This window comes from Christiangramia flava JLT2011, from assembly GCF_001951155.1.
GTDB lineage: Bacteria > Bacteroidota > Bacteroidia > Flavobacteriales > Flavobacteriaceae > Christiangramia > Christiangramia flava.
In genome coordinates this window covers 3,734,536-3,792,016 of sequence record NZ_CP016359.1, presented here as the reverse complement: position 1 = coordinate 3,792,016, position 57,481 = coordinate 3,734,536, and the positions used below count along the sequence as shown (strand labels likewise).

Here is a 57,481-nt window from a genome sequence, read left to right as displayed (position 1 = left end):
TATGCGTGAAGAATATATTAAATGGCGAAACTCGTGGAACTACTATAAGGAGGAAGCACTTCCCCTAGCTAAAGAACAACAGGATGGAGCTGTGCTGGCCTTTAAGGAAGGGGCTATAGATTATGTGACCTTCCTGCAGAACATAAGGGATGCAATCCGTATTGAAGTAAACTCCTGGAGTGCTTTTAACGATTATCTCGATAGCCGTTATCAACTCGAATATTACCTGAAAAATTCAAACTAAAAAATACCTAAGAAAAACGATATGAAAACAAGATCAGTAAAATTTATAATGCTTGCCCTAATACTAAGCATGGTGTATGCATGTAAAGAAAACCCAGATACAGGCGAAGTCACTTCTCAGGATACAGCATCTTCAAATACTGAGACAGGGGAAGATCACAACGAGGAAGAGGAAGGAGAAGAAGGCCACTCGGAAGAAGAGGGAGGGATGCGTTCGGTTCACCTTTCAGAATTGAAATTCAATAGTTTAGGGATAAAGGTGGATACCTTACCCAAAAAAGCGCTTTCGGGAATTGTGGAGGCTAATGGTCAGCTGGAAGTTCCCCCGCAGTACGAAGCTACCGTTACCGCTATTCTGGGCGGTAATGTTACCTCTATAAAAGTTATTGAAGGGGATAAGGTAAATAAAGGGCAGGTACTGGCTTACCTCTCCCATCCCGATCTAACCAGGATTCAAACAGATTATATTAATGCATTTAACCGAATGCAATTTTTAGAAGATGAGTTTAACAGGCAAAAACGGTTATATGAAGCTGAAGTGGGTTCAGGTAAGACTTTTCAGCAAACCCGGTCAGATTACCAATCGGTTAAAGGGGAAGTAACCGGCTATGAGTCCCAAATTCGGCAATTAAACTTAAGTCCGACACAGGTAAGGAATGGGGACCTTTATGAAAAGGTCCCGGTAACCAGCCCTATTGCCGGGTATGTAGAAAAAGTGAAAGTTCAGGTGGGTCAATATGTAGAACCCCAAACCGGAATGTTTATGATAGTAGATAATGAGCACGTACATGCCGATCTAATGGTTTTTGAAAAAGATATTTACAAGGTGAAAGAAGGGCAAAAGATTTCTTTTAGCCTGGAATCCGTTCCCGATAGCGACCTTACCGGTAAAATCTATTCAGTAGGCAAACAATTTGAACAGAATCCAAAAGCCGTTCATGTACATGCTGAAATCGATAATAAGGAAGATTACCTTATTCCGGGAATGTATATAAATGGGAAAATCCGTACCGGGGAAGCAGCAGTACCCGCCTTACCTGAAGACGCATTAATAGAAGAAGAGGGAAATCCTTACATCTTTATAGCTGAAAAACATCAGGAAGACGGTAAAACCGAGTGGGAACTAAAACCAGTGCAGGTAAGAACTGGGATAAACGAAGATGGCTGGGTTGAAATTAAATTGCTGGAACCCTTACCAGAAGGGGCTTTGGTTGCTTATAACAATGCCTATTACCTGATTTCTGAAATGCAAAAGAGCCAAACTTCCCATGGACATTAATAAATAAAATATGATGGATGGACTCTTTGTAAAATGTTTGTCTTGATTAAAATTACAAAGGGTTCATCCTTAATACGGAACCTAAATAATATAAAAATGAAAGAAATCAAAGCATTTATAAAACCAAAAAGGGTTCAGAAGGTAATTGAAGCCTTAAGTGAAATGGGATTTAAAAGTATGACCATTTCACAGGCAGAAGGCACCGGGGCGTTCAAGGCCAAGGGGGCCAAACCCTCTCTTGATTTTCACGTGACTGACAGCCCGGTGGTAAAACTGGAACTCGTCTGCCAGAACGAAGAGGCGCAATCCGCAATCGATATCATCACGGAAAACGGCAAGACCCCTGACCCAGGGGACGGGATCATTTATCTTTCCGATGTTGAAGATGCTTTTCGAATAAAAAACGGAGAATCCCTGAAGCGTTTCGGGCCAAGTCATAATGAAAATGAATGATGTAGAAATAATTTTAGAAGCTCAAAATATCCGGCCTACAGCCATGCGTATCCTAATCTATAAATTTATGGCGAGGATGAACCGGGCAATAACCCTTACCGAAATTGAAAACAATTTTGGCAAAGCAAACCGTACTACTATTTCCCGAACCATGCGCACCTTTGAAGCTGGTGAGATTGTCCACCAGATAGATGACGGGACAGGGATACCTAAATATGCGCTTTGTGAAAGTGATTGTCACTGTGAGGTAGAGCAGGATTTACACATCCACTTTCATTGTAACCACTGTAATGAAACTGTTTGTTTGACTGATCATAAAATACCGTCAATTAATCTGCCCCAAGGGTACCTGGCGGAAGATATCAATCTGGTGGTAAAAGGAGTGTGCCATAAATGTAATGGTTTTAAAAATAGTCCTGGAAATAAATAACTTTTTAAAATATGGTCAATGATAGCAATATATAAAAAAGACCAAATCATATATACCATTGCAGACTCAGGGCTCAATGCAGAAGATGCAGCCACTCTGGTCAACTCCCTGCGGGACCATACGAAAAAGAACAAGCAGGCCAAATGGTATATGGAAATGGGGGATTTCAAAAAAGAGGTGAAAAACACGGATGGAAGTCCTGATTTTTTATTCCCCGAAAGCAACCGGCTAAAAAAAATTGCCCTGGTGGGCGATAAAATATGGCAGGAACGGTTTACCGAATTATTATTACCGTTTAGCGAAGCCCATATAAAATATTTCGGCCCTGAAGATGGAAACATGGCCAGCAACTGGCTCGAACAAGCAAGCAATAGCAATAGTAATCGTAACTGAAACATGAATCTTTAAATCTAGAAAATTATGATGGACGATTGGTATTTTGGGGGAATGCACTGGATATGGTGGGGTTTATGGATAATCCTCATCTTCTGGATATTTTTAATTCCCTACCCCACACCGGGACAGAAAAACAGAAAGGACAGGGCAATTGAAGCCCTGAGGGAGCGGTACGCCCGCGGCGAAATCGACGAAAAGGAGTTCGAAAAACGCAGGGCGTTCCTGCTAAAGGATAAAAAATAAAATTTATCTATTTGCCCTAGGAGAACTCGCTCTGCTAGCAGCTCTGGGATTTATACATAGTATAAAGGCTCAGTATAATTTAAAGTAACTTCATAGGGGGCTTTCGGGAATAACTGTGGCACTTACGTTGCACGTTTGTTCAAATTACATTTAATATATGTTGCAGATTACAGATATAAAAAGAGAGAATGTGGTTGTCACGATCGCCAGTGGTAAATTAAATCAACACGATCTTGAAAAAATACATCCCCTTATCCATAGTATTCTTGAAAAAGGATTAAAGATTCGGTGGTATTTAGAGATGAACGATTTTCAAGGCTGGCATATAGAAGGCCTATGGGAAGATTTTACTAAAGATGTTGACCACGAAAAGGAGTATGAAAAAATAGCATTGGTTGGTGAAAAAAAGTGGCAGAGTTGGGCTGTCTGGTTTATGAGTCCTTTTAGCAATGCCCACATTAAATACTTCACTTTAAACCAAAAGAAAGAAGCTGAAAAATGGATTGAAAGTGACTGATGACAGGTCATTGAATGAGTAATCAAAGATTAAACTAAAAATATATTGATATGGGATTATTAAAATATTTGTTTCGAGGCTCCGGATATAGAGGCCATCATTCCCTTGGGCATCACAATAAACGTGGTTATGGAAACAGGGAAGATAATTCAGGTTCAAAAGTAATGATATGTTGCACTGCCTGTGGTAAAAAAAACGATGAAAATGCAGCCTTTTGTCAAAAATGCGGTTCACCTTTAGGCAAGTCCACGTGTAGTAACTGTAAGGAGAGCGTGCCGATCGGGGCAAAATTTTGCCCAAACTGCGGGACAGGATTAAACTAATGAATAGCTACAAATGAAATTTTTTGTTTTACTCATTCTGCTGTTTGGTATGCCAAAAGCGAACGCCCAAAACGTTTACAGGACCAAAGAAGGCCACATTGAGATGATGGCACTGGTAACTGGCAAAACCTATAAGGCCGAAAGCCATAAATTGGCTTTAAACCTGGACTATGGTTCAAAAGTGGTGAATGGAGTACTTGACCTAAAAACGCTAGTTACCAACAACCCCATAATCAAAGCTACGCTGGAAAGACAGGAAGAACCCTTATTGATAGAGTTTACAGGATCTGTTCCTTCCGAAGACTTTTTGTCCAGGCGGCACGATCCCATTTCATTTAACTGGCCAATCAGGGTTAATTACAGGGATAGGTCGTTTAAATCCAATTTAAAGGGGACTATAACACATATTGACCAGTCTATGGCAATGTCTTGTTTGATAAGCGCCAGGGGTGAAATTGACGCAGCGGGCACCGGCCTGGACGTTTTGCTGAAAGGAATCGAGGGAGGGCTTCAAATTGAATTTGCACAGATGGTCCTCAAACTGGATAATTAATTTTTAAAAAAATGCCAATCATGGAAATGCTACAAAAACTATTTTCCCATAAAATTTCAACTAATACGGGAACAAGGACCTTCATTGATTATAGGTATTTCCATTTTTCAGTTTTCCTGGGAATAGAATATGGTTTAAAAGCCGACATACGATCAAAATATTTTCAATCGAACTGGCATTCAAGCCTCAACCAACAGTTATGCTCCTAAATAAACGAATATCGATATTTTCCTTTTTAAAATATATAAAATTCGACATTGTCTTAATTGTGATCTATGCCGTTGCAGTAGGCATTTTGGACCAGTATGGGTTTTTATCCAGGATATCCATTCCTATAGGTATAACTGCGGTTTTTGGGACAGCCGTAGCCTTGTTACTAGGGTTTCGGACAAATCAGGCCTATGAACGCTGGTGGGAAGCCAGGATTATCTGGGGAGCCATTGTTAACGACTCTCGTACTTTGGTACGACAGAGCATTACCTTTTATGATAAGAAGGATGACCAGTATGAATTTAGGATCAAAGAAATAGTTTTACGACAAATTGTGTGGTGCTATGCACTGGGTGAGTCCTTAAGGAAAGTGGACTTTTCCCCTAAGGTAGCTGGCTATCTAAAAGTTCAGGACATTAATGATCAAAATGTGCCGAATGCCATTCTGCTAAAACATTCTGTAGCCTTATCAGGAGCCCTTAACGATAAGGTGATCAATAAATTCCAACAGGTGCAAATTGATAGCACGATAGCGCGCCTCTGCGATTCAATGGGCAAATGTGAAAGGATCAAAAACACAGTTTTTCCTAAGGCGCATAGCCTTTTGATACACCTGATCATTTATGTATTTGCAACAATGTTGCCTTTCGGCCTGTCAGACAACTACCTCTCTGTGGAAATTGGCCTTACCATCGCTATCCCTTTGATCTTTATAGCTATTGAAAAAACATCAATTTTAATGCAGGACCCCTTCGAAAATAATCCAATGGATACGCCTATGACCGATCTGGCACAAACAATAGAAATTAATTTGAAGGAAATGACGGGCGATAAGGATATACCCGAGAAAAAGAAACCTGAAACATATTACGTTTTATGATATGGATTTGCAAACTGAAATAACGCTGATTCCCAGATTATTGGTTGCCTTGTTACTAGGTTTCTTGATTGGGCTTGACCGTGAAATTCATGGTCACGACGCTGGCATAAGAACCTATGCTTCCGTTTGTTTGGGAGCGGCACTATTAACCATCATCAATACGCATATTGAAGTGGCAGACCAAACCAGGATTGTCGCAAATATTGTTTCGGGGATTGGGTTTTTGGGAGCAGGTATCATTTTTAGGGACAGCGTCAAGCATTCCATATCGGGGTTAACAACCGCAGCTACCATCTGGGCCACTGCCGGAATAGGTATTGCAATAGGATACGGAATGTACCTAATCGGCATAACTGGTGCCTTTCTGATTATACTCCTGCTGGTTTCCCATCATTTTCCATTTTTTAAAAAGAAAAAACGATGAAATGAATAGTAAAAACCATACGGGGTGTATTTTATGCCAACCTTGTAATGGGACACAATACAATTAAACGTGGTCCAGTGTGTGGGGGCGTTCGCACCGGGATAATTGCACACCCTTTGCACGGTTATTTTATTTAGATTGACTAAAATTTATAAAAATGCTACAGATAATAAACTTAGAAGAGGAAAATCTTATTGCCGCTAAAATCAGCGGAAAACTTACGGAACAGGATATGCGCAAGCTGCACCCGCTTATTCATAATATCATAGAAAAAGGCCATAAAGTGGATTTTTATTTTGAAATGGAAGATTTTGTAGGTTATACCCTTAAAGGGTTCTGGGAAGACCTAAAGATTGATTCGGCACACTTGGGAGATTACGGTAAGATGGCCTTTGTGGGCAATAAAAAATGGCAGGAATGGGCCGCGAAGGCAACTGATTTTTTTACCGGTTCGGAAGTAAAATTTTTTGAAAAGACCAATAAAGAAAATGCACTTGAATGGATTAAACGCCCTCATCAAAAAAGTATTTAATTATGGAAGAAAACAACGAACAAGGCAAAAAGGACGGCCACGGGCATAGCCACGGTGGTATCCTCGGCAAAAACACAGAACTCTATTTTGCCATTTTGAGTGGGGCCACGCTAATTACAGGTTTCCTGTTGGAAAAATTCACCGGAATTTCGGACAATATTCCCTTTGGCCTGTATCTGGCCGCCTACTTTTTTGGTGGCTTTTTCACCTTGAAGGAGGCTGTTACCAAAGTGGCCAAGGGCGAGTTTGAAATCGATTTCCTAATGCTGGTAGCAGCTGCGGGTGCAGCCTATCTAGGCGAATGGGCAGAAGGTGCCTTACTGCTGTTTCTGTTTAGCTTGGGTCACGCACTGGAACACTACGCGATGGCTAAAGCCCAAAAATCTATTGCCGCATTAACAGACCTCGCCCCCAAAACGGCCCTGCTTAAAAAAGATGACGATACCGTGGAGGTGGGCATAGAAGAACTGCAGGTGGGGGACATTATCGTGGTACGGCCCAACAGCAAGATTTCCGCCGATGGAGTCATCATAAAGGGCAACAGTAGTGTGGACCAGTCGCCCATTACCGGGGAGAGTGTTCCTGTGGACAAAACACCGATAGAGAATACCGGTAAAGAATATACCGCAAAGAGCGATATACCTGATAAAAGCCGTGTGTTCTCAGGGACCATCAACGGCAACAATACCCTCGAAATAAAGGTAATCAAAGAGGCCAAGGACTCAACCCTCAACCGCCTGGTCACGATGGTGCAGGAGGCTCAGGAGCAAAAATCGCCTACCCAGTTGTTGACCGATAAATTTGAGCGGTACTATGTGCCGGCGGTCATCATATTGGTCATTCTCTTGAACTTTGCCTTTTTGGTCATTGATGAAACCTGGAGCGAGAGCCTCTACCGTTCTCTGGCGGTACTGGTAGCTGCAAGTCCGTGCGCGCTGGCCATTTCTACGCCATCTGCTGTATTGAGTGGTGTGGCAAGAGCAGCAAGGGGCGGGGTTTTGATAAAAGGCGGTCGCCCCTTGGAAGACTTAGGCGTACTTACCGCACTGGCTTTTGACAAGACGGGCACCCTAACCGAGGGAAAACCAAAACTAACGGATGTGAAAACTATAGGCAACATTGAGGAAAAGGAGTTTTTGGAAATTGCTGTCGCGGTGGAAGAACTCAGTGACCATCCCTTGGCCAAAGCCGTGGTACGGGACGGTATGGAACGGCTGGGAAAGGACAACAAGATACCCGATGCCAATGACCTGGAAGCCGTACAAGGCAAAGGTATAAAGGCGAGCTATCAGGGAAGCCCTGTCTTTATTGGCAATCTGGAACTCTTTGAGGATATAGATGATGGTGTCCCCGATAAAGTCTCAGAAAAGGTAAGAAACCTTGAAGGCGAAGGAAAGACCACGATGCTAATAAAAAGGGGCGATGAATTTATAGGAATGTTGGGCCTTATGGACACCCCACGGGAAAAGGCCAGAGAAACCCTTTCGCAACTAAAGGAAATAGGTATCAAGAAGATGATCATGCTTACGGGCGACAACCAGAAAGTGGCCGATGCAGTAGCGGAGGAAATCGGGCTGACAGAAGCCCGTGGTAGCCTGCTGCCCGAAGAAAAAGTGGAGGCCATCAAAAAATTATCTGAACAGGAGAACAAACTGGCTATGGTGGGGGATGGGGTAAACGATGCCCCGGCTATGGCAAACAGTACGGTAGGTATCGCCATGGGCGCTGCAGGCAGCGACGTAGCCTTGGAGACCGCAGATATAGCGCTGATGGCGGACAAACTGGAAACACTACCCTTTGCCATAGGGCTCAGCAGAAAAGCCAAGTCCGTTATTAGGCAGAACCTGTGGGTAAGCCTTGGCGTGGTAGCGTTGCTCATACCGGCCACGATAATGAGCTGGGCCAGTATTGGTATCGCGGTGGCCATCCACGAAGGTTCTACATTGGTAGTGGTAGGTAATGCGCTTCGGCTTTTAGCATACAAGAGATAAACTTAGTAAAGGAGGCTACCTTTGAATCAACGTTAAAAATGAACAAAACGGAAAAAATATTATCCAGTCACGGTATTCGCCCTACTCAAATGAGGTCCAAGATATACAGGTATCTGAGAAGGAAGCAAAGTGCCGTGTCCTTTTCCGATTTAAAAAAGGTCTTTGCTAAAAAGAGCGAAACGAATAAAACCGCAAACAGAACTACCTTTTATCGCAACCTAAAGATTTTCGAGGATAAAGGACTTATTCATCAGATAAATGATGGAACCGGAGTGGCAAAATTTGCAATTTCTGATGAAAACGTTAAAGGTAAGTATGGTTCAGATTTACATCTGCACTTTCATTGTACCGAATGTAAGAAAACAATCTGTTTGCCAAATAAAATACCGGAAGAAAGTTTGCCAGATGATTATAAAATAAACGATGTCAACCTGGTATTAAAAGGGATATGTGTAAAATGTAAGGAAAAATAACAGGTGGGAGTCCCAGAACTTTGAACCCTTGCGCCCAAGAGTCAAGTTCAAGGTTCTTCCACCTTATTTAACCAAAAAAATACAATTATGGAAAAATATGATATAACAATTATTGGTTCCGGTCCGGGTGGCTACGTATGTGCCATACGTGCGGCACAACTGGGCTTTAAAGTGGCCATAATCGAAAGGTACAGTACCCTTGGCGGCACTTGCCTTAACGTGGGTTGTATCCCTTCAAAAGCCTGGCTGGAAGCATCGGAACATTACCACAAGCTCAAACACCAATTCGAGGATTTCGGCATCAATGTCAAAGAGGCGAATGTAGATATTGCAAAAATGAACCAAAGGGTTCAGGACGTCGTGGGGGAAATCATCAACGGGGTAGCCTTCCTGATGAAAAAGAACAAGGTTACCGTTTATGAAGGCCACGGAACTATCAAGGATAAGAACACCATTGAAATTAAGGGCGAAGGCAAAACACAAACCATAGAAACCGATAAGATGGTCATTGCTACCGGGTCGAAACCCGCATCCCTGCCCAATATTGAAATAGATAAAAAAAGGATTATTTCCTCTACGGAAGCCCTTGCCCTCAAAGAAATCCCCAAACACTTAATGGTCGTTGGAGGTGGTGTCATTGGGGTCGAGATAGGTTCTGTCTTCGCCAGGTTAGGTTCAAAAGTATCCATCGTAGAGTATTTTGATGGGCTTATTTATACAATGGACAAATCTGTAGGGCATCAATTGTACAGGTCCCTAAGAAAACAGGATATCGAGTTCTATCTGGAACACAAGGTCACAAAGGCTGTGGCAGCAGAAGATAAGGTAACCCTTACGGCACAGAACAGGAAAGACGACAAGGAAATGCAGTTGGAAGGAGACTATTGCCTGATGGCCATAGGCAGAAAACCATATACCGACAATCTGGGCCTCGAAAACCTGGAAGTGGCAACCAACGACAAAGGACAAATAAAGGTAGATGACAACCTGGAAACCAAAATAAAAGGGGTCTATGCCATAGGAGATGTAGTCCGTGGGGCGATGCTCGCCCATAAGGCCAGTGAAGAAGGTGTTTTTGTGGCCGAACGCATTGCGGGACAAAAGCCGCATATCAATTATTCCCTCATACCAAACATTGTCTATACACAGCCGGAAGTGGCCGGCGTGGGCCTTACCGAGGAGGAACTTAAGGAAGCAGGTAGAGCAATAAAAACGGGCTCATTTCCTTTCAAGGCCAATGCAAGGGCCAAGATAAGTATGGACACGGACGGCTTTATAAAAGTGATTGCGGACAAGGAAACCGATGAGATTTTGGGCGTTCATATGATAGGTCCGCGCATAGCCGATAGTTATACGGAAGCTGTCGTAGCGATGGAATTCAGGGCAGCGGCAGAAGATATTGCACGGATGTCCCACGGACACCCCACATTTTCAGAAACCTTTAAGGAAGCCTGCTTGGCCGCTACCGAAGACCGGGCGTTGCATATATAAATTTTGGAATGGAGAATAAGGAAAAAGATGTTACTATGAATGAACCCCAAAAAGCACAGTCTGCGTTGGCTTATGTGAGGGAAACCGCACAGAAGTTTCTCGATAGGGAAACGGCGGGCGGCATCCTTTTGATTATTGCTACTATCGTAGCCCTTTTTTTGGGTAATTCCCAATTTTCGGAGATGTACCACCATTATCTTAAAGATGAGTTTGTAATTGAATTCTCAGAACATTTTAATTTTGGGCTAACTATTGAAGAATGGATCAATGATGGCCTGATGGCAATTTTCTTTCTGGTTGCTGGTTTGGAATTGAAAAGGGAAGTCCTGGTAGGGGAATTATCATCCTTTAAAAAAGCATCTTCTCCACTTCTGGCAGCATTAGGAGGTATGATAGTTCCTGCCCTGATATTCGCGAGTTTTAATTCAGAAACAGCTTATATAAGGGGATGGGGAATACCAATGGCTACGGATATAGCTTATTCCCTTGGCATTATTGGTCTTTTGGGAAAAAAAATACCTTCTCAGTTGAAAATATTTTTGGTGGCATTGGCAATAGCAGATGATGTGGGTGCCATTCTGGTTATAGCCCTTTTTTACAGCAGTCAAATAAGCTGGTTTTATCTGGTTGGTGGCCTCGGAATATTTGTTGGCCTTTTGGTACTAAATAAAATTAGGGTTAAGAACCTGTCATGGTATATTACAGGTGGAATTGTACTATGGTACTTTTTTCTGAATTCAGGTGTCCACCCCACCATTGCGGGAGTGTTATTTGCCATTACCATTCCCGTAAGGCCTAAACTGGACAGTAAACACCTTAAGGAAAGAACCACCCGGAATCTGGGTCAGTTGGAAGAAGCAGATATTGAAACTAAAAATCCCCTTCAGGATATAAAGCAACGCCTAATTCTAAAAGCAATCAAAAAAGATACTGAGAATTCAAGGCCTCCGTTACTGAAATTAGAGAACTCCCTTATCGACTTTAATGCTTTTTTTATTATCCCAATATTTGCGATTGCCAACGCTGGGGTAAAGTTAGATGTAAGTTTTTTAGAAGTTGTTTCCAGCTCCTTGGGTTTAGGGGTAATCGCCGGGCTTGCCGTTGGGAAAGTAACTGGTATTAGCCTCTTCACCTGGCTTGGACAGAAAATAGGTGTTTCTTCCATTCATAGTTCTTTAAAATGGAAACATATCCTGGGGGTTGGAATGATTGCCGGGATTGGTTTTACCATGTCCCTGTTTATAACCAACCTGGCTTTTACCAATCCAGAGCTGGTAAAGGTTTCAAAAATAAGCATTTTGATCGCTTCCTCTATCGCGGCCTTAATAGGCGTACTTATTTTATTTTTAAGCTCGCCGGTACAACAAAAAAATAAAAATATTAAAACTCTGCATAGGAACGGTAAATAAGGAAATATGAACAAAAGCACTTTTAAGGTAAGTCAAATGGATTGCCCTTCCGAAGAACAGATGATACGGATGAAACTGGAGTCAAACCCTCAAATCAAATATCTGGACTTTGACATTCCGAATAGGAAATTAGATGTGTATCATCAGGGGAATGCCCAAGAAATAAACGTGGAATTGGGTGCATTAAAGCTGGGGGAAAAACTCTTAGGAACAGAAAAGGCGGAAACACCTATTGCCGAAGACGAGACAAAACAAAAGAAGATACTCTGGTGGGTATTGTACATCAATTTTGGTTTTTTTGTTATCGAAATGACCACGGGTTGGATTTCTTCCTCGATGGGTCTTATTGCCGATTCGTTAGATATGTTGGCCGATTCCATTGTATATGCATTGAGCCTTTTTGCCGTAGGCGGCGCTATTTCTAGAAAAAAGAAAGTGGCGAAATTCAGCGGCTATTTTCAGATGGCGTTGGCCCTGCTGGGATTTTCGGAAGTCGTGAGAAGGTTTTTGAGCAGTAGTGAAACCCCTTTGTTCCAATGGATGATTATCGTTTCCATTTTTGCCCTTATCGGCAACCTCGTTTCCCTATGGCTCATAAACAAAGCCAAGAGTAAGGAGGCGCATATGCAGGCAAGTGCCATCTTTACCTCAAACGACATTATTGTGAACGGCGGGTAATACTGGCAGGAGTGCTGGTTTATTTTTTAGACAGTAAATGGCCCGATTTGGTCATTGGCGGTATTGTGTTTGCCTTTGTGATGCGGGGGGCCATTAGAATTTTAAAATTGTCTAAATAATTTGAATGTACAACATCAAAAAGTATCGAATGGCAACAAACCAATGATGAAGAAAAGAACTATAATCCTGCTGATTTTACTATTGTTGGCCATAGACCAGACAATAAAAATATATGTGAAGACTAATTTTTATTATGGAGAGGAATATTATGTGTTTGGCCAGGATTGGTTTCGGTTACATTTTTTGGAAAACTCCGGGATGGCCTGGGGATTCAAGTTTGGCGATGGTTATCTGGCCAAAGTTGTTTTAATTTTATTCCGGTTGGCAGCAATCATATGGGGAACCTTTTATATCAATAAGATGATTAAGAAGGGATATGCCAAGTTTTTTTTAATCAGTGCAGCATTTATATACGCTGGTGCGCTGGGCAATTTGATTGATGGAGCTTTCTACGGGATGATTTTTGAAAAAAGTGACCCGGCACTTCAAAATATTGCGGAAATATTCCCACCGGGCGGTGGTTATTCAGGTTTTTTAAACGGTAATGTGGTCGATATGTGGCTCTTTCCGATTATAGACACCAGGCTTCCGGAATGGTTGCCATTTTGGGGCGGGGAACATTTTACGTTTTTCGACCCTGTATTCAATACAGCGGATGTTTGGATCAGTACGGGAGTTCTTTTACTCCTGGTTTTTCATAAAAAACATCACAAGACAAAAAAACTCAAATAATAAACATTTGAATATACGAATTCTAACAGAAAATTTTAAACAACTATATACGATGAATGTCTGGCTTTGGGTAGTAATATTGGGATTAGCGGCCTGGGCCGCCCACTGGGGTGCGGACCGATTGTTGACCCCTTTAAAGTTGCTCCGCAAGCAATGGGGCCTTACCGCTTCTGCAGGTGCCGCATTCCTTGCCATTGTCACGGCAAGCCCTGAAGTGGCCATAAACATTGCAAGTGCGGCACGGGACGTTTCCGGTATTGGCCTGGGCAATTTGTTGGGTTCCAATATTATTTCCATTCCCTTGATGGTGACCATAGCTTATTTTGCTTCAAGGAAACAGTTCAAGAACAACAAGGAACATCAAGAACATCGTGATAAAAACATTCTGGCATTAAACAAACGTTCGGTTGCAGTATTGTCCCTTCCCTATCTGGGCATTATCGCCCTTGTTGCCATTTTGACCTTGCCAAAGCCCTGGCGCGGGCTACAACCAATAGACGGGTGGATTATGCTGGGTGCATATATTGCATTCCTGGCCCACGCCATAGTAAAAGGCAAGCAAAAGGGCAAAAATGTAGAATGGAACAAAAGGCAGGTCTGGTTATCGATTGCCGGGGCCATTGCCATTGCGACCGGTGCCTTGTTTATTGTTAAGGCAACTGAAAATATCGTTTCTGTCTTGGGTATTTCTGAAATCGTGGGTGGCCTTTTTATCACGGGCATAATGACCACGGCACCGGAAATTTTTAAGACCTGGAGCGTGGTAAAAGGGGGCGAGGTGACAGCGGGCACCACCAGTGTGATTGCAGATAATGCCGTAACGATGACACTGGCCTTTTTTCCGCTTGCTTTAGTAACCACCCCGATTGAGGATTTTCAACTTTATTGGGTAAACCTGGCTTTTGTGGGTTTAATGCCCTTGTTATATTCATTATTTATTCATCAGAGCAAAGAACAGCACGGATTTACCCACTGGCAAATTTTCGCCTTTGATGCAGCATATATTGTATATTTAATGGTAATGGTTTTTTTCGTATTAAAATTGTTTTAAAAATTATGGAAGATTTGTTCAAAGACTATCAGGAAAGGCTCAATCAATTGGATGAGAATATAAGGGTAGCAGCAGTAAAATATGCAGTAGGTTTTTATTCAAATAAAAATTGCTCCAAAGAAGAAGCTCTTGAACGAGGTATAACGAAGGCTGAAATGCACAACAGAAAAATATGATTCAGCCCAAACGGATAAAATGTATGCAATGGACGTTTGAAGAATTTAATGCTCGTTTGGACGGTCTCCATCCTTTAGTAAAAAAGAAAGCTCTCGAAATTGCTAAAAATCTGGTGATGGAAAAGGATTACACCAGGGAGGACGCCATAAAAAAAGGAATTATGAAAGCCGAAGAATGGTTCTATGACCTTGGAGGATAAATAAAAGGTCTCATAGAAATCACATAAATCGATGTCATCATTGAACAATAAGAAAATTGCGCAGTTTATAAGTATGAAAAACAAATTCAATCCTTTTAACCAATAAAAATCGAATGCGAAATTCATTATAATTATTAACATACAAAAACTTTTGAAATATGAAACTTACCAAAATTTTAATTCCAATAGATTTTTCGCAGGCTGCTGCAACAGCTATTAGTTATGCGTTGATGTTAGCACGCAAGCTTAATGTAGAAATGATTATCGCTCATGCCTACACTGCTCCCATACCTTCCAACGGGTTTGTGGGGGTGGGAACCATGACTTATTCGGTACCAGATAATTTTCCCTCGTATGAAGAATATTATCGTAATAAAATAAAAGAATTCCTTGAAAATTATCCGGAATTCCAAACTGAAAATTATAAATTGATTATGGGAGTAGGTGCCATTGAAAACTTTATCTGTCAAACGGCAAAAGATGAAAATGTCGATATGATACTTATGGGCACTGAAGGTATTGATTCTTCCATTGAAGAATTTTTTATGGGCACCCTTAGTGAAAAAGTTAGTCGTAATGCCCCTTGTCCGGTATTGGTTATTCCTGAAACGATAGAGTCATATAATATTAAGAATATTGGCTTGGCCCTGGATAAGGACAATTTTTTTGAAATTTCTTTTAAACCGGATTTCTTTGCCAAACTTTTAAAAACTTTGGATGCCAGTATTTCCCTGATTCATTTTTCAGAAAACGATGAAAAGGAAATTAATGAAAAGGAAGTTAATGAATATTACTCGAAAATCCTCAATACGGAGATCGTTGCATTCCATTGTTTTAACGATGCTGATCCTCAAGAAAAGATTTCCAAATTTTATTGGCAAAATTCAATCGATGTTTTGACGCTGATTTATCGCGACCACGGATTTTTTGAAAAGTTGCTTAATAAAGGATTCAGGAAAGAGTTGGTTTTTCATTCAAACCTTCCTCTGTTAATTTTGAAGTAAGATTGCACCGTTTTAAAACACCTGTAAGTACAAGTGTTTTTAGAGGCTAAATTGTTGCTCTATTTGAATGAAAAAGTAATGACTAAAGCCTGAGCCTGAAAGAGATTCGATAGTTAAGCATTGTAATGTAAATAGTCCTGCAGGCAAAGTACAGAAGAGTTTGAAGAGGAACACTATAAGCATAAATTTCATAGGTGTTTGCAGGGACTACAAACCTTTTCGAGATGATAGAATTGAAACCACAAAGAAATTTAAATATAGTTTAATTATCTTCTGGATATGGTGTAGAACGCGATCTTAGTAATTTTAAGACCTAAACTAAAATTGTCACAGACAACCGGGATATTGGGATACTTGCAAAATTTTCTACCTATAAGTCAGCGCTATTTATTATAAATTTACGCCAGGGATAATGGATGCTTTGCAAAAAATTTTCTCGTAGATAGATGTAGGATTTTGAGATTTCTGTTGTAGCAGGATCTTGTTCAACCCTGGCAATCGGATTCAAACAACATGGGGAGTAATTTCTTAAAGTTTTGATAACCCGGGAAAATGGTTAGGTAAACCTCGATCAAAGATGATTTTTAGTTTTAGGTTGTTTCTAATGAGTTAGCCATACTTAGTAAAGAAATAGCTTACAATACCCGGGTATTATTCGAGTTTTCTAAATGTTCGTTTCCTGAAGGATGTGAGGTCCCATTAAAATTTTGTTAAACCGAGTAGTTACCGTTAAAATTTCGTAATTTTACATTTGTGAAAAAAGTTTTTTACAAAATAATATCTGTTTTGATGGCATTTGTAGTCGTATCAACTATAATGTCCTTTACGCTGGATATACATTATTGCGGAAACTCTTTGATTGATTTTAGTTTCTTTTCCAAGGCAGAAAGCTGTGGAATGGAGGCCGATAGCTATCGTAACCAGCTTAGTAAGCCTTGTCAGAACCCTTCTATTGATAAAAAATCATGTTGCTCTGACCAAAAAATCGTGAAGGAAGGAGGCGATGACCTTAAATTAGCAGTCAACAACCTTATTTTTGAGCAACAGACCTTTGTTGCCACATTCTTCTATACTTATGTAAATCTTTTCGAGGGACTTGATGAAAACATCGTTCCCTTCAAGGATTACTCGCCCCCCTTTATTGAACGGGACGTTCAGATACTCTACGAGACTTATTTAATTTGATTTTAGAAAATAGCCCGAAAACTATCCGGGTTTTTAAGCACTTCTGGATTTCCGGGAGGTGCTTATATTACTGTATTCTCGTAATAGAATCCACTAAACCAATCTCTTTATTTAACAATCTAATTATATCATAGAGAAGATAATCTCGCTTCTAATCAATTCACACCTTTTTTGGTTTGGATTATTTTAAAAGCTGTCCAAGATTTTCTAATTAATATTCTGTGATAAATTCAAATAAATGAAAACACAATATACCAGTATAAAAAAAGTATGTAAAACAGTTAAATGTATGAGGATTAATCACAATGAACTACTAAATCAATAAAAATGCACTTTATGATTAGACAAATCACTTTGCTTGTTGTGTTTCTGACTACAAGTTTAGGAATAGCCCAAACTGAACCTTCGTTAGAAGGAAATGTAGATACTGAACCTTCCGTAGAAGGGAATGTAGATAACCTACCCATAAGGGAATATACCCTTACACTGCGGGAAGAAGCCGTAAACAAGGCGGGCAAAGTGGTTATGGGAATGACCATAAATGGTCAGATACCAGGGCCGACACTTGAATTTAATGAAGGTGAATACGCAGTAATCTATGTCAAGAACGAGATGAGCGTAGAATCATCGATACACTGGCACGGACTTCTTTTGCCCAATTTCTACGATGGGGTGCCTTATCTGTCCACACCTCCCATTGAAGCCGGAGAAACCCTGAAATATGAATTTGCAATTAAGCAAAATGGTACTTATTGGTACCATTCCCATACCATGCTTCAGGAACAAAGTGGTGTTTATGGCCCTATTGTTATCCAGCCAAAGGAAGAAACAGATTTGGAGTATGACAAGGAACTGGTATTACTTCTTTCAGATTGGACCAATGAGAAACCCAGGGATGTAATGCGATTTTTAAAACGGGGCACGGAATGGTATAACATCAGGAAGGGAACGGCCACACCGTTGAACCAGGTCATCAAAAGAGGTGCTCTGGGCGCCCAATTTAATTTCTGGAGGCAACGCATGGAAAGTGCGGATATAGCGGATATTTACTATCCCGCGTTTCTGATCAATGGAAAGGAAAAGATCGAATATCCCGAGTACAAGCCCGGGGAGAAAGTCCGTCTGCGCATTATCGATGGTTCTGCATCCACCTCGTTTTGGATGACCTTTGGTGGGGAAGACCCACAATTGGTTTCAGCCGATGGCAAGGATGTTGTTCCCTTAAGAAAGAACAAAACTTTTATTGCGGTTGCAGAAACCTACGATTATATCGTGACCATACCGGAAACTGGCAAGTTGGAATTCAAGATTATGGCCCAGGATGGTTCCGGTACCGCAACCGCCTATCTGGGTCAGGGCCCGATCGTGGCTGCCCCGGACGTTCCCAGGCCGGATAAAATAGGGATGATGCAGCAAATGGCAAAGATGAAGATGAGAATGGGCGCCCCGGCATTAAAATTTAGGCCCGGTAAGGTAGACCCCTATAAAATGGCCGAGGATTGGGGAATGCAAATGGATGGTACCATGCAGATGGAAGGTATGAACGATATGGCTCCCAATGCCGGATCGGAAGGTATGGGCATGAACAGGGAGAAGTCAAATATGATGGGTATGGAAATGGATTCCATGCAGATGGACCATTCCAAAATGGCAAAAATGGATATGGAAAAGGATTCCGAAATGAAGAAACAGACTGGAATGGATGGTATGAAAATGGATAAAAAGAACGGTATGCAGGGCATGGGTATGTTTTCAGAATACAACTATGATTACCTAAAATCACCTGAAAAGACTAATTATGACCCCGATGTGCCGGTAACCGAAATCCTGTTGAATCTTACAGGAAATATGCAACGGTATGTCTGGAGTATGAACGGTGTGCCCCTTTCCGAAGCGGATAAAATCAAGATAAAGGGGGACGAGGTAACCCGGATTACTTTCAATAACCTGACCATGATGCACCACCCTATGCACCTGCATGGGCATTTCTTTAGGGTCATCAACGAGAACGGTGAATATTCCCCCCTGAAACACACGGTGAATGTACCGCCTATGCAAAAGATAACCATTGAATTCTATGGCAATGAATACGGCGACTGGTTTTTCCATTGCCATATTCTATACCATTTGGTTGGCGGAATGTCCCGCATAGTAAGCTATGGTACCCCACGTGACCCTAGGATGGAAGAATATCCTGTGTCCAAACTTATTGATGAGACCGATCAGTACTACTCTTGGGGGATGGTGGATGCCGCCTCCCATATGACCGCATTGAACTTGGTAAGTTCAAACATACGCAACCAGTTTTCCCTGAGAGCTGAATACGGATGGAACAAAAATTTGGAAGTAGAAGCGGCTTATGACAGGTATCTATATGATTATTTGACCGTTTTTGGTGGTGTGAATATTGAAAATGGAATGGAGGACAGCCTGGAGGAGATAAATACGACCGCCATTGCAGGTATACGCTACCTTACCCCTTACCTTTTTACCCTTGATGTTCGTATGGACAGTAAGTTGCGGCCACAGATAAGTTTAAGTCGTGCCATATCGATCTTCCCAAGGACCATCCTGTTTGGAACCTACGAGTACCAAGCCGATTTTGGATGGGTTGATGAGTTACCACAAGGGGATAATTTTAAAAAAGAAATTACCTGGAGTACCGGTATAGAATATTTCTTATCCAAGAATTTTTCGCTAATGGGAAGTTATGATAACCGCTTTGGTCCGGGTGGTGGGCTTTCTCTAAGATTTTAAAAGTAAAGGGAATGGTTTACAACAAATGGGATTGGCTGATTTTACTTGGGGTTATAGTTCTTTCTATTTTTATTTACGCGGGCAGAAAGAAGAAAAAACGTAAGGAGGCTATTAAAATTTTAGATGAAAGATATGCCAAAGGAGAAATAAAAGAGGAAGAATATGAGAAAAGTAAAACAATGATATATGATGGAAAACACTAAGAGCGCAAGTATCAAAGCTTGTCTATAACTAAAACCATTTTCTAATTTCAACAAAGTAATTTATTATTAATTTAAATATAGAACCTATGAAAAGTTCAAAATTGATTGAAGCATTGAACAACTGCGTAATACATTGCAATTATTGCGCAGATGCCTGTCTGGATGAAGATGACATGTGCTAATTGCATTTGGAGGGTGTAAGGAAAAGCAGACTGTAAAAATCGATACACCGTAACAGGTGAGGAAAGAAAAAAAATGACTACCGACTTTGCAGACCAAGATTTTATCATAGATGGGATGACCGGTAGAACATGGCATAACTATCTGGAAAAAATGGCATTGACAGAAAGCGATAAGAGCCAAGCAAAATCTATTAGCAAGGATATGGCAGGATCGTTTGGGGAGGAACGAATGGAAATGAAAAAGCTCGTACAACAAATGGCCGAAGCTGAAAATATAGAAGAAGTCAGAAAGTTTTTCAGTTTACGGAAAAGTAGGGGCCTATGTTTGAAGACGCCCTTTCTGGAGGTGCCATTTACAAAAAATTCTGCCCGTTGGCCTTTAGCAATGAACTGCCTATTGGTATGCCAATGTCAAAGAAATTTAACCATTATTTTGGCGAAAAAATGCTAAAATGTGGATTGGTAAAGAAAAAATTAATAAATAACCCAAAAAATAAAAACACCATAAAATGAAAACAGAAATGATTAAAAGCACAATGTACACAATGGCACTCGCTGCCGTAATAATGATAACAGTTTCCTGTAAGGATGCAAACAAGAACGACCCCGAAAAGTCAAAGCCAATGAGCAATGAAATGCATCAGGAAAATGAACAGGATCACAATGGATCAGAAAGAATGAGAGGTGAGAATTCTGGTAAGGACGCGTCATCCGCAATTATAAATAACTACCTTAAAATCAAAAATGCACTTGTAGCAGACAACCAAGAAGATGCTGCAGAAGCAGGAGGAATGTTGGTGACCGACTTTGAAAATTTCGATAAGAATGGTTATTCCTCGGAAGAACAACAGGAATTAACTGATATTATTGAGGATGCAAAGGAACACGCAGAACATATAGCAGAAAGCCCTATAGCTCATCAAAGGGAGCATTTCGATATTTTAAGCAAAGATATGATAGATATGATTGCTATAACTGGTACCAATATAAAATTATATCAGGATTATTGTCCGATGTACAACGATAATAAAGGTGCACAATGGTTAAGTAGTACCGAAGAAATCAAAAACCCATATATGGGCAGCAGAATGCCGGGATGTGGAAAAATGCAAAAAGAGATTAACTAATTGAAAATCTTTAAGACAATAGCGTGGATAGCCTTGGTGGCTTTATTGACTATCCAGTTTTTCCCTGTGGATTACAACCAGGGCGAAACGGTGCCGCCGACCGATTTTATGTTTGTGAACAATGTACCCGCAACGGTCGAAAAATCGTTGCGGGTTTCCTGCTATGATTGTCATAGTAACAATACCAATTATCCCTGGTACAACAAAATACAGCCAGTGGCCTGGTTTCTAGAAGACCATATTGTAGAAGGAAAAAAGGAATTAAATTTCAATGAATGGGGAGATTTTTCCGACCGAAGAAAAACCAGCAAACTGCGGTCGATTATCAGTCAGATAGAAGATGATCAAATGCCACTGGCCTCCTATACGTTTATTCATAGGGACGCAAAATTTTCAAAATCGGAAAAAAAAGAGATCATAGAATATATGACCCAACTTAAAAAAAGTTTATAAGAAACTTTTACCATATAGATGCCTACCTGAAAATAGGAAAGGAATTTTTTTCATTGATTGGTTAGTTGGTTAATCTTTTCCAATTGAAGGTAGTATAAAAGTCCTGTAAGGGAAGGGTCTTCTTAATTAAGTTAGTTGAAAAAACCCCTTCCCTTGGCAGGCACAAAAAAAAGTAAGCCTATGAAAGATTGTTGCAAAATAAGAAATGAAAAAGAACAAAAGATAAGTGGCTTTAAAAAATCGTTCAACTATATCATTTATGGCATTATAGCCCTTATAATTATGGCGGCTTTATGGCTGCAATTAACAGGAAACTAATTAAAAACTATAGGAATGAAACCAAACAACTATTTTTCACTTTAATAATTTTTGCGTACGCTGGCATTTTATCGATTGTGTTTGCCGCAAATAATTCTAGAAGTTCTAATACAAGGACAGAAATAAAAAATGAGGAAGCCGATGTAACTGTGGATGCAAGTAACTCTGTTCCCACCTTACAAGCCAATACTAAAGCTAATTTCGATGAATTTCCAAACCTGCACCCAATGGTCGTGCATTTCCCTATTGTGCTGTTGCTGTTCGCTGTCATATTGCAACTGATTCAACTATTTGTGTTGAAACGTTCGCTGGACTGGGTCATATTATTGGTTATAGGTTCAGGCTTCATTGGCGCTTATGCGGCGGGTACGTTGGTCCATCCACATACCGAGGGACTTACCGAAATGGCCAAAAAAGTATTGGAACAGCACGATAAATACGCCAACTGGACGATCTGGTCGAGTGCATTGGCAGCAGTTTTGAAAGTTATTAGCCTGTTCTGGTTAAAACTAAAACGGGGCTTTGAGATTGCTGTGTTGTTGGTGATGGCTTTTTCGGCCTTTTCCGTCTCTCAGGCCGGTCATTATGGTGCACAACTAGTGTATATTGAAGGGGTTGGCCCACAAGGGAAATATTTGGGTAATGAAGCCGAAGAAGGGCATAATGAAAGTGGTGGCCACTCACATTAAAAATAAAATGAGAAATGGATTTGTTATTACGAGCATCATATTGGTTTTGGCGTTAGCCGCCATAATCATTCTATACCCATTTTTGTGGTGGTTGGCTTTGATACTACTTCCAATTCTATTTTTGGGTCTAATAGATTATTTTCAAAAATCCAATAATATAAGACGCACCTATCCTCTGCTGGGAAGAATTACCAATATATTGGAAAAACAACGTCACGTCGTTCAAGAAACGGTTTTATTGAATAGAACAGAGGGAAAACCTTTCAATTGGATACAGAAAGAAATTGTTTATAAACGTGCCGAGGACGCGGCCAAAAACCAACCCTTTGGAACGCAGATTCCGTATGACGAAGTTGGTCGCGAATGGTTTACCCATTCCACGTATCCTGCAAAGGAAATCAAAGATGATTTCAGGGTTACCATAGGCAGTTCAAAATGTTCCAGACCCTATTCTGCAAGCATCCTAAATCTGGCTGGAATGAGCTATGGTTCCATAAGCAAAAATGCGACCCTTGCCTTTAATGGCGGTGCAAAAATCGCAGGCTTTGCCCAAAATACTGGCGAAGGCGGTTTTACCCCCTATCACAAGAAATATGGTGCGGATATTATTTTTCAATTTGGAACGGGCTATTTCGGGTGTCGTACCGAAGATGGAAATTTCGATACCAAAAAATTTAAGGAAATTGCGACCGAAGAGGTGGTTAAAATGATTGAGATAAAAATTTCCCAAGGTGCCAAACCCGGTTTTGGGGCTATACTACCCGCAAAGAAGAACACTGCGGATATAGCAAAGTATAGAGATGTTGAGCAGGGTACCGAAATACTATCACCACCGCACCACGCTGCATTTGGCAACGATGAAGAAATGCTATCGTTCATTCAAGAATTAAGGGAATTGAGTGTTGGAAAGCCTATAGGAATCAAATTATGTATCGGTCAGAAAGATGAGTTTGAGAATATGATTAGCTCATTTTCGAGGATAGGCAATTATCCCGATTTTATCGCTATTGATGGTGCCGAAGGTGGCTCTGGTGCTGCCCATATGGAATCATTGCACTGGGCAGGAACCCCAATTGTCGAAGCGGTACATTTTGCCGATAAAGTATTAAGAAAACACAAACTTCGAGAAGAGATAAAGATAATGGCGGCGGGAAAAGTTATATCAGCCTTTGAGATCTATCGAATGCTGGCGCTCGGGGCCGATGCCTGTTATAGTGCCAGGGGTATGATGTTCGCATTGGGCTGTGTTCAATCACTAAAATGCAACCTTGATACCTGTCCAACCGGTATTACCACAATGAACCCAACACGGGTAGCATCTCTCGTTGTAGATGATAAAAAGACAAAAGTGGCGAATTATCACAAGAATACGATAAAAGCATTCGCTGAATTGTTAAGGTCAATGGGATTAAAAGACAGAACGGATATAGACAAAAAATATATACTGAAAAAAGTAAGGGAGAACCAAACATTAACCTATGACGAAATATATGTAGATAACCAATAAATGAGCAAGGAAAAAGACATAGAAACAACAACCGCTTTTTACGGGCAGTTATTCAACAGTTCAAAATATGTGATAGCTGTTGTACTTATTGCCAGCGCGATGCAAGTCTATTTGGTGCCCAAACTTGAAGTAGCAATTGCAGAAATAATATTGATATGCCTAACAATAACCAAAATCGGGTTTATCATTGCTTTAGCTTTCAATCAACTGATGAAAATCATTGGGCAAAGCCATATCTTAATCCACGTATTGACCCTTTTTGGATACTTGATTGCGCTTATCGTAATTTCTTTTTCAGTTGACTATGGTGCACTATATCTAATAGAGCCTTCCCATTTTAAATACGGTGGCAATCCAGCTAATACCCTATCATTTTTTGATATGTTTTATTTCAGCTTAATTACATTTTCCTCGGTAGGCTATGGTGACATAGTACCTATAAGCATAATCGCAAAAACATTGGTCATATTAGAGGTCACTGTACGATTTTTTGTATTGGTGTTTGGTATTGCCAATGTAAATAGGATTAAAGTAAATAAATAACCAAAAATCAAATTTTATGAAAACATCAAATCTTAAAACAATCTTAGCACTATTTCTAATTGTAACAGCATTGGGATATGGTCAAAATGAAACGAATATCGAAAAAGAGGCAGTCATAAATGTGATGAAAACCTACAAGGATGCGCTACAAAACTTAAGCACCGAAGGTACTTTTGACCTGTTTACAGAAGAATCGGAAGTATTTGAATCTGGTGGTGTTGAAGGAACCTATGCTCATTATATTGAGCATCATTTGGGGCCAGAATTGGGGCATTTCGAAAAATTTGAGTTTTCAGATTATGAAATCGATGCCAAGTTAGATGTACCCTACGCCTTCACTACCGAAACATATGTTTATACAATCGTCATTAAACCTGACGACAAGGGAAATAGTCGAACAATAAAGAAAAAAGGTGTGGCAACCTCAATCCTTAAAAAAATTGACAGCCAATGGAAGATTACCAAAATGCATTCGTCTTCCAGAAACGTAAAATAAAATGAATTTATGAATACGTTTCTTAAAAAATCGTAGCTGTGAAAACATTCGACACCCTTTTTCAAATAATTAATTATTTGCAAGAGCATGGTTATGCCTATGATTTTAATTTATGTACGGGACACATTCAATGTAGGGCATTAAAATTAAAGTTGCATACGGAGGATTTCGATGTGGATGAGATTCATCGTTTTGAAGGAATGAGCAATACTGATGATAGCAGTAGTCTTTACACCATTTCATCAAAAAAGGAGTTAAGGGATTGTTACTCTCACGATGATAGCTGCACTGGCAATGAGTTTTAGTTCGGTATCGGTAACTGCGAATGCCCTACAATTACGAACAAAAAAATTGATTGCTAAATGGTCAAAAGAAAAACAGTCCTAAAAATTAGAATGGCACATCGCTATTTGGGCATCTTCCTACGCATACAGTTTTTGATGTGGACAATAAGCGGTATCTATTTCAGTTGGACGGAGATCGATGAAATACACGGTGATCATTTTAAAAAAAGAGATTCCTGAACAAAATGCATTTTCAGATTTATTGGGAAGTTCTCAACCAAATATTAAGGAACCCATTCAATCATTAGAATTTTTTGAAATAGCGGATGATCCGATTACTGGATTAATGAGCCTGAACTTTATAATGTGCATACAAAAGCAAGGAAAAAGAGTTCACAGAACAAGAAGCAATTAAAGTGGAAGAACGCGATATGTTGACCGATTTAGAATTTGACCAGATACAACGGATTGAATCTGTAGGCGATCACCAGGAGTACCTTGGAAGACCTCTACCAGCTTATGAGATTTCATATAATACCGATGAAAATTTAAAAGCCTACGTGGCGAATGAGAATGGAGCTTTTCAAGCAGTACGTCATCGCGATTGGCGTTGGTTCGATTTTCTCTGGATGACCCATACGATGGAATACCAAAGACTAGATAATTTTAATACAATAGTGCTAAGAGCTTTCTCGCTTTTAGGCTTGATAACAGTTTTAAGTGAATTTCTACTTTGGTACACCAGTTCACCAACTATTAGAAAAATAATTAAAACAAAACGGAAATAATTAACTATAAATTTAACTACTATGGAAAATTCAAATGACTACAAAAAGAAAAATCAATACACAAAATTTGTAGGGATGCTCGCTTACTTTTTTTAACGATGTGTATACCACTCATTAACTAAATCTTTAATTTTAAATTTAAACAAAATGGAAAACAAACAGAACAACAAAGGAAAATACGGTAAATTTTTTGCAATGATTGCAACCTCAATGGTCGCAATGTTTTTTTTAATGTACACGCATTCATATCAGATTATAGATCATTTCTGGTACAGCGAGACTAGGTTTTTTATGACACTGATTATGGGCGGGTCAATGGTCATAATTATGCTGCTGTACATGCTACAAATGTACAAGGACCGAAAAAAGAATGTTTTGGTTTTAGGTTTGGGTGTTTTATTGATTGCAAGTGGAATATGGCTAGTCCGAAGCCAAGTAACTGTTACAGGTGTTGACTACATGGAAGGAATGATACCCCATCACTCTATAGCCATTTTAACTAGCGAACGGTCTCAAATAAAAGATGTCAGGGTTAGGAAACTTGCCGATGAAATCATAAAGGCACAGCGTAGGGAAATTATGGAAATGCAGTGGTTGATTAAGGATATACGTAAGAACGGAATTGTTGAAACCGAAAGTGAAAGGCGAAATAGACCTGTGCCAAAATTTGAAGGCAAGTTAGATGAGGAAACCAAGAATATTGAAAATTAACAAATGACTGCATTTGATATAGGCATGCTGCCTTTAAATAAAGGTTACAGGTTATTGGCTGTTTTCGTTTTCAACTGCTTCTACAAATAAAACCAATTTTCCCATCCGGTTCTTGCAAGGTTTAAAGTTAAACCAATTAAATGCTTACAGTATAGATCAGATGAAGGCAATGATACGGTTACATTTTACAGCCATCTAAAATGTGAAATGGCGGATCTTTAAAACCCGTTAATCAAGAAATTTGGCAGTGACAGTATAGATGCACAGTGTAAGGAAGGCACAGAAATGGAATGGGTAAATAGAAGGGTTACAGAATAAAAATGATAATTTATAAATAAGAACATTACATAAATCGCCATCGCAGTCTTTGTCAGCCTGCTTGGTGATCTCGTCATCAAATACACCGGATTAAACTGGATAGATCCTGCGCTAAGTTTAATAATTGTACTGGTTATTTTATATAGTTCCTGGGGACTACTTCGTGATTCGGTTAAAATAGCCATAGACGCGGTTCCAAAAAATATTGATATCGACGAAGTTGAGGAATTTTTAATGGATATTGATGGGGTAGAGGACGTTCACGATTTACATATATGGGCTATGAGTACAACTGAAACTGCCCTCTCTACCCATTTAGTAGTTCCCAACGGATATGAAGATCAATTTCTATATGATATCCGTAATCAGCTACGCAATAAATTTAAAATAACCCATACTACCATTCAGATAGAAAAAGAATTTGGAGATAAAGAATACCACCCTTATCAGGAATTAGATACTAATTAGAAGTTATGAAAGAAAAGAATTCAGTTATTTCAGAAGAAACTTCCTGTTCCATTCAGGAATCAGAAGATTGTTGCGGAAGTATGGCTGGTAATGAGGAAGAATTAGTTGCAAACAAACCGAGTTTTAATGTTTACATTCCAGCTATTTTTAGCTTCCTGTTTTTAATTATAGGAATTCTATTAGATTACCTGGGAACATTTTCCCGTTTTTCCAGCTGGATTAGAATCCTCTGGTATGCTGTGGCCTATATACCCGTAGGTTTACCTGTAATGAAGGAAGGTTGGAAAAGTATTAAAAATGGGGATTTCTTTACAGAGTTCCTTTTAATGTCCATTGCCACTATTGGTGCTTTTATTATAGGTCAATACCCCGAAGGGGTAGCAGTAATGTTATTCTATGCGGTAGGGGAACTTTTCCAGGCTTCTGCTGTAAAAAAAGCTAAGGGAAATATCAAGGCCTTGTTGGATGTAAGACCTAATGAAGCCTTACTGTATCAAAATAATAATTATGTTTCGGTGCCACCTGAATCTGTGAAAATTGGTTCGAAAATTCAAGTTCGGGTAGGGGAGAAAGTTCCATTGGATGGAAAACTGTTATCTCATAAAGCCTCCTTAAATACGGCGGCCCTTACAGGGGAAAGCAAACCAGATACTATCGCAAAAGGCTCAACCGTATTTGCCGGAAGCATTAATCTTAATGATGTTATTCAAATTGAAACCACAAAGGAATTTAAGGACAGTTCAATTGCCCAGATCCTGGATATGGTTCAGAATGCCACAGCCCGTAAGTCAAAAACAGAATTATTCATCCGAAAATTCGCCAGGGTTTATACGCCAATAGTTGTATTCCTTGCGATTGGCCTAACCTTTCTACCCTACTTCTTTGTTGATAATTATATATTCCAGGATTGGTTTTATAAGGCATTAATTTTTCTGGTAATTTCATGTCCGTGTGCTCTCGTAATTTCTATCCCATTAGGTTATTTCGGAGGTTTGGGTGCAGCGTCTCGTAACGGAATCCTCTTTAAAGGCGCATCTTTTCTGGATACCATGACCAAGATAAATACGGTTGTGTTGGATAAAACTGGGACCCTTACCAAAGGAGTGTTTAAAATAAAGGAAATTGTAAGTAGCCCTGAAGTTACGGAAGAAGAATTAATGAAATACCTCTGGGCGATAGAGGAACAGTCAACTCATCCTATAGCTAAGGCTATCATGGATTATAAAAAAGATAATTCAGCTTATAAAGCATCCCAGGTAAGTGAGGTTGCAGGAAAGGGATTAAAAGGAATAGTTACAGATAAATCTGTTTTGATTGGTAATAAAGAACTATTGGATTCCCACGATATCATATCTCCAACTGAAATAAATAAAATTGTAGAATCTGTAATATTGGTGGCTATTGATGGTGATTTTGCTGGTTACGTCACTATAGCTGATGAGCTGAAAGAAGATGCACATCAAGCGATCAAAGAAATTCGTAAAACCGGAATATCGAAAATTATAATGCTCTCTGGCGACAAGGATTGTATTACCAGAGAGCTTGGTAGAGAAATAGGATTAGATCAGGCCATAGGTGGATTGTTACCGGAAGATAAACTCGATGAAGTAGAATCTTTAAAAAAACAGGTAGGAGTTAAAGTTGCTTTTGTAGGTGACGGTATTAACGATGCACCCGTCCTTGCAACAAGTGATGTTAGCATAGCAATGGGTGGTTTGGGAAGCGATGTAGCTATTGAAACTGCAGATGTCATCATTCAAACAGACCAGCCTTCTAAAATCGCACAGGCCATTAAAATAGGCCGATCCACTAGAAAAATTGTGTGGCAGAATATTGCTTTGGCATTTGGTGTTAAAATAGCCGTTATGGTCTTAGGTGCTTTCGGAATGGCAACAATGTGGGAGGCGGTATTTGCAGATGTTGGAGTTGCAATGTTAGCTATCCTCAATGCAATCCGTTTGCAGAATATGAACTGGAAATAAAATTAGATCTTATTTGAAGATTTTTTTAACGGGCGAAAATATATAGATAATTTAGTCGGTTTGGATGAATTAGACTGCTTGTATTATAATATCAAAAATATGAATCTCTATAAGTGTTTTTATATCAACACCTAAGGACTCTATGTCTTCTCGTTTCGATAAAAATTCCAGAAATTTGCTATTTCCGGATTTACAACATGTAATTATGGGTTAGGATATCTTCAATTTCTTCTTCTTCCGTTTTGTTTTTCATTTTCCCGTTCTCCATTTACTTCTCAACCGTTACTGTTTTTTCCTTTTTATAAATGCGAAATACCAGCATATAGAAGTTAGCCGGACTGCATAAGCCGGTTGACTTCGTCTGCCCTTTTATAAGTCCTCTCTAATTCTATATGCTGAAAATGTATCAGCATCAAAAAGGAAACAGCATACGGCTCTGTAGGAAGTAAATCAAAATAAGAACGTGATGAAATCAATAAAAACAAAATTATCCGGAAATAGAACAAAAAAATCAAAAAAGAAAAGCTCCGGATATAATAAGTAAATCAATTATTAATCTTTAAATCTTTTAATTATGAAAACGCTTAGAAACAAAGTTCAGTTAATCGGAAATGTGGGGCAGACCCCGGAAATCAAGAATCTTGAAAGTGGTAAAAAAGTAGCCAGTTTCTCCATTGCTACCAATGAATTTTATAAAAATTCAAAGGGCGAAAAAATACAGGATACTCAATGGCATAACATCGTAGCCTGGGGTAAAACCGCTGAAATCGTAGAAAGTTATGTGGCCAAAGGCAAAGAAATTGCCATTGAAGGTAAACTAACCAATCGCTCCTATGAAAATAAGGAGGGAGAAAAAAGATACGTAACCGAAGTAGTAGCCAGTGAAATTCTTTTGCTGGGAGGTGGGAATGCTAATAATGATACTCATTAGCAGTTAAATAAAAGAGGGCTGGAACTTGCTCACGGTAACGCCCTCTTTTTCATTTCAACCCTTCAAATCAAATTAAAATGAAAGCACAAGTTAATGAAATATCGATAAAATATCAGGGAAATTTTAAGATCTCACAGGCACCTAAAATAACTTCTTCCGTAAGTGCGGCAGAATTATTATTTGACACGTGGAATAAAGACCAAATAGGACTGCAGGAATGTTTTAAAGTTATGCTCTTAAATAATGCCAATAGAGTGAAGGGTATTTTTGAAGTTTCTACCGGTGGGATTACCGGCACCCTCGTAGATCTGCGAATTCTGTTTGCAGTTGTTCTTAAGAGCCTTAGCTGCTCTGTGATTCTTTTACTTAGAGAAAAAATAGAACTACAAAAATTTCTAAAATTTGTCATTGAAAAATTATCATTTGATAACCTACCATATGTTTCCGTAAAAGACTACAAAGAGAGTATAAAGGAAGTTAAAGACGAAGATTTAGAAATAAATAATGAAAAAATCAATAAATTTTTTAGAAATTCAATAGTAACAAATGAATCTTTAGACGCGGAAATTATCGAAAGTAATTTTGAGAATTTAAATATCAATGAACAAGCTACAGCATATAAAAAGTTATTCGAAACTGCTTCAAAACTATTGAAATTAAACTTTCTATCGAGACCATCATATTTTAATAGTTCTAAATTTTTCCGTTTATACAACCCAGATTTTTCTAATCCTATTTTAAAAAATCTTCCTAGCGATTATTTTTCAAAATATATATTTGAAGATCCAAAAATTTATTTGAATAGATTCATTGAAACCTACTTAGATCAATTTGATAATATTAACTCTGAAGCGAAAAAAGTATTTTTTGATGGGATAGGTTCTCTTTTGAGAAGCGTCGATTTTGAAGAAGAGAATAACATAACAATGATTATTGAGGAATATGAACAACAATTTCCTTTAGCTATAAAAAAAGAAATTCATAAGATATATATTGACTTTTATTATTCCTCAGTAAGAAACGAAGGTTTCGCTCAAAAACATTATTCAAAAGAATTGTTCGCGCGAAAAAAAATAAAAAGAGAAACAATAACCGAGTGGATAACGAAAAAAATCAAGAACGATTTGGATTTGTATAAAACGAAAGAAGATTTTAATTATAAATATTTCGCTTATACATACGAAGATCTTGGAAAAGTTTTAGACAAAAGTTTAGACGAATGGACCGAAATGGTTAGAAGTATTCTTTACAGTTTAGATAAGAACTAATCATGCCAGTAGCCAACAAGGGTTAATCGCTTATAGTCGGCACCGTAAGAAAGAAAATAATTAACTAAGCCGACAAATCCACGTTCCTTACTCCGCCAACTGGCGCTAACCGAAACCATTGCCAGCAATTACAAAAATGTCTTTAGATTAAAAAAAATCCTTTAAAGTGTGATTTTTTCAAAACTTGATACACTAATAAGGAGAAGTTTAATTTTTAAATGAAGAAAAAAGAGCATTTTACAAGAGCAATTGAAGAAAATGAAGGCCTAATTTATAAAGTGACCCTGCTTTATACAGAAAATCTTCAGGACAGAGAAGATCTATATCAAGAGATTGTTTTTCAACTTTGGAAATCTTACGACAGCTTTAAAGAATTTTCAAAATTAAGTACCTGGATGTACCGTGTGGCAATGAATACGGCAATCTATAATTTGAAAAAAAATAATAGAAAAATAGGGACAACTACAATCGATCCTATCGTGGAAAGAATTGCCGACCACAGGGATAATTCAGAAGAAGAAAAACTAAAACTGCTTAATGATCAAATTCAAAAATTAAACCTTTTGGAGAAAGGTATTATTCTACTATATCTGGAAGGAAAAAGTCATGATGAAATTTCAGTAATAATTGGAATAACTAAGAGCAACGTTGGAACTAAGATTTCAAGGATCAAGAAAAAATTAAAGTCACAGCTAAACAGTAAATAAAATATTATGGAACTGGAAGAAATGAAAAATTTATGGAAAGGAATGAGTGCACAAGTTGAAAAACAAGAGCTGCTCACTAAAAATCTTATTGAAAAAGTGACTGAACAGAAATATTATTCGAAACTGAATAAGATCAGATACTCTGAAATTATAGGAACAATTATCTGTTATCTGGGAGCTATCTATTTAATTATGAATTTTATGAAAATAGATCCATTAGCAGAAAAAATCTTTGCGGTTATTGCCATTGGTTTACTCCTAACATTACCGATAATCTCTTTAAGCAGTTTGAACGGAATGCAGAAAGTAAAAATATCTTCAAAAACCTATCTAGACACTTTAAATGATTTTGGGAGACGTAAGATCAGGTTTCAAAAGTTTCAAAAATTGAATGTTTCACTAGGACTATTTTTAATTTTAGTCGCCATTCCTGTACTTTCAGCAATAAAAGGTGTTGATCTCAGTGAAACCGAACATTTCTGGACACTTACATTTCCAATTTCAATAATCGCTTTCTTAGGATTTGCATTTTGGGTATTGAGATCCTACAATAAATCTTTAGAAGCCACGGAGAAATTACTCTCTGAAATTAACAACTAAAAACCTAAATCAATACACGTATTTCTATCAGCTGAAATTTCAGCAGAAGGATAGCTATGCCTTAAACTGAACATTATTATGAAAACACTTATGATCACTCTAGTCATTATTTTATCAATATTTGGAAATAATCTATTAGCACAGAACATTGAAGGAATCTGGCAGGGAAACCTTGAAGTTCAGCCTGGAAAAACCATGCTATTTATATTCAAAATTTCTGAATCTAATAAAAGTCATTTTACCAAATTAGATATTCCCAGCCAGGGTTTAATGAATCTCCAACCAGCTTCCACCACGTTTCTCGATAATAACTTAATCATTAACGCCTCTAACCTGGGTTTTAAATTCGATGGAATGTTTAATGAAGAATCAGGCGAAATAAAAGGCAGCTTTCAGGAAGGCTTGAATATCGTTCCTTTAATTCTAATCAAAAAAATAAAGGCAGAACAGGTAGAAACTCCAAAAAGGCCTCAGGAACCTTCAAAACCATATCCGTACCTGGTTGAAGAGGTGAAAATATATAATTCTGAAGATCATATTAGCCTTGCAGGAACACTTACCTTACCCAACTCATCAAATCAATATACGCCCGTGGTAATATTGATTTCTGGTAGTGGTCCACAAGATAGGGATGAATCTTATATGGGACATAAACCCTTTCTGGTTCTTGCCGATTATCTAACACGAAAAGGAATAGCGGTTTTAAGGTATGATGATAGAGGAGTCGGAGAATCCACTGGAAATTTTGAAACAGCAACTACAGCCGACTTTTCTAATGATGTATTGAAAATCATTGAATTTTTGAAGGACAGAACCGATATTGATACTCGTAACATTGGTTTAATAGGCCATAGCGAAGGAGCGATAATCGCACCAAAAGTTGCAAATAGCTCACAAGATGTGTCATCCATTGTTATGCTGGCGGGCACAGGAATTTTAGGCAAGAAGGTCTCTCTGCAACAAGCACTGGATTACAGAAATTTTCCTGTACAGGATGAAGAAAAATACAGAGATTATATAGTAAAAGCGATTGCGATTGCGGCTTCTGATAAGGATGTGACAATAGTAAAAAATGAATTGAAATCTTTTTATCAGGATTCTGAAGTATTAAATTCTATTTTACCTCAAAACATAAATAAAGATGAATTTATTGAGAACCTGGTAAAAAGCAGAACAAATCCATGGATCCGATATTTTTACAACTATAATCCAGCGGAAGAAATTGCAAAAATTGGCATTCCTGCTTTGGCCTTATATGGAAGTAAGGATACTCAGGTACCTCCAAAATATAATATGAAGCCAGTAAAAGAGGCTTTACAAAAAAGTAAATCTGGAAATTACGAAGTTGTTTTGATGCAGGGATTAAATCATTTATTCCAGGAAAGTAAAACAGGACAAATTTCTGAATATCCAGAGATCGAAGAAACTATGAGTCCGAAGGTTCTTGAAAAAATCAGTGATTGGATTCTAGAAGAGATTTAATGATTCATACATTAGAATTTTAGAAAATTAGATACATTTTATATATCAAACAAAAAATTTGAAAAATGCAACACCCGGTAACGGTTCATTACCATTGAAAGGCAGCGTTAGAAAGAAAGTAATTAAATTTTAAGCAATTGAATTGTAACAAACTAATTTTTGTAAATGATAAAACTAGTTTCCTTTCACTATAAGCATCCATCAAATTACTGCTATTTTTTATTTGCTCTACTTTCTGAGTAGTTCTCTAAATTACCCTTTGTTACAAATGTTACTGTAGCTACTAAAGCATAAAGTTAATTTTGTTGTCAATTAAAAAATTGATAAATGGAATTACTTGAAATTTTTGGTTATGTAAGTTCTCTTATTATAGGGATCTCACTTGGTTTAATAGGTGGCGGTGGTTCTATTCTCGCAGTACCAGTGCTGGCATATCTTTTCTCCATGGGGGAGAGGGTGGCTACCGCCTATTCTTTATTTATAGTTGGGGCCAGTGCCCTGGTAGGTGGGATTCAACAACATTATAAAGGTTATGTAGACTGGAAAACGGCAGTGATTTTCGGTATTCCTGCTGTTATAGGTGTCACAATTGTTAGGCATTATGTGGTTCCGGCTTTACCTGAAACATTGTTTTTTATTCAGGAATTTGAATTTACCAGAAGGATGGCCATGTTCGGGTTATTTGCCGTGCTTATGATACCCGCTGCTTTTTCCATGTTGCGAAAAAAGTCTCCTGATACAGACCAGGAAAAAAATAAAGAGGTAAAATATAATTATCCGCTAATTCTGGTTGAAGGTTTAATTGTAGGAGCTATTACAGGAATGATTGGTGCCGGGGGAGGCTTTCTTATTATTCCCGCTTTAGTCATTTTGGCAAACATTGAAATGAAGACCGCGGTGGGAACTTCGCTCATTATAATTGCTTTTAAATCTCTACTGGGCTTCTTTTTGGGAGATGCCATAACCATGGAAATAGACTGGGTATTCCTAGGTATAATTACGGCCCTTTCTTTTACGGGGATTTTTATAGGCTCCTATTTAAGCAATTATATTAATGGAGCCCGTTTAAAAAAAGGTTTCGGTTACTTTATATTCCTTATGGCCGGATTCATTTTCTACATGGAATTCTTCGTTAAAAATTAGATAACAATTCAAATTAAAAATAAATGGAAAATTTAAATACAGATGATTTTGCTCATAAAATCAAACAGGATAAAAATGCTGTGATCATAGATGTGCGAACCCCCAAAGAATGGAAAGATGGTATAATACCTAATGCGAGATTAATTAATCTATTTGAGCCCGTCACTTTTCAAAGGGAGATAACAGGTTTGAATAAAGATAGAAATTATTATATATACTGTCGTAGTGGAAACAGAAGTGGGCAGGCTTGTAAAATTATGGAATCCAAAGGTTTTAAAACGTATAATCTTAGTGGTGGTATTATGCAATGGAATAAGGAGCTCTCTAAACCGGTATTCTAGATTTATTTTAATAGGATGACCGATAAAACTAAGGAATTCTGGGAAGATAGATATAGTGAACGGGAGTACGCCTATGGGGAACAACCAAATGTTTTCCTTCAAAACGAGCTAAAGAAGTTAGAACCAGCATCTATTTTTCTACCTGCTGAGGGAGAAGGACGAAATGCTGTTTTTGCTTCCAAACAGGGCTGGGATGTGACTGCCTTTGATCTCAGTACTATGGCAAAAATTAAAGCCTTACGCCTTGCACAAAAGAATGAAGTGGATATAAATTTCAAGGTTTCTTCTGTATTAAATTTCCAAAGTGATAGAAAATTTGATGTGATAGCCCTTATTTATGCTCATTTTGACGCCGATATAAGGATTAAAAGCCACCAGCACTTAATTAATCTTTTAAAGCCCGGTGGAGTTTTGATTTTTGAAGCATTCTCAAAAAAACAATTAAGTTACAATTCCGGCGGACCTAAAGATTTAAAGATGCTATTTTCCATTGAAGAGATGAAAAGTGAATTTTCAGGTTTAACAATCCAATATCTTGAAGAGCTAGGAATAAACCAGAAGGAAGGAGAATATCATCAGGGCAAAAGCAGCGTTATTCGTATGGTTGCAAAAAGAATCTGACATAGCGATTCAGGCACGTAACAATTGTTACTGTAGGTTTCAATTGTATTTGGCAATTTTACAGTAGAAATTTAAAATATAAGTTATGAAGATAAAACAGTTTAAAGATGATCCATTATCACATTTTTCTTATGCTCTGGTAAGTAATGGAGAAATGGCTTTAATTGATCCCGCCAGAAATCCAATCCAGTATTATAAATATGCTGAAGAAGAAAATGCTAAGATTGTAGCTGTCCTGGAAACACACCCGCATGCCGATTTTGTAAGCGGCCATCTTCAGATTCATAAAGAAACGGGAGCCACTATTTATATCAGTGAAAAAGTTGGGGTAAACTATCCCCATCAAAGCTTTGATGAAGGGGATAGTATTACCATAGGAGATGTTACCATCAAGCCAATATTCACACCTGGGCATTCTCCGGATAGTTTGACCTTTCATGCATTTGATAAGGATGAGCATGTTCTATTTACCGGGGACACCTTATTTATTGGGGATGTGGGGCGTCCGGATTTAAGGGAAAAAGCCGGAAATACGAAATCAAAGCGTAAAGAGCTTGCTCAAATGATGTATCAGTCTATTCAAAATAAATTCGATGATTTACCAGATGAGGCTATAGTTTATCCTGCTCACGGTGCAGGTTCGTTATGTGGTAAGAATATGAGTGATGCCAATAGCAGTACTTTAGGCAATGAACGTATGGGTAACTGGGCTTTTAAAAAGCAAACCGAAGAAGAATTTGTTTCTGAAATTTTAAAGGATCAACCATTTATACCCTCTTATTTTGGTTTCAACGTAGATCTTAATCGGGATGGTGCAGAAAATGTCCAGGCTGCTAAATATAGAGTACCAATACATTTAAATGTTGAAAATATTGAAGATGAATTTCTTGTAGTAGATACCAGGGATGAGCAGATTTATAAAAAGAGTCATCTTCCCTATAGTATCAATATCATGGCGCGGAGTGAAAACGATAAATTTGAAACCTGGCTTGGAGCTATTATTGAACCTGAAGAACAATTCTATTTAGTACTGGAAACAATTGATAAACTGGATGAAATCCTTGAAAGGCTTGCAAAAATTGGTTACGAAAAACAATTAAAAGGAATTTTTACTTTATCTGATAAGATTACAAATTCTTCGGAAAAATTTGATGTGGCAACTTTCGATGAAAATAAAGAAAACTATACGATTGTAGATATTCGTAATGATGCTGAAGTTTCTGAGGCTAAAATCTTTGAAAATTCTTATCATATCCCTTTAAATGAACTACGTAATAAGATTGGTGATTTACCTAAAAATAAGCCCCTGGTAGTGCATTGTGCCGGAGGATATCGTAGTGCTGCCGGTAGCAGTATTATAGAAAGTGAAATTGAGGAAGTTGCGGTTTATGACTTAAGCGAGGATGTAAAAAAATATAAATCCTAATGAACCAAAAACTTGGCTTAAAGGAAAACTGGAAACAGTTTTCCTTACTGGTTTTAATAAATGCTTTTGTTGGAGGAATGGTGGGACTGGAGAGAAGTATCTTCCCCCAATACGCCCAGGAGATTTTTGGTATAGAATCTAATACTGCGATTCTATCTTTTATAACGGCCTTTGGTATTACCAAGGCCGTTACTAATTTAATGACCGGAAGATTTGCCAACAGGTTTGGCAGAAAACCTTTGTTGGTTTTCGGCTGGCTGTTTGCCATTCCTATCCCTTTTATTTTAATGTATGCAACATCCTGGAATTGGGTGATTTTTGCCAATATTCTTTTAGGGATTAACCAGGGTTTAACCTGGAGTAGTACGGTAGTCATGAAAATTGATCTGGTAGGCGAGAAGAACCGTGGATTGGCGATGGGGCTAAACGAGTTCTCGGGTTACCTTGCCGTAGGAATAATTGCGTTTTTATCTGGCTATGTTGCAAATAAGTATGGGATCACACCTTATCCTTTTTATATTGGAATAGGGATCTCTGTGGTGGGTTTAATAATGAGCTATCTTTTTATAAAAGATACCAGGACATTTGTAGCAATAGAAAAGGATAGTAATAGTACTTCTTCTTTAAAAAATGTTTTTTTAGATACTACTTTCCGAAACAGGACTTTAAGCTCTGTTACCCAGGCAGGACTGGTTAATAATTTGAACGACGGAATGATTTGGGGATTGTTACCCATTATTCTTTTGCAGGCAGATTATGATTCGAAATCCATTGGTATCATTACGGCAGTTTACCCTACCGTATGGGGGATAGGTCAATTATTTACCGGTAGGATGTCTGATATTTACTCAAAAAAGGGATTACTTTTCTGGGGAATGTTATTACAGGGGATCGCAATCCTCATTCTGCCATTTACAGAAGATTTTATATTTATGGTGGCTATCGCTTTTATTTTAGGATTAGGTACGGCATTGGTGTATCCAACCTTCTTATCCGCAATCGCCACGGCAACCAATCCTACCCAACGTGCTGAAAGTATTGGTGCTTTTAGATTTTGGCGTGATTCGGGTTATGCCATTGGAGCGATCCTATCAGGAATTATTGCTGACCTACTTGGCGTTCCTTTTGCAATTATTTCAATTGGTATAATAACCATATGTTCGGCAGGAATAATTAAATTAAGAATGCCTGAAAAAATAAATTCAGAACCGTAGGCAGGCTATGTATTCTAAATCGATACGACGTGAAAATTTTAAATTTTTGATTTTAGAGTTCTATTGCAGTATGTAACAAAGGTTACCGAGTATGCACTGCCTATTCAATATATTCGCCTAAAAATAATATATAATGGAATTGATCTACGAACCCTGGCCCTGGTATATTTCCGGGCCTTTAATTGCGGCAACGATGTTCGTGTTGCTCTATACGGGAAAACAATTTGGAATGTCTTCTAACCTACGTACCATGTGTTCTGCGACAGGGGCCGGTAAAGCGGCCGATTTCTTTAGGTTTGACTGGAAGAAAGAGAGATGGAACCTTATGGTGGTTTTAGGTGCTGTACTGGGTGGTTTTTTTGCTTCTACATATCTATCCAATAATACGGTAGAAATAAATGAAAGACTGGCAGATAAATTAAGCAATGAATATGGTATCCATAGTGCGGGAGAAGCTTATATGCCTACCGAAATTTTTGCTATGCAGAATCTGGGTGATCCGCTTGTTTTATTTGTATTGATCGCCGGTGGTTTTTTGGTTGGCTTCGGGGCCAGGTACGCGGGTGGTTGTACTTCAGGGCATGCAATATCAGGATTAAGCAACCTGCAACTACCTTCCTTAATTGCCGTAATTGGCTTTTTTATTGGTGGTCTTATAATGATACATTTATTTTACCCATTAATATTTTAAATGATGAGATATATTACCTACGTTTTAATCGGATTCTTTTTTGGTATTATAATGTATAAATCTGAAGCAGCTTCCTGGTTCAGAATTTATGAAATGTTTGAATTTGGAGCGTTCCATATGTATGGAATAATTGGTTCGGCATTAATTATCGGTGTGCTGGGTGTTCAATATATAAAGAGAAATAATATAAAAGCGATGGGCGGGCAGGAGATGCAGTTAAAGCCAAAAGATAAAAGCATTGCCCGTTACTTAATTGGTGGGATCATTTTTGGATTGGGTTGGGCCCTTGCCGGTGCCTGCCCGGGTCCTATGTATGTGCTTGCAGGAGCTGGTTATATTTCGATACTGGTGGTGATCGCGGCTGCTTTATTCGGAACCTTTGTATATGGCCTGTTGCGAAATAAACTTCCTCATTAAAAAAGCTTCTGCTATGAAAACTGATTTATATGAAGCCTATTCCTTTGTGTTCGAAGAGGAATTGCTAAATGAAATATCTGAAATTGGGACCTTTAAGGAAATTCCTGCTGGAGAAGTAATTTTAAGTGCAGAAGAGTACGTTACCTCTATACCTTTATTACTGGATGGAGCTATAAAAATTTCCCGGGTAGATGATGATGGTGACGAGTTATTACTCTATTTCCTTGAAAGAGGAGATACGTGCGCAGTTACACTCACTTGTTGTTTAGATAGAAGTAAAAGTGATATAAAAGCAGTTACCGAGAAGGATACCAGTTTAATTATGGTTCCTGTAGGAAAAATGGAGGAATGGATTGTAAAATATAAATCCTGGCGAACCTTTGTTTTTCAAAGTTACAGCTTACGACTTAAGGAAATGCTGGATGCAATAGATTCAGTAGCATTTCTTAAGATGGATAAAAGATTGTTTCAATATTTGCAGGATAAGGCAAAGGTAAATCAAAATGAAATCCTGCAAATAACACATCAGGACATCGCTTACGATCTTCATACTTCCCGTGTTGTTATTTCCAGATTGCTAAAAACCTTAGAGATGGAAGGTAAAATTTCATTACGCAGAAATAGTATTGTAATAATTGATTTATAATTTCCCTTGGTTATGTAACAAATGTTACTTGATCTACTCATACTGTTCATTACTTTTGACTTTATGAACCTACGATCATACATAGCAATAATTCTTGCCCTTATTATGTTTGGTAAGTTAATTGCCCTGGATTCAAATATTCTGGGGGAGATCGTAAATTCAGACAAAATTAGTTATGTAAAGAAACATTGTGATTTGAATGCTGGTAAGAAGTCTTTAGATGGTAACTTTAACCAGTCATCTGATGGAATTCAAATTACTTTTCATTCGTTTTGTAATTCCGTATTTCAGATAGAAAAACAACTGGAAGATGAAGTTGTTATTCAGCTCAATTTCAAAAGGAATTTCAAACACATTTATGCCGAAACAAGGGCATTTACTTACAAATTTGTTCCTCCTCCTAAATTATCCTGATTTTTTAAAAGGTTCATTTAACTGAACTACAAATTCTTATTTATGAAGCTGGAATAATCAGCTTCTAATCTAATTATATAATCAGGCAATAAACCTTCTTGGATGTTTTAAAATATTGTAAGCATATCGGGTTATTGCATTAAAAAATTTAGTGATGAATAAAAAAGTAAAGAAAAATCTTCTCGAATATGGTATTACAGGAACGATTATACTCACCTTATTTTTAACCGGATTACATACCGAAGTTTTTGGTTTTGTACAACGAGGAGTTTTAAAGACGGGATTAATGAATCCAGATGTAGAAGCAAAATCAAATCCGAAAGAACAAGCCAAAAAACCTAAAGCCGATTTCAACATGAGCCTTATCAATTCTAAGGGTGAACGCGTTGAAATGGAAGAATTTCGAGGTAAAGTCATTTTCTTTAATATGTGGGCAACCTGGTGTCCTCCCTGTGTGGCAGAAATGCCGGGAATAAATAATATGTACAATGATGTAAAAGGTGAAGAAGTTGCCTTTATAATGCTTTCTTTAGATAATGAATTTCAAAAAGCTATAGATTTTAATAAGAGGAAAGGTTATGATTTTGAAGTATATAAATTGGCCGGAAACTTGCCTCAAATGTACGCTTCCCAGGCAATCCCCACTACTTATATTATAGATGCAGATGGAAATCTGGCCTTAACTCATCAGGGTATGGGAGATTACGACACTCAGGAATTCAAAGAATTTCTAGACGGTCTCAAATAGGCTTAAGGTCAATTTAAATCTAAAAAATAAGTCTTTATGAGATATATTAAATTCTTAATGTTCTTGCTGAGTATTTTCATCAGCTCCTTATCAAGTTATGGCCAGGTGATGGATCCACCGAATTGGGAGGTGTCTGTAGATAAAGAAAAACTAGAACCGGGAGATACGATCGTAATCAGTTTTCAGGCAGAGGTTCCTGCCGACTGGTATTTATATTCAAGCGACTTTGATCCCGAACTGGGACCGATGCTTACCGAGATTAATTTTGGTGAAAATCAATCTTATGAAGTTATTGGTGATCTCATCCCTGTTGACCCAAAAGAAAAATATGACGAATTATGGGGAGGTAAGTACACTTATTTTACGGGTATAGCTGAATTTCAACAGCGTATTAAGATTAGAAGCAGTGTACCCAAAATAGAAGCTGTAGCCATTTATCAAATATGTTCTGATGTTACAGGACAGTGTATCCCCTTTGAAACGGATTTGGTATGGAACAGCAAGAAAGAGGATTTTTTACAAAATCAGAGTGCCAGCATAAAAGATGGAAATGATCTTATATCCTCAAAAGAATTGAAATCTTTTAAGAATGAGTTTAAAATAGAAGAAAAGGAGGAAGGCGGAGCTTTCCTTCTTACCTTTTTTCTACTATCCTTTGGGGCCGGTCTGGCAGCTTTGTTAACACCTTGTGTTTTTCCTATGATTCCCATGACAGTAACCTATTTCACAAAATCTAACATCAGTCGGGCAAATGGAATAAGTCAGGCATTATTATATGGTTTTTCGATTATTCTGATTTATACGTTAATAGGAACAGTGTTTTCTTTATTGTTTGGTGCCGATTTCGCTAATTTTCTTAGTACACATTGGCTACCCAATCTTTTTTTCTTTGCAGTTTTTCTACTATTTGCACTATCCTTTTTTGGATTATTTGAGATCCGTCTGCCAAATTCATTTGTGAATAAAATAGATGCACAATCTAACAAAGGTGGTTTGTTAGGTATTTTTTTTATGGCTTTTACTTTAGTGCTGGTTGGTTTTAGTTGTACCGGGCCAATTGCAGGAACAATTTTATTGCAAGCGGCTAATGGGGAAACTATAAAACCCCTAATTGGGATGCTAGGGTTTTCGCTGGCATTTGCACTGCCTTTTACGCTGTTTGCAATATTTCCCCATTGGTTAAAATCATTACCCAAAAGTGGAGGCTGGCTCAATACGGTTAAGGTTGTTCTGGGGTTTGTGGAATTGGCATTAGCCCTGAAATTTTTGAGTATAGTGGACCAGGTTTATCACTGGGAATTTCTTGACCGCGATATTTATTTAGCTCTTTGGATTGTGATTTTTGCATTTCTTGGATTTTACCTGTTGGGTAAAATTCAATTTCCACATGAAAAGAAAACGGAAAGTGCTTCAGTATACAGAGTCATATCGGCTATATTAATATTTAGCTTTGTGGTCTATTTGATTCCGGGATTATTTGGTGCACCATTAAAACCATTAGCAGGATATTTACCACCTATGAGCAGCCAAAATTTTAACATGAATACTTCAACTCTGGTAAGTGAAAACGAAGTTGATAGTAATATTACAAATTGCGGAACTCCGAAATATAATGACCTTCTGGAATTACCTCACAATATCCAGGGATATTTTGATTATGATCAGGCATTGGAATGTGCGCAAAAGCAAAATAAACCCATTTTTATTGACTTTACAGGTCATGGCTGCGTTAATTGCCGTGAAATGGAAGCTACAGTCTGGAGTGATCCAAGGGTTTTGAAACGGCTGAAAAACGATTATGTGGTAGTAGCGCTATATGTAGATGAAAAAACAGAATTACCAGAATCTGAATGGTATGTTTCAGCCCATGATCAAAAAGTTAAAAAAACCATTGGCAAACAGAATCTGGATTTCATGATCCAAAAGCTAAACGCCAATGCGCAACCATATTATACGCTGGTTGATACTAGTGGCTCTTTATTGAGTGCTCCAAAAGGCTATGATCTAAATGTTGAAAATTTCATTGAATTTTTAGACAATGGTTTAAAGGAATTCGATGCAAGACAAGAAAAGAATATTGCTTCGACAGGGATAATTCAGAATAAGGAGGATTAAATACAGTGTAGGGAGTATACTGATTTACTTAAAAATTTTGGAACACACGCTATTCTCTTAAAAAACAGATACTATGAAATTAAATGTTTTATTTATAAACGATGTACATGGTTATATCGCCCCACATCCCGAGCTATTTTATAATGAAACCGGGGAAGTGGTAGAAACTGCCGGAGGTTATGCTCATATTGCAGGATTCGCGGAACAAATTCGTAAAAGAAACCCTAATACATTATTCTTTGATGGGGGAGATACCCTGCACGGAACAAAACCTGTTGTAGATTCTGAGGGCAAAGCTCTTGTACCTATTTTAAATGCGTTAAAGCTTGATGCACTTGTAGGGCATTGGGATTTTGCCTATGGACCTGATCGATTGAAAGAGTTAAATACTCAACTGGAATTTCCGGTATTGGGGTGTAACATATATTCAGAAGATGGGTCAAATTTTTTACAACCCACTGCCATGTATGAAAAGGCAGGTCTTAAAATTGGCGTAATAGGTATTAGCGCTATGATCGTGGATAAAGTGATGCCCGAAAAGATGAGCAAAGGTCTAAAGTTTACCTCCGGTTTGGATGAAGTATCAGAATATGTAAAAAATTTAAAAGCCAGGGGATCTGATATAATAATCTTGCTTTCCCATAATGGGTTTCCGCAGGATGTTGAACTTCTGAAAAAAGTGGAAGGTATAGATATTTGTCTGAGTGCCCATACCCATAATAGAATTTATAAACCTATTGAAATTAATGGTACACGTATAGTACAATGCGGATGCCACGGCGCCTTCATAGGGAATTTTATTCTTGAAATAGAGGATAAAAAGATTAAAGCCTATGATTACGAACTTGTTAAAGTGGATGCTTCCTTACCAAAAAATACCAAAGTAGACACCATGGTTCAAAATCTGCTAAAACCCTATCAAGAGATAAGAGAACTGGCTATTGGTAGTACTACCGAGACATTACATCGCTATAATACCATAAATTCTACTTTGGACGAATTATTGCTTCGATCGATTGCCAATAGTACCGCAACAGAGATTGTCTTTTCGAACGGATGGCGTTACGGTGCACCCATTCCCAAAGGAAATATTACAGAGAACGATTTATATAATATTGCCCCAATGAATCCTCCTGTTTCCACAGTAGAACTTACAGGTGCAGAAATTAAGGAGATGTTGGAAGAAAACCTGGAGCGTACCTTTTGTTGTGATCCCATTGGTCAAATGGGAGGCTATGTGAAACGTTGTTTAGGATTACAAGTAAATTTTCGCATTGAGAATCCTAAAGGTCATCGCATCCAGGAAATATATTTTAAAAGTGACCATATCAATTTTGATAAAATATATAAAGTGGGGTTTGTTACCACGCAAGGGGTTGCTCGTAAATATGGTAAAAATAGAAAAAGACACGAACAAACGGCCGTAGCAGCTATGAAGGAGTATTTGAAGAAAAATCCAGTTTTTACACCCAGCAAAGTTGGAAGTTTTAGGCTGGTTTGAATGAGCTTATTTTAGAAAAAATAAATTAATACTCCGCAAAGTTTCCTGAAATTAAGGAATCAATGCATAGCCTTTTAACTGATAGTTCGGTAAGACAGTTAAAGCTGAAAGAGCCATTTCAACATACAAATTGAGGTGTTCTTTTTCTATATTTCTTGAAGCCATAGCCTGCCCACAAACCAAAACTGTCACTCCGTTTTCTTTTAAAAGCCTTAATAACCCCATATTGGGATTTTGGGTTTGAAAACGCTTTTTATATTCTTTGTCAGTTAAAATCGCATAAGTGGCCTCTCCATGTAAAACAGCCACAATATCAATCTTTTCATTAGATATATTTCCGGCTTTTAGTATATTCAAGGTCCGGGCAATTCTCCATAACCCCACGTTAACACCTTCTTTTTCCTTTTCGCTATCAATATTAAAAATCATTTTATAGGTTAGGGAAGTGTCAGGTAATTCAGCTGCATCTTCAAAATACTTGATCTTCCCATAACCTTCTATTTCAGGAGTCTGCCATTCCTGTGCTTTCATTTGAAAACTGATTGTAAGAATTATTAAAATCTTTAATGTTGTTTTCATAAAAATCTTTTTTTAATCAAAGTAAAGATTATTTGGTAACGGTAATCTCTCCCATATTTTCAGGAAAATCAAGCTCAGCTACTTTTCTTAATTTCTCTAATATAAATTCAGTTAGAATTATATCTGTCTTTTCAATATTAGTGCCTTTTGAAAATTCTGCATAATTATGAATCCCGTTTAGCATACCTGAATGTGTGGCAATTTTATATAGCTTGCTATCTACTAAAGACTCATTGTTAATTTTTATATCTGATATCCGTTTTCCAATAGGCCTGGAAAGATCTACATGATAATGAATGCCCGATGACTGAATAAGACCTCCCACAATATCCAATTTATTTTCAGGCTTTAAATTTGTAGCCGTTTGCTCTAATGTTTTTCTTATCTGATCTCCCGTCATTTCCAGGGTCACAATTTTTGCAGGATGAGGGAGTAACTTGTATATATCCTCACTGGTAATAGTTCCCTTTAAGGAAATCCCATATCCCACACCGGGAAGAAATGCGGCATCAGTTTTGAAATTGTCCTTCATCAACGTGGTCACTACTTTATCAAAAGGGCTTTCAGATTTATATTGTCTTCCAATAATTGTATCGGTTTGTGTAATTTTTTCTTCTAGTTGGGACACAAATGGCTTACGAAGCTCTTTCACTAATTTCTGCTGTTCCTCATCTGCTGTATAGGTATCATGCCATAAATAGTGATATCGCGTTTTGATGCCAGACAATTTTTTATTTGTAATTATCATTTCAGTTTCACCTAATACTGCAGCATCAGACAAAGCCTGCACTACGTAGGTCTGGTTGATTTTAATTGGTGGTTCTATAACATCATGGCTATGGGCGCCAATAATTAGATCAATCCCATTTATTTTTTCAGCTATTATTTTATCTACCGCCATACCTTCGTGGGAAAGCAAAACAATAATATCGGCTTTGGTTTTCAATTCAGGAAGATATTTGTCAACTGCTTCTATCCCCTTAATAAATTTTAAGCCTTTGATATTTTTAGAATTTCCTGTTAGAGGAGTATTCCTATACCCAATTGGCAGCAAACCAATTTTTAAATCACCTCTTTCCAATATGATATAAGGATCTTGAAAGATTGGGCTTCCGGTTTCCTGATCTATTATGTTGGCTGCACGCATCGGAAAATTAGCCATTGTCTCCAGTTCACGAGTCCTCTCCAGGCTATAATCAAAATCATGATTTCCCAGCACCATCAAATCATAATTTAGTTTATTCATCATCAGAATCATCGCTTCACCTTTCGTTAAATTCCCTAACTGGTCATCACTAAAAGTATCTCCGCCATCAAGCAGAATTATATGGTCATTCCCTTTCTCTTTTCTAATTGATTTTATAGCCGTTGCCATCCAGGCCATTCCACCTATTTTTCCCTCTTTTTCAAATCTCATTAGATTATCAATAGAATCGCCGGTTTGAGCGGTGGCATTATCTAAAGTGGTGGTGAAAGGCATATAGGAACCATGCATATCATTGGTATGTAAAACCGAAACTTTTTTAACCTTATCTATATTATTTGAATTTGTTCCCACAATATTCTTAGCAGATTTACATCCCGCCAAAAGGATACAAGAAATCACTAACAAAACTGATAATTTAAGTCCTGACATATTATTCATGTTTAATTTTCATTCAAATTTTCGAAAATAGGATCTTCATTGCTATCCCCCTGTAACATTTGTTACATAGCTTTTTATAAGTAAGTTTTATGTTTGAAAATTATGCATTTATCTGGTTAAACCTGTTGATTTTGAATGTTTTTAGTTTATTGTTATGAAAGATTTTAGATCTTTGATAAGGTCCATTACATATTTTTTTAGCTCCTTAATTGCACTCATTGTAGTATTGTTCATTGGTATCTTTTTATTCGATTCCAATCCTTCCTTATTTATTAAAAGTGAGATTTCTTCGGAAGCCTGGCAACCTAAAGATGTTGATGCAGAGTTAGCCTCAGGTTTTATGCCTTCGGATGTAAAATATGGGTATCAGCTTATAGCCGAATCTTCGAAATATATGGGACCTCAGGCACAAGATCCTGGGATGCGTTATGCTGGCAACAACCTTGCTTGTATCAATTGCCACTTAAAGGCAGGTACCCAACCTGGGTCAGCCTCATGGGTAGGTGTTACTGAGCGTTTTCCTCAATTTCGTGGAAGATCCAATAGTGAAGGAACTATTGAAGACAGAATTAATGGCTGTATGCAACGAAGTATGGACGGGGAAAAACTTCCTACAGAATCCCGGGAAATGAAATCTATCGTGGCTTATATGAAATGGTTGGGAGAAGATTTACCAGAAGAAAGGGAAAAAGAATTTAAAGGTTTCCCTAAAATCAACATTCCTGATATTGCGGTTAACCTGGAAAAAGGTAAAGCACTATTTATTAAAGAATGTGCGGTTTGCCATGGGGAGGATGGACAAGGTCAGCGATTGGCAGATTCCACTAAAGGATATCAATACCCTCCTCTTTGGGGCCCAGACAGTTATAATAATGGTGCGGGAATGCACCGGGTAATAACCGCTGCCCAATTTATCAAGGGCAACATGCCTTTTGGCCAGGCTACCTGGGATAATCCTAAATTAAGTGATGAAGAGGCTTACCATCTGGCCGGTTATATCAATAGCTTTGAGCGTCCTCAGAAAAGTAATTTAGAAAAAGATTATCCAGATCTAAAATTAAAGCCAGTTTCAACCCCATATGGACCATGGGCGGATACTTTTTCTTCAACTCAACATAAATATGGCCCATTTCCACCTATTATGGAATATTACCAACAGGAATACGGCTTAACAAAAAATAAATGATTAGATATTTTTCCGCTTTAATAATTTTAGCATTCTTTAGCCCCACTGCGTTGATTTCACAGGAACTTGAAGAAGATAAAAAACGCAGTATCCTTTCCGGGCAATTGCGTTCTTACTATATGAATACTTTTAATAAAGGATCCTTAAAAGATTTCAAGGCCCTGGCAATAGGAGGGAAGTTAAAATATCAATTCATCCCGAACGAAAACTTAAATTTTGGGATTGCGGTTTATAATTCTACCAATTTGGGATTACAAAATTTGACAATTCCAGATATGCAAACAGGAAAATTGAGCAGGTATGAGGAAGGCCTTTTTGACCGTTTAAATTTAGAAAATAAAGCTATATTTTTAATTGGAGAACTCTATGCTAATTATAAAATTCAACAACACGAATTTAGCCTGGGTCGTATGAAAATTAAATCCCCTTTCGTCAACCCGGAAGATGGAAGGATGATTCCAAGTCTTTTTCAGGGGTTTCGTTATCAATATACCCCCACCAAAACCATACATTTTCAAGCAGGGATTTTTAATGCAGTGGCACCCAGATCTACTGGGGAATTTTATGGCATTGGTGAAAGTATTGGTACATATGCTACGGGTAGGGACTGGTCTGGTAATCCCGCCCAATATGCCAATAATACAGATTCGGATTTTCTTTTTATTGCCAATGCAGATATTAAAATTACAGAGAGCCTGAGTTTTGAAACCTGGAACTATTTTATAGAGAACGTATCCAATTCATTTTATTTGAAACCCAAACTTGATATTAACGAAAATGTTGATCTCGAAATGGAATGGTTGCATCAAAACAGGATTGGTGATGGTGGAAACTCGATAGATTCATTGCGTTATTTTCAAGCGAATTCATCGGATATTCTGGGCTTGAAAGTGAAATATAACTGGAGCGATAATACTTCTTTATCATTAGGCTATGACAGAATTCTTCCTCACGGTCAGTTCATTTTTCCACGAGAATGGGGACGGGAATTCCTATTTAGTTTTCAAAAAAGGGAGCGAAGCGAAGGTTCCGCAGACAACCATGCATTAATTATTTATTATGATGATACTTTTACTTTAGGCGATCCTCAGTCAAAAATAAAATCGGTTCTTAGTATAGGCCACCAATGGAAACCTTCAGTTTTAGATCCTGAATTAAATAAATATGCGGTACCTGATTATACCCATATAAATCTTGATTTATTTTTCTCTTTTAAGAAATTGAAAAACCTAAAACCGGAACTATTATTTGTAACTAAATTCGCAAATGGGGATTTTCCTGATAACCCAAATTTTTATCTAAATAAGACAGATTTATTTCACGTGGATCTAATTTTGAATTATAATTTTTAGAATATATTTTAACCTGCGTAAATAAGGAGTTCTATAGTTGGGTTAGTACCTTTTTCAATTTGTCGGCAATTTCATCGGCGATGTGCTCTAATTCTTCGTTTTCAACAGCCTGCATCGATGCCATTGGATTTACGGCGGCAACTTCAATTTTTCCCTTTTCCAGTTCCTGAACTATTACATTACATGGTAACATAGTACCGATTTTATCTTCTGCCTGCAAAGCTTTGTGAGCATAAGGGGCATTACAGGCTCCCAGGATACGATAGTTTTTAAAATCGATGTCTAGTTTTTTCTTAAGGGTTTCCGTAACATTTATTTCTGTTAAAACTCCAAAACCTTTTTTTTCCAGTTCATCGGTTACTTTTTTAATTACTGCCTCAAATTCGCCGGTAATGGTCTTATCAAAATAATATTTCATAGCTTTTATTTTTTAATTAAGTTTCAATATAAGACTATATAAAGAGATATTCAGTAACGATTGTTACATAAACTGAAGACATCTTTTTTATGTAACAAAGGTTACATGGCGTAGATATCATTTCTTATATATTTGAAATTCATATGCTAATAAAACAATATATAGCGATAATTATGCTGGTGATTTTTTCCGGAAAACTTATCACCATAGATTCTGAATTATTTAGTTTGTTACTTAAGACTAATGAAATTGTGCTATTAAACCCTATTTGTGAGAAGAAAAGTGACGATATGAAGAAATTGGGCTACCAATTTAAAGCTTCTTCCCGGGTGCATGTATTGAAACTAGCCAGGATCTGTTCTAATAATTATCAACAGCCTGTAGGAAAAGATATTCCTGAAGTTTCATACTCTGTAGATAAGCAATTCAAATATCGAAAACTTCAAAAAAGTAATGACCACTCTAAAAAATTATACCCACCTCCTAAATATTCAATGGTGATTTGACTAGAACTGGTTTAGATATACGTTATGCTAAACTAATTTATACACCTAAACTATTGAAATTAATGAAAGCAAAAATTTCTGTATCCTATAGATCGGTACAGCTATTTCGCATATTACTTAGCGGAATATTTTTAGTAGCAAGTTTTAATCATATTTTAAATCTTGAAAAGACATTAAACCGAATTGATCAGGCAAGGTTTAAAGGTATAGCCTACTTTTTTGGGAATCCGGAGTACCTGGTGATCATATCTGGAATAGTAATGATGATTGCAGGCTTTTTTCTCCTGATTGGCTTTAAGACACGCTGGGCAGCGATAGCTCTTGCTGCTGTTATTATACCAATTACATTAACCGTCCAGGTTGGACAAATTCACACTTTAGGACCTCTTTTTAAAAATATAGCAATCTTAGGGGGACTCCTGTTTTTTATATTAAACGATATTCAAACTTTTAAAAAAGAAAAATTATGAAAAAGCTAATTTTAGGATTATTTATCCTTACACTAACGTTCACAAATGTATTAAACGCGCAAACCTCCAAACAGGATCACCACTCACATAATTATGTGGTGCTCACTAAAAAGATCCCCCAACTCCAGCCAATAATTTTGACGGCTGAAGCCCTGGCGGAAGAAGATGGGAAGAGCTTTGGCGATTTTCAGGCGATCATCTGCGGAAAGACTGTTGAAGATCTCACTGATAAGGAAATGATGAAAAAATTTATTGAAAAAGCTCAAAAAGCCCACGTTAAAATTGTGGTGTGTGGGTTTTCTCTGAAAAAATTCAAAGTCAGTAAAGAAGATATTCCTGAGGAACTTGAAGTCGTAGACAATGGCATCTTGCATGATTTTCAACTTCAAAAGAAAGGCTATTTGAGTATAGAACTCTAAATAGTTAGATGTTTATTTAATTGAAGTATAAACCATAAGGGCTAAGGTTCTTATGGTTTATTTTATTATTTATCAATTCTCTGCTATAAATTGCTATTTTTGTACTCTGTGCAAATCAAAAATCAAATAAAAGCCTTATTTCTTCTCAGCATTTTTATGCTGATGTCCTTTCATCAGGTCATACCTCATGCACATCACGAACATAAGGAGAAGAAAGAGGAGATTGCGCATCATCATTCAGGTGAAGATCATCATCACCAGGATAAGAACGAAGAGAATAATTCAGGAGATTTTCTATCCTATTTATTAGCGATTCATTCTCATACCTCTACTTCCAGTGAAATTCTCGTTCTAAAAGAACATTCGGAAAATTTCAGATTTCAAAAGACAGAAATTAAAAAGAAAACCGATCAGGAATTTTATAATGTAGATTGGGTGTTAATCGATCAGGAATCACTGAAGTTAAAAATTTATCAATCTCCCAACCATTATTTCAATCCCTATTTATCCTTACTCTCGCTTCGGGGACCGCCCCAATTAGTTTAATCACTAAGTCGTGCCGTTGTTTTTTAACAGCAGGCAGACCCTTGTTTTATAGATTAAACTAAAATCAAAATTTATGTACAGATATATAGTTTCCGCTATTTGCGGAATCCTTATCTCTATTGGCTCTTTTGCTCAAAGTCCCGGAGTAAAAGGTGTTCTGGATGAAATAAGCCGGAATAACAGACAGCTTAAGGCTTACCAGTCATACATGGCCAGTCAGACCCTTAGCAACAAGACAGATAACAACCTTCAGGATCCTGAGGTTTCAGCCTTTTATCTTCCATTTGGAGAACATGAGACTGGTAATTATTCAGAATACCAAATCTCACAGAGGTTTGAATTCCCCAGCGTTTACAGTGCCCGAAGCAAAAGGATAGAAAGGCAGAAAGAACTACTTGAGTTTGAGTATAATGCCGTGCGGCAGGAAGTACTTTTAAATGCTAAAAAACAGCTTTTGGAGCTACAAATTCTGCAGAAGCGAAAGAAGCTGGAGCAGGAAAGAGTTGAGCAGGCCAAAGAGGTTTATGATCAGATCCGGCGTTTATTTGAAGCCGAACAGATCGGTATTTTGGAACTCAATAAATCTAAAATAGCCTGGTTGCAGGAACAGTTTGAAATAGACCAGATTAATATCCAGATCAGGAATACGCTTTTAAATCTTCAGAAATTAAATGGCGGAAATGCTGTTAATACAGATCAGATCCAGTTGATGGAAGATTCTGAATTAGCAACTATGCAGAGGCTATGGGAAGAAAAACTTTCCGCAGACGCAGAGGTTCAGCAATTAACTGCCCGTGAAGCTTTGGCTGAGCAGCAGGTAAAACTGGAAAAGAATAAGATCCTTCCCAACCTAAGCATAGGCTATAATTATCAGGGAGTGAATTCCAATAATTATTCCGGGTTCTTAGGCGGCCTTTCAATTCCCCTATGGAATAGCAATAATAAAGTGAAGGCAGCTAAAGCAAATCTCGAGTTTACCCAGGCCAATACGGGTGCCGAAACCGCTGAACTTTATACCCGGTTTCAGGAGAACTATCAGCAATATCAATTATTAAAAAGAAAATTTGAGGAATACGAAGAGACTTTCAAGGATCTGAATTCCGAAGAACTTTTATTCAAAGCCTACGAGCTTGGTGAACTTTCCTTTCTGGATTATTACCGGGAAGTTGAATTCTACAGGCAGGCTTACAATAAGAAGCTGGAAATGGAGAAAGAACTCCTTCAGCTAAAAGCAACCCTATTAAAACATCAATTATAATTAAAATTTAAAAATATGAATTTCAGGAATTTATTTTTCGCAGCAATATTAGTATTTGGATTTTCAGCATGTAGAGATACTGCCAAAGAGGATCACGGTCATGAGCATGAGGAAGGCACCGAAACTCATGAGGAAGATGCGCATGGACATCCCCATAATGAAGATGGAAGTCATATGGAAGGAGATCATATGGAGCAGGAAGAATTTAAAGTAGGTGAGGATTCATTGGAAATGCATGAAGAATCTGATCATCATACGCATGATGACGGAACCGAGCATGAAGATCATTAAAAAATAGAAATTTAACATGAAATATATTTATATAACATGCATCGCACTTTTTCTTTTTTCCTGCGGAAATAACGAGGAAGCAGAACACGCGCATGATGCAGAAGGAAACCATGTAGGCTCCGAAGTTCCTGCGATTAGTAAAACCATTTGGACAAACCAGACAGAACTTTTCGTGGAATTTCCGGCTTTGGTGGAAGGCAGAACCAGCAAATTTGCAGCTCATTTTACGGTGTTGGACAAACATCAACCTGTTCGTAAAGGTTCAGTAACGGTGAGCCTTATTAAGGGAGAAACCGGGATTCGCCATAAGGTGGATGCCCCTTCATCCCCAGGAATTTTTTCACCCGCTTTACAGCCGAAAACGCCTGGAACCTATGATCTGGTCTTTGATCTGAAAACTCCTGAGTATTCAGATAGAATCGTGATCGAAGATGTACAGGTTTATGCTTCTGCAGAAGAAGCTTCAAAGAATGTAGCGGAAGCAGAAGAAGGCGGCATCAGCTTTTTAAAGGAGCAGGCCTGGAAAATCGATTTTCAGACGGAACCTGTCACACAGGGAGAAGTGTATGATGTTGTTCATACTTCCGGAATTTGGCAGGCTGCCCCGGGAACTTATAAGACCCTGGCGGCAGGAGCTAATGGAATGGTGAATTTTGTTTCAGAAAACCTTACAGAAGGCACCGAGGTGAAAAGAGGGCAATTATTGATGAACCTGAGCAGTGAAGGACTTTCTTCCAATAATGTACAGGCAGAGATTGCCCAGGCTAAAGCCAGATATGATCAGGTCAAAGCGGAATATGAACGGAAGAAAGAACTCTACGAGGATAAGATTGTTCCCAAGGCGGAATTCGAAAAGGTGGAAAGCGATTTTCGCGTAGCCGAAGCGAATTACCGGGCGCTTGCTTCTAATTACGGCGCAGGCGGGAAGCAAATTAGAGCTCCCTTTGCCGGGTTTATTAAATCCATCAGTACCTCTAACGGAAATTATGTGGAACAGGGAGCACAACTTGTCACCGTCGGGACCGATAAATCACGAATATTGAAAACACAGTTAAGTGCCTCTCACAATCCAAGTAAAGAATCAATTGCCAACGTGTGGTACAAGAGTGAAAATGGAGAATGGAAGGAAGTGGAAGGTTCAGATAGCTCGATAATTTCGGTAGGCAAGGAAGTGGAAGACCGAAAACCGATGATCCCGGTATTTATCAAGGTAAATGATGTGGTTGAAATGCCTGAAGGTAGTTTTACTGAAGTCCAGATTGCTCTGGGTGAAGCTGAAAATGGAATTGTAGTTCCTGAAGCGGCTTTACTGGAAGATTATGGAAATTATTCTGTTATCGTACAAACTGGTGGCGAGAGTTACGAAAGAAGACCTGTAAAGATCGGGAAGCGAAATGGTAAGCACGCGCAGGTTCTTAGCGGACTTGAAGCTGGAGAAGTTGTGGTAACCACAGGTTTCTACCAGGTCAAAATGGCTTCTATGTCCGGTACAACTCCTGCACACGGCCATGATCATTAATCCTGAAAAAGAAACTAGATGTTAAATAAAATATTATCAATTTCGCTTCAGAACAGGCTTTTGGTTCTTCTGGCAGCGGTTGTACTGAGTATTACCGGGTTTTACCTCGCACGTAATATGAACGTAGATGTATTCCCTGATCTTACTGCACCTACTGTGACCATACTTACGGAAGCCCACGGTATGGAGTCGGAAGAAGTAGAGAAACTAGTGACCTACCAGCTTGAGACCGCGATGAATGGCTCGCCAAATGTGAGAAGGATTCGTTCTTCTTCTGCGGCAGGAATTTCTATCGTTTGGGTTGAATTCGACTGGGGCACCGATATTTATAAAGCCAGACAGATCGTAAGTGAGCGTATTCCAATGGTTCGTGAAAACCTGCCCAGTGGGATCGGTGCTCCCACAATGGCACCTATTTCTTCCATTATGGGAGAAGTAATGTTGCTGGGAGTCACTTCAGACAGTCTTAGCCCTATGGAGTTAAGAACATTATCAGACTGGCAGATCCGTCCGCGTATTAAAGCTATCGGAGGGATTGCCAACGTAGTGGTGATTGGAGGTGATTATAAGCAATACCAGGTTTTTGCTAATCCCGGAAAAATGAAATATTACGACGTAAGCCTTGAAGAGCTTACTGAGAAAGTCCGGGAAGCGAATACTAACGCCCCGGGTGGTTTCCTGAATGAATATGGAAATCAGTATATCATTAAAGGAAATGGAAGAGCCTATGCTTTAGAAGATTTGGAAGAAGCTGTGGTCAAGCAGGTAAATGGCCAGAGCATCAAGATCAAAGATATAGCTGAAGTGCAAATTGGATCTGCCGATAAAATTGGTGATGGTTCCCTGAATGCAGAACCGGCGGTTATCCTCACTATATCCAAGCAACCCGATGTGAATACACTGGAGCTTACAGAAAGGCTTGATGAAGCCATCGCCGAACTGGAGACCAGTCTTCCTGAAAGCGTAGAGATCAAAAGCCAGATCTTCCGACAAGCCGATTTTATTGATGCTTCCATAAGTAATCTTAATATGACGCTGCTGGAAGGAGCATTTTTTGTAGTGATTGTACTCTTTATTTTCTTAATGAACTGGCGTACAACCCTCATTTCGCTGCTGGCAATTCCAATTTCATTACTGGTGTCAATAATTGTTTTGAAAATGCTTGGGTATACCATCAATACAATGAGTTTAGGAGGTATGGCTATTGCAATTGGAGCTTTGGTAGATGATGCCATCATTGATGTTGAGAACGTTTACAAACGCCTTCG

Annotated in this window: 64 protein-coding genes and 3 pseudogenes (2 of these 67 running past the window's edge); 64 read left to right on the top strand and 3 right to left on the bottom strand. The window is 38.2% G+C overall.

Annotated features, from left to right (window positions below):
* From GRFL_RS16945 to GRFL_RS16685, 54 genes and pseudogenes are all read left to right on the top strand, one after another.
* Positions 1-244, top strand: partial view of a CusA/CzcA family heavy metal efflux RND transporter gene (locus GRFL_RS16945; protein ID WP_083645718.1) — the 3' end only. Its footprint begins 4,190 nt before the window's first position; only the last 244 of its 4,434 coding nucleotides appear in the window; the start codon falls outside the window, past its left edge; its stop codon occupies positions 242-244.
* A gap of 21 nt (positions 245-265) precedes the next feature.
* Positions 266-1,522, top strand: coding sequence for an efflux RND transporter periplasmic adaptor subunit (locus GRFL_RS16940; RefSeq protein ID WP_236995831.1), 1,257 nt, complete (start codon positions 266-268; stop codon positions 1,520-1,522).
* A gap of 96 nt (positions 1,523-1,618) precedes the next feature.
* Positions 1,619-1,975, top strand: coding sequence for a P-II family nitrogen regulator (locus tag GRFL_RS16935; RefSeq protein WP_083646243.1), 357 nt, complete (start codon positions 1,619-1,621; stop codon positions 1,973-1,975).
* Positions 1,968-2,405: a Fur family transcriptional regulator gene (locus GRFL_RS16930; protein WP_083646241.1), complete on the top strand. Its 438-nt coding sequence runs from the start codon at positions 1,968-1,970 to the stop codon at positions 2,403-2,405. Before GRFL_RS16935 ends, GRFL_RS16930 begins: the two co-directional genes overlap by 8 nt.
* A gap of 18 nt (positions 2,406-2,423) precedes the next feature.
* Entirely contained in the window at positions 2,424-2,798 is a 375-nt protein-coding gene (locus GRFL_RS16925) for a SpoIIAA family protein (protein WP_083645716.1), read from the top strand.
* 27 nt (positions 2,799-2,825) lie between these two features.
* Positions 2,826-3,044, top strand: a complete 219-nt coding sequence (locus GRFL_RS16920; protein WP_083645715.1) for an SHOCT domain-containing protein — start codon at positions 2,826-2,828, stop codon at positions 3,042-3,044.
* A gap of 157 nt (positions 3,045-3,201) precedes the next feature.
* On the top strand, positions 3,202-3,561 hold the full coding sequence (locus tag GRFL_RS16915) for a SpoIIAA family protein (protein ID WP_083645714.1): 360 nt from the start codon (positions 3,202-3,204) through the stop codon (positions 3,559-3,561).
* A gap of 50 nt (positions 3,562-3,611) precedes the next feature.
* Positions 3,612-3,884, top strand: coding sequence for a zinc-ribbon domain-containing protein (locus GRFL_RS18410; RefSeq protein WP_083645713.1), 273 nt, complete (start codon positions 3,612-3,614; stop codon positions 3,882-3,884).
* A gap of 13 nt (positions 3,885-3,897) precedes the next feature.
* Positions 3,898-4,437, top strand: a complete 540-nt coding sequence (locus tag GRFL_RS16905) for a hypothetical protein (RefSeq protein WP_083645712.1) — start codon at positions 3,898-3,900, stop codon at positions 4,435-4,437.
* Between the two features lie 199 nt (positions 4,438-4,636).
* Positions 4,637-5,527 carry a bestrophin family protein gene (locus tag GRFL_RS16900; protein ID WP_083645711.1) on the top strand — a complete coding sequence of 297 codons (891 nt, stop codon included), beginning with the start codon at positions 4,637-4,639 and terminating at the stop codon, positions 5,525-5,527.
* 49 nt (positions 5,528-5,576) lie between these two features.
* Entirely contained in the window at positions 5,577-5,951 is a 375-nt protein-coding gene (locus GRFL_RS16895) for an MgtC/SapB family protein (protein WP_236995830.1), read from the top strand.
* A gap of 157 nt (positions 5,952-6,108) precedes the next feature.
* Entirely contained in the window at positions 6,109-6,483 is a 375-nt protein-coding gene (locus GRFL_RS16890) for a SpoIIAA family protein (RefSeq protein ID WP_083645709.1), read from the top strand.
* Positions 6,484-6,485: 2 nt separating this feature from the next.
* The gene (locus GRFL_RS16885; protein ID WP_083645708.1) at positions 6,486-8,474 is read left to right on the top strand and encodes a heavy metal translocating P-type ATPase; all 1,989 of its coding nucleotides are present in this window, start codon (positions 6,486-6,488) and stop codon (positions 8,472-8,474) included.
* Between the two features lie 38 nt (positions 8,475-8,512).
* On the top strand, positions 8,513-8,947 hold the full coding sequence (locus GRFL_RS16880) for a Fur family transcriptional regulator (RefSeq protein ID WP_083645707.1): 435 nt from the start codon (positions 8,513-8,515) through the stop codon (positions 8,945-8,947).
* An 87-nt stretch (positions 8,948-9,034) separates the two neighbouring features.
* Positions 9,035-10,438: a dihydrolipoyl dehydrogenase gene (lpdA, locus tag GRFL_RS16875; RefSeq protein ID WP_083645706.1), complete on the top strand. Its 1,404-nt coding sequence runs from the start codon at positions 9,035-9,037 to the stop codon at positions 10,436-10,438.
* 35 nt (positions 10,439-10,473) lie between these two features.
* The gene (gene nhaA, locus GRFL_RS16870) at positions 10,474-11,847 is read left to right on the top strand and encodes a Na+/H+ antiporter NhaA (protein ID WP_083646239.1); all 1,374 of its coding nucleotides are present in this window, start codon (positions 10,474-10,476) and stop codon (positions 11,845-11,847) included.
* Between the two features lie 6 nt (positions 11,848-11,853).
* A pseudogene (locus GRFL_RS16865) lies at positions 11,854-12,644 on the top strand (cation efflux transmembrane domain-containing protein).
* Between the two features lie 43 nt (positions 12,645-12,687).
* A complete protein-coding gene (locus tag GRFL_RS16860; RefSeq protein WP_423738270.1) occupies positions 12,688-13,317 on the top strand; it encodes a lipoprotein signal peptidase in 630 nt (209 codons plus the stop codon).
* 7 nt (positions 13,318-13,324) lie between these two features.
* Positions 13,325-14,368: a sodium:calcium antiporter gene (locus tag GRFL_RS16855; RefSeq protein ID WP_236995829.1), complete on the top strand. Its 1,044-nt coding sequence runs from the start codon at positions 13,325-13,327 to the stop codon at positions 14,366-14,368.
* A 5-nt stretch (positions 14,369-14,373) separates the two neighbouring features.
* Entirely contained in the window at positions 14,374-14,544 is a 171-nt protein-coding gene (locus tag GRFL_RS18115) for a hypothetical protein (RefSeq protein WP_158091610.1), read from the top strand.
* Positions 14,541-14,744: a hypothetical protein gene (locus GRFL_RS18110; RefSeq protein WP_169833963.1), complete on the top strand. Its 204-nt coding sequence runs from the start codon at positions 14,541-14,543 to the stop codon at positions 14,742-14,744. Before GRFL_RS18115 ends, GRFL_RS18110 begins: the two co-directional genes overlap by 4 nt.
* Before the next feature lie 158 nt (positions 14,745-14,902).
* The gene (locus tag GRFL_RS16850; RefSeq protein ID WP_083645704.1) at positions 14,903-15,748 is read left to right on the top strand and encodes a universal stress protein; all 846 of its coding nucleotides are present in this window, start codon (positions 14,903-14,905) and stop codon (positions 15,746-15,748) included.
* A 753-nt stretch (positions 15,749-16,501) separates the two neighbouring features.
* Positions 16,502-16,933 (top strand): HYC_CC_PP family protein, encoded by a 432-nt coding sequence (locus GRFL_RS16845; RefSeq protein ID WP_083645703.1) that lies wholly within the window; start codon positions 16,502-16,504, stop codon positions 16,931-16,933.
* Positions 16,934-17,269: 336 nt separating this feature from the next.
* Complete coding sequence (locus GRFL_RS16840) at positions 17,270-19,690, top strand: multicopper oxidase domain-containing protein (RefSeq protein ID WP_169833981.1); 2,421 nt, start codon at positions 17,270-17,272, stop codon at positions 19,688-19,690.
* A gap of 11 nt (positions 19,691-19,701) precedes the next feature.
* Positions 19,702-19,893 (top strand): SHOCT domain-containing protein, encoded by a 192-nt coding sequence (locus tag GRFL_RS16835; RefSeq protein ID WP_083645702.1) that lies wholly within the window; start codon positions 19,702-19,704, stop codon positions 19,891-19,893.
* 86 nt (positions 19,894-19,979) lie between these two features.
* Positions 19,980-20,069 (top strand): annotated as a pseudogene (locus GRFL_RS18405) (four-helix bundle copper-binding protein); the annotation flags it as partial.
* Between the two features lie 79 nt (positions 20,070-20,148).
* On the top strand, positions 20,149-20,526 hold the full coding sequence (locus GRFL_RS18260; RefSeq protein WP_236995828.1) for a DUF3347 domain-containing protein: 378 nt from the start codon (positions 20,149-20,151) through the stop codon (positions 20,524-20,526).
* Positions 20,527-20,584: 58 nt separating this feature from the next.
* Positions 20,585-21,202, top strand: coding sequence for a DUF3347 domain-containing protein (locus tag GRFL_RS16825; RefSeq protein ID WP_083645700.1), 618 nt, complete (start codon positions 20,585-20,587; stop codon positions 21,200-21,202).
* Entirely contained in the window at positions 21,203-21,655 is a 453-nt protein-coding gene (locus GRFL_RS16820; RefSeq protein WP_083645699.1) for a heme-binding domain-containing protein, read from the top strand.
* A gap of 293 nt (positions 21,656-21,948) precedes the next feature.
* Positions 21,949-22,662 carry a DUF2231 domain-containing protein gene (locus tag GRFL_RS16810; protein WP_083645697.1) on the top strand — a complete coding sequence of 238 codons (714 nt, stop codon included), beginning with the start codon at positions 21,949-21,951 and terminating at the stop codon, positions 22,660-22,662.
* On the top strand, positions 22,616-24,169 hold the full coding sequence (locus GRFL_RS16805; RefSeq protein ID WP_236995827.1) for an FMN-binding glutamate synthase family protein: 1,554 nt from the start codon (positions 22,616-22,618) through the stop codon (positions 24,167-24,169). The genes GRFL_RS16810 and GRFL_RS16805 overlap by 47 nt, the downstream gene beginning before the upstream one ends.
* Positions 24,170-24,712 (top strand): ion channel, encoded by a 543-nt coding sequence (locus tag GRFL_RS16800; protein ID WP_083645696.1) that lies wholly within the window; start codon positions 24,170-24,172, stop codon positions 24,710-24,712.
* A 16-nt stretch (positions 24,713-24,728) separates the two neighbouring features.
* Positions 24,729-25,208 carry a nuclear transport factor 2 family protein gene (locus GRFL_RS16795; protein WP_083645695.1) on the top strand — a complete coding sequence of 160 codons (480 nt, stop codon included), beginning with the start codon at positions 24,729-24,731 and terminating at the stop codon, positions 25,206-25,208.
* 38 nt (positions 25,209-25,246) lie between these two features.
* Complete coding sequence (locus GRFL_RS16790) at positions 25,247-25,513, top strand: phosphoribosylpyrophosphate synthetase (protein ID WP_236995826.1); 267 nt, start codon at positions 25,247-25,249, stop codon at positions 25,511-25,513.
* Between the two features lie 57 nt (positions 25,514-25,570).
* Positions 25,571-26,280 (top strand): annotated as a pseudogene (locus GRFL_RS18400) (hypothetical protein).
* A gap of 147 nt (positions 26,281-26,427) precedes the next feature.
* Entirely contained in the window at positions 26,428-26,991 is a 564-nt protein-coding gene (locus tag GRFL_RS16780; RefSeq protein WP_083645694.1) for a DUF305 domain-containing protein, read from the top strand.
* A gap of 351 nt (positions 26,992-27,342) precedes the next feature.
* Positions 27,343-27,777, top strand: a complete 435-nt coding sequence (locus GRFL_RS16775) for a cation diffusion facilitator family transporter (protein ID WP_341475775.1) — start codon at positions 27,343-27,345, stop codon at positions 27,775-27,777.
* Between the two features lie 80 nt (positions 27,778-27,857).
* Entirely contained in the window at positions 27,858-29,759 is a 1,902-nt protein-coding gene (locus GRFL_RS16770) for a heavy metal translocating P-type ATPase (protein WP_236995917.1), read from the top strand.
* Between the two features lie 574 nt (positions 29,760-30,333).
* The gene (locus GRFL_RS16765) at positions 30,334-30,690 is read left to right on the top strand and encodes a single-stranded DNA-binding protein (protein ID WP_083645692.1); all 357 of its coding nucleotides are present in this window, start codon (positions 30,334-30,336) and stop codon (positions 30,688-30,690) included.
* 77 nt (positions 30,691-30,767) lie between these two features.
* Entirely contained in the window at positions 30,768-31,958 is a 1,191-nt protein-coding gene (locus GRFL_RS18255) for a JAB domain-containing protein (protein ID WP_236995825.1), read from the top strand.
* A 218-nt stretch (positions 31,959-32,176) separates the two neighbouring features.
* Positions 32,177-32,665 (top strand): RNA polymerase sigma factor, encoded by a 489-nt coding sequence (locus GRFL_RS16755; RefSeq protein ID WP_083645691.1) that lies wholly within the window; start codon positions 32,177-32,179, stop codon positions 32,663-32,665.
* A gap of 6 nt (positions 32,666-32,671) precedes the next feature.
* Positions 32,672-33,265 carry a hypothetical protein gene (locus tag GRFL_RS16750; protein ID WP_083645690.1) on the top strand — a complete coding sequence of 198 codons (594 nt, stop codon included), beginning with the start codon at positions 32,672-32,674 and terminating at the stop codon, positions 33,263-33,265.
* 78 nt (positions 33,266-33,343) lie between these two features.
* On the top strand, positions 33,344-34,747 hold the full coding sequence (locus GRFL_RS16745; RefSeq protein WP_083645689.1) for an alpha/beta hydrolase family protein: 1,404 nt from the start codon (positions 33,344-33,346) through the stop codon (positions 34,745-34,747).
* 327 nt (positions 34,748-35,074) lie between these two features.
* A complete protein-coding gene (locus GRFL_RS16740; RefSeq protein ID WP_083645688.1) occupies positions 35,075-35,890 on the top strand; it encodes a sulfite exporter TauE/SafE family protein in 816 nt (271 codons plus the stop codon).
* A 23-nt stretch (positions 35,891-35,913) separates the two neighbouring features.
* On the top strand, positions 35,914-36,231 hold the full coding sequence (locus GRFL_RS16735) for a rhodanese-like domain-containing protein (protein WP_083645687.1): 318 nt from the start codon (positions 35,914-35,916) through the stop codon (positions 36,229-36,231).
* 15 nt (positions 36,232-36,246) lie between these two features.
* The gene (locus GRFL_RS16730; RefSeq protein ID WP_083645686.1) at positions 36,247-36,852 is read left to right on the top strand and encodes a class I SAM-dependent methyltransferase; all 606 of its coding nucleotides are present in this window, start codon (positions 36,247-36,249) and stop codon (positions 36,850-36,852) included.
* 85 nt (positions 36,853-36,937) lie between these two features.
* Positions 36,938-38,278, top strand: a complete 1,341-nt coding sequence (locus tag GRFL_RS16725) for an MBL fold metallo-hydrolase (protein WP_083645685.1) — start codon at positions 36,938-36,940, stop codon at positions 38,276-38,278.
* Positions 38,278-39,492, top strand: coding sequence for an MFS transporter (locus tag GRFL_RS16720; protein WP_083645684.1), 1,215 nt, complete (start codon positions 38,278-38,280; stop codon positions 39,490-39,492). The genes GRFL_RS16725 and GRFL_RS16720 overlap by 1 nt, the downstream gene beginning before the upstream one ends.
* A 133-nt stretch (positions 39,493-39,625) precedes the next feature.
* Positions 39,626-40,183 (top strand): YeeE/YedE family protein, encoded by a 558-nt coding sequence (locus GRFL_RS16715; protein ID WP_083645683.1) that lies wholly within the window; start codon positions 39,626-39,628, stop codon positions 40,181-40,183.
* Positions 40,184-40,186: 3 nt separating this feature from the next.
* Positions 40,187-40,600: a DUF6691 family protein gene (locus GRFL_RS16710; protein WP_083646230.1), complete on the top strand. Its 414-nt coding sequence runs from the start codon at positions 40,187-40,189 to the stop codon at positions 40,598-40,600.
* A gap of 13 nt (positions 40,601-40,613) precedes the next feature.
* Positions 40,614-41,246, top strand: coding sequence for a Crp/Fnr family transcriptional regulator (locus tag GRFL_RS16705; RefSeq protein ID WP_083646232.1), 633 nt, complete (start codon positions 40,614-40,616; stop codon positions 41,244-41,246).
* A gap of 568 nt (positions 41,247-41,814) precedes the next feature.
* Complete coding sequence (locus GRFL_RS16695; RefSeq protein WP_083645681.1) at positions 41,815-42,408, top strand: TlpA family protein disulfide reductase; 594 nt, start codon at positions 41,815-41,817, stop codon at positions 42,406-42,408.
* Positions 42,409-42,444: 36 nt separating this feature from the next.
* Positions 42,445-44,523, top strand: coding sequence for a protein-disulfide reductase DsbD family protein (locus tag GRFL_RS16690; protein WP_083645680.1), 2,079 nt, complete (start codon positions 42,445-42,447; stop codon positions 44,521-44,523).
* 73 nt (positions 44,524-44,596) lie between these two features.
* A complete protein-coding gene (locus tag GRFL_RS16685; RefSeq protein WP_083645679.1) occupies positions 44,597-46,024 on the top strand; it encodes a bifunctional metallophosphatase/5'-nucleotidase in 1,428 nt (475 codons plus the stop codon).
* A gap of 51 nt (positions 46,025-46,075) precedes the next feature.
* On the opposite strand, the gene GRFL_RS16680 is transcribed toward GRFL_RS16685, so the two are convergent.
* On the bottom strand, positions 46,076-46,603 hold the full coding sequence (locus tag GRFL_RS16680) for a DsrE family protein (protein WP_083645678.1): 528 nt from the start codon (positions 46,601-46,603) through the stop codon (positions 46,076-46,078).
* A 28-nt stretch (positions 46,604-46,631) separates the two neighbouring features.
* Positions 46,632-48,239, bottom strand: a complete 1,608-nt coding sequence (locus GRFL_RS16675; protein ID WP_236995824.1) for a bifunctional metallophosphatase/5'-nucleotidase — start codon at positions 48,237-48,239, stop codon at positions 46,632-46,634.
* 163 nt (positions 48,240-48,402) lie between these two features.
* On the opposite strand from GRFL_RS16675, the gene GRFL_RS16670 reads away from it, so the two are divergent.
* Both GRFL_RS16670 and GRFL_RS16665 read left to right on the top strand, forming a co-directional pair.
* The gene (locus GRFL_RS16670) at positions 48,403-49,434 is read left to right on the top strand and encodes a c-type cytochrome (protein WP_083645676.1); all 1,032 of its coding nucleotides are present in this window, start codon (positions 48,403-48,405) and stop codon (positions 49,432-49,434) included.
* Between the two features lie 245 nt (positions 49,435-49,679).
* Complete coding sequence (locus GRFL_RS16665; protein ID WP_169833980.1) at positions 49,680-50,786, top strand: OprD family outer membrane porin; 1,107 nt, start codon at positions 49,680-49,682, stop codon at positions 50,784-50,786.
* A gap of 31 nt (positions 50,787-50,817) precedes the next feature.
* Here the strand turns inward: GRFL_RS16665 and GRFL_RS16660 are convergent, their stop codons facing one another.
* Entirely contained in the window at positions 50,818-51,204 is a 387-nt protein-coding gene (locus tag GRFL_RS16660) for a DUF302 domain-containing protein (protein ID WP_083645675.1), read from the bottom strand.
* A 173-nt stretch (positions 51,205-51,377) separates the two neighbouring features.
* Here GRFL_RS16660 and GRFL_RS16655 point away from each other — a divergent pair, with 173 nt between their 5' ends.
* The 8 genes from GRFL_RS16655 to GRFL_RS16620 all read left to right on the top strand — a co-directional run.
* Positions 51,378-51,710, top strand: coding sequence for a hypothetical protein (locus tag GRFL_RS16655; RefSeq protein WP_083645674.1), 333 nt, complete (start codon positions 51,378-51,380; stop codon positions 51,708-51,710).
* A gap of 62 nt (positions 51,711-51,772) precedes the next feature.
* Complete coding sequence (locus GRFL_RS16650) at positions 51,773-52,180, top strand: DoxX family protein (protein ID WP_083645673.1); 408 nt, start codon at positions 51,773-51,775, stop codon at positions 52,178-52,180.
* Complete coding sequence (locus tag GRFL_RS16645) at positions 52,177-52,599, top strand: DsrE family protein (RefSeq protein WP_083645672.1); 423 nt, start codon at positions 52,177-52,179, stop codon at positions 52,597-52,599. Before GRFL_RS16650 ends, GRFL_RS16645 begins: the two co-directional genes overlap by 4 nt.
* A 162-nt stretch (positions 52,600-52,761) precedes the next feature.
* On the top strand, positions 52,762-53,145 hold the full coding sequence (locus GRFL_RS16640; protein WP_236995823.1) for a hypothetical protein: 384 nt from the start codon (positions 52,762-52,764) through the stop codon (positions 53,143-53,145).
* Between the two features lie 73 nt (positions 53,146-53,218).
* Positions 53,219-54,403 (top strand): TolC family protein, encoded by a 1,185-nt coding sequence (locus tag GRFL_RS16635; RefSeq protein ID WP_083645671.1) that lies wholly within the window; start codon positions 53,219-53,221, stop codon positions 54,401-54,403.
* 15 nt (positions 54,404-54,418) lie between these two features.
* On the top strand, positions 54,419-54,694 hold the full coding sequence (locus GRFL_RS16630) for a hypothetical protein (RefSeq protein WP_083645670.1): 276 nt from the start codon (positions 54,419-54,421) through the stop codon (positions 54,692-54,694).
* 16 nt (positions 54,695-54,710) lie between these two features.
* Positions 54,711-56,213 (top strand): efflux RND transporter periplasmic adaptor subunit, encoded by a 1,503-nt coding sequence (locus GRFL_RS16625; RefSeq protein ID WP_083645669.1) that lies wholly within the window; start codon positions 54,711-54,713, stop codon positions 56,211-56,213.
* A gap of 18 nt (positions 56,214-56,231) precedes the next feature.
* On the top strand, positions 56,232-57,481 hold the start of the coding sequence (locus GRFL_RS16620; protein ID WP_083645668.1) for an efflux RND transporter permease subunit. 1,855 nt of this gene lie beyond the right edge of the window; only the first 1,250 of its 3,105 coding nucleotides appear in the window; it begins with the start codon at positions 56,232-56,234; its stop codon lies off the right edge, out of view.

What these genes read in the sequence shown, in the direction of transcription:
- GRFL_RS16920 (WP_083645715.1), top strand. Translation starts at nt 2,826, where the DNA reads ATGATGGACGATTGGTATTTTGGGGGAATGCACTGGATATGGTGGGGT.
- GRFL_RS16765 (WP_083645692.1), top strand. Translation starts at nt 30,334, where the DNA reads ATGAAAACGCTTAGAAACAAAGTTCAGTTAATCGGAAATGTGGGGCAG.
- GRFL_RS16850 (WP_083645704.1), top strand. Translation starts at nt 14,903, where the DNA reads ATGAAACTTACCAAAATTTTAATTCCAATAGATTTTTCGCAGGCTGCT.
- GRFL_RS16940 (WP_236995831.1), top strand. Translation starts at nt 266, where the DNA reads ATGAAAACAAGATCAGTAAAATTTATAATGCTTGCCCTAATACTAAGC.
- GRFL_RS16780 (WP_083645694.1), top strand. Translation starts at nt 26,428, where the DNA reads ATGGAAAACAAACAGAACAACAAAGGAAAATACGGTAAATTTTTTGCA.
- GRFL_RS16810 (WP_083645697.1), top strand. Translation starts at nt 21,949, where the DNA reads ATGGCTGCAATTAACAGGAAACTAATTAAAAACTATAGGAATGAAACC.
- GRFL_RS16805 (WP_236995827.1), top strand. Translation starts at nt 22,616, where the DNA reads ATGAAGCCGAAGAAGGGCATAATGAAAGTGGTGGCCACTCACATTAAA.
- GRFL_RS16915 (WP_083645714.1), top strand. Translation starts at nt 3,202, where the DNA reads ATGTTGCAGATTACAGATATAAAAAGAGAGAATGTGGTTGTCACGATC.
- GRFL_RS16635 (WP_083645671.1), top strand. Translation starts at nt 53,219, where the DNA reads ATGTACAGATATATAGTTTCCGCTATTTGCGGAATCCTTATCTCTATT.
- GRFL_RS16900 (WP_083645711.1), top strand. Translation starts at nt 4,637, where the DNA reads ATGCTCCTAAATAAACGAATATCGATATTTTCCTTTTTAAAATATATA.
- GRFL_RS16630 (WP_083645670.1), top strand. Translation starts at nt 54,419, where the DNA reads ATGAATTTCAGGAATTTATTTTTCGCAGCAATATTAGTATTTGGATTT.
- GRFL_RS16795 (WP_083645695.1), top strand. Translation starts at nt 24,729, where the DNA reads ATGAAAACATCAAATCTTAAAACAATCTTAGCACTATTTCTAATTGTA.
- GRFL_RS16835 (WP_083645702.1), top strand. Translation starts at nt 19,702, where the DNA reads ATGGTTTACAACAAATGGGATTGGCTGATTTTACTTGGGGTTATAGTT.
- GRFL_RS16755 (WP_083645691.1), top strand. Translation starts at nt 32,177, where the DNA reads ATGAAGAAAAAAGAGCATTTTACAAGAGCAATTGAAGAAAATGAAGGC.
- GRFL_RS16680 (WP_083645678.1), bottom strand. Translation starts at nt 46,603, where the DNA reads ATGAAAACAACATTAAAGATTTTAATAATTCTTACAATCAGTTTTCAA.
- GRFL_RS18260 (WP_236995828.1), top strand. Translation starts at nt 20,149, where the DNA reads ATGACTACCGACTTTGCAGACCAAGATTTTATCATAGATGGGATGACC.
- GRFL_RS16640 (WP_236995823.1), top strand. Translation starts at nt 52,762, where the DNA reads ATGTCCTTTCATCAGGTCATACCTCATGCACATCACGAACATAAGGAG.
- GRFL_RS16860 (WP_423738270.1), top strand. Translation starts at nt 12,688, where the DNA reads ATGATGAAGAAAAGAACTATAATCCTGCTGATTTTACTATTGTTGGCC.
- GRFL_RS16930 (WP_083646241.1), top strand. Translation starts at nt 1,968, where the DNA reads ATGAATGATGTAGAAATAATTTTAGAAGCTCAAAATATCCGGCCTACA.
- GRFL_RS16655 (WP_083645674.1), top strand. Translation starts at nt 51,378, where the DNA reads ATGCTGGTGATTTTTTCCGGAAAACTTATCACCATAGATTCTGAATTA.
- GRFL_RS16935 (WP_083646243.1), top strand. Translation starts at nt 1,619, where the DNA reads ATGAAAGAAATCAAAGCATTTATAAAACCAAAAAGGGTTCAGAAGGTA.
- GRFL_RS16740 (WP_083645688.1), top strand. Translation starts at nt 35,075, where the DNA reads ATGGAATTACTTGAAATTTTTGGTTATGTAAGTTCTCTTATTATAGGG.
- GRFL_RS16660 (WP_083645675.1), bottom strand. Translation starts at nt 51,204, where the DNA reads ATGAAATATTATTTTGATAAGACCATTACCGGCGAATTTGAGGCAGTA.
- GRFL_RS16675 (WP_236995824.1), bottom strand. Translation starts at nt 48,239, where the DNA reads ATGTCAGGACTTAAATTATCAGTTTTGTTAGTGATTTCTTGTATCCTT.
- GRFL_RS16705 (WP_083646232.1), top strand. Translation starts at nt 40,614, where the DNA reads ATGAAAACTGATTTATATGAAGCCTATTCCTTTGTGTTCGAAGAGGAA.
- GRFL_RS16890 (WP_083645709.1), top strand. Translation starts at nt 6,109, where the DNA reads ATGCTACAGATAATAAACTTAGAAGAGGAAAATCTTATTGCCGCTAAA.
- GRFL_RS16840 (WP_169833981.1), top strand. Translation starts at nt 17,270, where the DNA reads ATGATTAGACAAATCACTTTGCTTGTTGTGTTTCTGACTACAAGTTTA.
- GRFL_RS16825 (WP_083645700.1), top strand. Translation starts at nt 20,585, where the DNA reads ATGAAAACAGAAATGATTAAAAGCACAATGTACACAATGGCACTCGCT.
- GRFL_RS16690 (WP_083645680.1), top strand. Translation starts at nt 42,445, where the DNA reads ATGAGATATATTAAATTCTTAATGTTCTTGCTGAGTATTTTCATCAGC.
- GRFL_RS16770 (WP_236995917.1), top strand. Translation starts at nt 27,858, where the DNA reads ATGGCTGGTAATGAGGAAGAATTAGTTGCAAACAAACCGAGTTTTAAT.
- GRFL_RS16670 (WP_083645676.1), top strand. Translation starts at nt 48,403, where the DNA reads ATGAAAGATTTTAGATCTTTGATAAGGTCCATTACATATTTTTTTAGC.
- GRFL_RS16880 (WP_083645707.1), top strand. Translation starts at nt 8,513, where the DNA reads ATGAACAAAACGGAAAAAATATTATCCAGTCACGGTATTCGCCCTACT.
- GRFL_RS16925 (WP_083645716.1), top strand. Translation starts at nt 2,424, where the DNA reads ATGATAGCAATATATAAAAAAGACCAAATCATATATACCATTGCAGAC.
- GRFL_RS18115 (WP_158091610.1), top strand. Translation starts at nt 14,374, where the DNA reads ATGGAAGATTTGTTCAAAGACTATCAGGAAAGGCTCAATCAATTGGAT.
- GRFL_RS18255 (WP_236995825.1), top strand. Translation starts at nt 30,768, where the DNA reads ATGAAAGCACAAGTTAATGAAATATCGATAAAATATCAGGGAAATTTT.
- GRFL_RS18410 (WP_083645713.1), top strand. Translation starts at nt 3,612, where the DNA reads ATGGGATTATTAAAATATTTGTTTCGAGGCTCCGGATATAGAGGCCAT.
- GRFL_RS16730 (WP_083645686.1), top strand. Translation starts at nt 36,247, where the DNA reads ATGACCGATAAAACTAAGGAATTCTGGGAAGATAGATATAGTGAACGG.
- GRFL_RS16715 (WP_083645683.1), top strand. Translation starts at nt 39,626, where the DNA reads ATGGAATTGATCTACGAACCCTGGCCCTGGTATATTTCCGGGCCTTTA.
- GRFL_RS16800 (WP_083645696.1), top strand. Translation starts at nt 24,170, where the DNA reads ATGAGCAAGGAAAAAGACATAGAAACAACAACCGCTTTTTACGGGCAG.
- GRFL_RS16710 (WP_083646230.1), top strand. Translation starts at nt 40,187, where the DNA reads ATGAGATATATTACCTACGTTTTAATCGGATTCTTTTTTGGTATTATA.
- GRFL_RS16885 (WP_083645708.1), top strand. Translation starts at nt 6,486, where the DNA reads ATGGAAGAAAACAACGAACAAGGCAAAAAGGACGGCCACGGGCATAGC.
- GRFL_RS16695 (WP_083645681.1), top strand. Translation starts at nt 41,815, where the DNA reads ATGAATAAAAAAGTAAAGAAAAATCTTCTCGAATATGGTATTACAGGA.
- GRFL_RS16720 (WP_083645684.1), top strand. Translation starts at nt 38,278, where the DNA reads ATGAACCAAAAACTTGGCTTAAAGGAAAACTGGAAACAGTTTTCCTTA.
- GRFL_RS16625 (WP_083645669.1), top strand. Translation starts at nt 54,711, where the DNA reads ATGAAATATATTTATATAACATGCATCGCACTTTTTCTTTTTTCCTGC.
- GRFL_RS16650 (WP_083645673.1), top strand. Translation starts at nt 51,773, where the DNA reads ATGAAAGCAAAAATTTCTGTATCCTATAGATCGGTACAGCTATTTCGC.
- GRFL_RS16725 (WP_083645685.1), top strand. Translation starts at nt 36,938, where the DNA reads ATGAAGATAAAACAGTTTAAAGATGATCCATTATCACATTTTTCTTAT.
- GRFL_RS16905 (WP_083645712.1), top strand. Translation starts at nt 3,898, where the DNA reads ATGAAATTTTTTGTTTTACTCATTCTGCTGTTTGGTATGCCAAAAGCG.
- GRFL_RS16750 (WP_083645690.1), top strand. Translation starts at nt 32,672, where the DNA reads ATGGAACTGGAAGAAATGAAAAATTTATGGAAAGGAATGAGTGCACAA.
- nhaA (WP_083646239.1), top strand. Translation starts at nt 10,474, where the DNA reads ATGAATGAACCCCAAAAAGCACAGTCTGCGTTGGCTTATGTGAGGGAA.
- GRFL_RS16745 (WP_083645689.1), top strand. Translation starts at nt 33,344, where the DNA reads ATGAAAACACTTATGATCACTCTAGTCATTATTTTATCAATATTTGGA.
- GRFL_RS16645 (WP_083645672.1), top strand. Translation starts at nt 52,177, where the DNA reads ATGAAAAAGCTAATTTTAGGATTATTTATCCTTACACTAACGTTCACA.
- GRFL_RS18110 (WP_169833963.1), top strand. Translation starts at nt 14,541, where the DNA reads ATGATTCAGCCCAAACGGATAAAATGTATGCAATGGACGTTTGAAGAA.
- GRFL_RS16685 (WP_083645679.1), top strand. Translation starts at nt 44,597, where the DNA reads ATGAAATTAAATGTTTTATTTATAAACGATGTACATGGTTATATCGCC.
- GRFL_RS16735 (WP_083645687.1), top strand. Translation starts at nt 35,914, where the DNA reads ATGGAAAATTTAAATACAGATGATTTTGCTCATAAAATCAAACAGGAT.
- lpdA (WP_083645706.1), top strand. Translation starts at nt 9,035, where the DNA reads ATGGAAAAATATGATATAACAATTATTGGTTCCGGTCCGGGTGGCTAC.